The sequence below is a fragment of the Actinopolyspora sabaoui genome (assembly GCF_051225635.1).
Taxonomy (GTDB): Bacteria; Actinomycetota; Actinomycetes; order Mycobacteriales; family Pseudonocardiaceae; genus Actinopolyspora.
This window is the reverse complement of sequence record NZ_JBMIHH010000002.1, coordinates 57,303-114,973: the sequence shown is the minus strand read 5'-3', so window position 1 is coordinate 114,973 and position 57,671 is coordinate 57,303. Positions and strand designations below refer to the sequence as shown.

48 protein-coding genes and 1 pseudogene (2 of these 49 cut by a window edge) are annotated in these 57,671 nt (G+C 68.6%); 27 read left to right on the top strand and 22 right to left on the bottom strand.

What is annotated here, in order from left to right; genetic code table 11:
* On the bottom strand, positions 1 to 187 hold the 5' portion of the coding sequence (locus ACOQFL_RS03030; RefSeq protein WP_092625944.1) for a WhiB family transcriptional regulator. Its footprint begins 116 nt before the window's first position; the window shows 187 of its 303 coding nt (coding positions 1-187); the start codon lies at positions 185 to 187; the stop codon falls past the left edge of the window.
* Between the two features lie 185 nt (positions 188 to 372).
* Between ACOQFL_RS03030 and ACOQFL_RS03025 the strand changes: the two genes are divergently transcribed.
* The 4 genes from ACOQFL_RS03025 to ACOQFL_RS03010 all read left to right on the top strand — a co-directional run bounded on the left by ACOQFL_RS03025 (position 373) and on the right by ACOQFL_RS03010 (position 5,046).
* Positions 373 to 1,602, top strand: coding sequence for a MerR family transcriptional regulator (locus tag ACOQFL_RS03025; RefSeq protein ID WP_435542559.1), 1,230 nt, complete (start codon positions 373 to 375; stop codon positions 1,600 to 1,602).
* Between the two features lie 291 nt (positions 1,603 to 1,893).
* Positions 1,894 to 2,490 carry a response regulator transcription factor gene (locus ACOQFL_RS03020; RefSeq protein WP_026152733.1) on the top strand — a complete coding sequence of 199 codons (597 nt, stop codon included), beginning with the start codon at positions 1,894 to 1,896 and terminating at the stop codon, positions 2,488 to 2,490.
* Between the two features lie 711 nt (positions 2,491 to 3,201).
* Positions 3,202 to 3,774: a sigma-70 family RNA polymerase sigma factor gene (locus ACOQFL_RS03015; RefSeq protein ID WP_092625194.1), complete on the top strand. Its 573-nt coding sequence runs from the start codon at positions 3,202 to 3,204 to the stop codon at positions 3,772 to 3,774.
* A complete protein-coding gene (locus ACOQFL_RS03010; RefSeq protein WP_435542558.1) occupies positions 3,775 to 5,046 on the top strand; it encodes an anti-sigma-D factor RsdA in 1,272 nt (423 codons plus the stop codon).
* Positions 5,047 to 5,333: 287 nt separating this feature from the next.
* Here ACOQFL_RS03010 and ACOQFL_RS03005 read toward each other — a convergent pair whose 3' ends face one another.
* Entirely contained in the window at positions 5,334 to 5,735 is a 402-nt protein-coding gene (locus ACOQFL_RS03005; protein ID WP_092625948.1) for a DUF5319 family protein, read from the bottom strand.
* 360 nt (positions 5,736 to 6,095) lie between these two features.
* On the opposite strand from ACOQFL_RS03005, the gene guaB reads away from it, so the two are divergent.
* The 4 genes from guaB (at position 6,096) to guaA (ending at position 12,588) form a co-directional block, all read left to right on the top strand.
* A complete protein-coding gene (gene guaB / locus ACOQFL_RS03000) occupies positions 6,096 to 7,607 on the top strand; it encodes an IMP dehydrogenase (RefSeq protein WP_435542557.1) in 1,512 nt (503 codons plus the stop codon).
* A 74-nt stretch (positions 7,608 to 7,681) separates the two neighbouring features.
* Positions 7,682 to 8,812, top strand: a complete 1,131-nt coding sequence (locus ACOQFL_RS02995; protein WP_435542556.1) for a GuaB3 family IMP dehydrogenase-related protein — start codon at positions 7,682 to 7,684, stop codon at positions 8,810 to 8,812.
* A gap of 292 nt (positions 8,813 to 9,104) precedes the next feature.
* Positions 9,105 to 10,820 carry an FAD-dependent oxidoreductase gene (locus tag ACOQFL_RS02990; RefSeq protein ID WP_435542555.1) on the top strand — a complete coding sequence of 572 codons (1,716 nt, stop codon included), beginning with the start codon at positions 9,105 to 9,107 and terminating at the stop codon, positions 10,818 to 10,820.
* A gap of 166 nt (positions 10,821 to 10,986) precedes the next feature.
* Positions 10,987 to 12,588, top strand: coding sequence for a glutamine-hydrolyzing GMP synthase (guaA, locus tag ACOQFL_RS02985; RefSeq protein ID WP_435542914.1), 1,602 nt, complete (start codon positions 10,987 to 10,989; stop codon positions 12,586 to 12,588).
* A 100-nt stretch (positions 12,589 to 12,688) separates the two neighbouring features.
* Here guaA and ACOQFL_RS02980 read toward each other — a convergent pair whose 3' ends face one another.
* Both ACOQFL_RS02980 and ACOQFL_RS02975 read right to left on the bottom strand, forming a co-directional pair.
* Positions 12,689 to 12,916 carry a hypothetical protein gene (locus tag ACOQFL_RS02980; protein ID WP_435542554.1) on the bottom strand — a complete coding sequence of 76 codons (228 nt, stop codon included), beginning with the start codon at positions 12,914 to 12,916 and terminating at the stop codon, positions 12,689 to 12,691.
* Positions 12,906 to 14,423 carry a PspC domain-containing protein gene (locus tag ACOQFL_RS02975; RefSeq protein ID WP_435542553.1) on the bottom strand — a complete coding sequence of 506 codons (1,518 nt, stop codon included), beginning with the start codon at positions 14,421 to 14,423 and terminating at the stop codon, positions 12,906 to 12,908. The genes ACOQFL_RS02980 and ACOQFL_RS02975 overlap by 11 nt, the downstream gene beginning before the upstream one ends.
* Before the next feature lie 180 nt (positions 14,424 to 14,603).
* On the opposite strand from ACOQFL_RS02975, the gene ACOQFL_RS02970 reads away from it, so the two are divergent.
* The 4 genes from ACOQFL_RS02970 (at position 14,604) to ACOQFL_RS02955 (ending at position 18,122) form a co-directional block, all read left to right on the top strand.
* Positions 14,604 to 15,917: an ATP-binding protein gene (locus ACOQFL_RS02970; protein ID WP_435542552.1), complete on the top strand. Its 1,314-nt coding sequence runs from the start codon at positions 14,604 to 14,606 to the stop codon at positions 15,915 to 15,917.
* A gap of 21 nt (positions 15,918 to 15,938) precedes the next feature.
* Complete coding sequence (locus ACOQFL_RS02965) at positions 15,939 to 16,721, top strand: response regulator (RefSeq protein WP_435542551.1); 783 nt, start codon at positions 15,939 to 15,941, stop codon at positions 16,719 to 16,721.
* A gap of 163 nt (positions 16,722 to 16,884) precedes the next feature.
* Positions 16,885 to 17,274, top strand: a complete 390-nt coding sequence (locus tag ACOQFL_RS02960; RefSeq protein ID WP_435542550.1) for a DUF2267 domain-containing protein — start codon at positions 16,885 to 16,887, stop codon at positions 17,272 to 17,274.
* A 95-nt stretch (positions 17,275 to 17,369) separates the two neighbouring features.
* Complete coding sequence (locus ACOQFL_RS02955; protein ID WP_435542549.1) at positions 17,370 to 18,122, top strand: DUF2267 domain-containing protein; 753 nt, start codon at positions 17,370 to 17,372, stop codon at positions 18,120 to 18,122.
* Between the two features lie 131 nt (positions 18,123 to 18,253).
* On the opposite strand, the gene ACOQFL_RS02950 is transcribed toward ACOQFL_RS02955, so the two are convergent.
* Entirely contained in the window at positions 18,254 to 19,216 is a 963-nt protein-coding gene (locus tag ACOQFL_RS02950; RefSeq protein ID WP_435542548.1) for a DMT family transporter, read from the bottom strand.
* Between the two features lie 128 nt (positions 19,217 to 19,344).
* Between ACOQFL_RS02950 and ACOQFL_RS02945 the strand changes: the two genes are divergently transcribed.
* A complete protein-coding gene (locus ACOQFL_RS02945; RefSeq protein WP_435542547.1) occupies positions 19,345 to 20,238 on the top strand; it encodes a LysR family transcriptional regulator in 894 nt (297 codons plus the stop codon).
* A 22-nt stretch (positions 20,239 to 20,260) separates the two neighbouring features.
* Here ACOQFL_RS02945 and ACOQFL_RS02940 read toward each other — a convergent pair whose 3' ends face one another.
* The 6 genes from ACOQFL_RS02940 to ACOQFL_RS02915 form a co-directional block, all read right to left on the bottom strand.
* Positions 20,261 to 21,949 (bottom strand): serine/threonine-protein kinase, encoded by a 1,689-nt coding sequence (locus ACOQFL_RS02940; RefSeq protein ID WP_435542546.1) that lies wholly within the window; start codon positions 21,947 to 21,949, stop codon positions 20,261 to 20,263.
* A 171-nt stretch (positions 21,950 to 22,120) separates the two neighbouring features.
* On the bottom strand, positions 22,121 to 23,731 hold the full coding sequence (locus ACOQFL_RS02935) for a serine/threonine-protein kinase (RefSeq protein ID WP_435542545.1): 1,611 nt from the start codon (positions 23,729 to 23,731) through the stop codon (positions 22,121 to 22,123).
* A gap of 411 nt (positions 23,732 to 24,142) precedes the next feature.
* Entirely contained in the window at positions 24,143 to 24,922 is a 780-nt protein-coding gene (locus ACOQFL_RS02930; RefSeq protein ID WP_435542544.1) for a hypothetical protein, read from the bottom strand.
* 18 nt (positions 24,923 to 24,940) lie between these two features.
* A complete protein-coding gene (locus ACOQFL_RS02925) occupies positions 24,941 to 26,164 on the bottom strand; it encodes a hypothetical protein (RefSeq protein ID WP_435542543.1) in 1,224 nt (407 codons plus the stop codon).
* Positions 26,165 to 26,189: 25 nt separating this feature from the next.
* The gene (locus tag ACOQFL_RS02920) at positions 26,190 to 26,927 is read right to left on the bottom strand and encodes a PIG-L deacetylase family protein (protein WP_435542542.1); all 738 of its coding nucleotides are present in this window, start codon (positions 26,925 to 26,927) and stop codon (positions 26,190 to 26,192) included.
* Between the two features lie 180 nt (positions 26,928 to 27,107).
* The gene (locus ACOQFL_RS02915; protein ID WP_435542541.1) at positions 27,108 to 27,425 is read right to left on the bottom strand and encodes a hypothetical protein; all 318 of its coding nucleotides are present in this window, start codon (positions 27,423 to 27,425) and stop codon (positions 27,108 to 27,110) included.
* A gap of 166 nt (positions 27,426 to 27,591) precedes the next feature.
* Between ACOQFL_RS02915 and ACOQFL_RS02910 the strand changes: the two genes are divergently transcribed.
* Entirely contained in the window at positions 27,592 to 28,383 is a 792-nt protein-coding gene (locus ACOQFL_RS02910) for a 3-hydroxybutyrate dehydrogenase (protein WP_435542540.1), read from the top strand.
* 93 nt (positions 28,384 to 28,476) lie between these two features.
* Here the strand turns inward: ACOQFL_RS02910 and ACOQFL_RS02905 are convergent, their stop codons facing one another.
* Positions 28,477 to 28,785 (bottom strand): chorismate mutase, encoded by a 309-nt coding sequence (locus ACOQFL_RS02905; protein ID WP_435542539.1) that lies wholly within the window; start codon positions 28,783 to 28,785, stop codon positions 28,477 to 28,479.
* A 280-nt stretch (positions 28,786 to 29,065) separates the two neighbouring features.
* Between ACOQFL_RS02905 and ACOQFL_RS02900 the strand changes: the two genes are divergently transcribed.
* Entirely contained in the window at positions 29,066 to 31,537 is a 2,472-nt protein-coding gene (locus tag ACOQFL_RS02900) for a UvrD-helicase domain-containing protein (RefSeq protein ID WP_435542538.1), read from the top strand.
* Between the two features lie 66 nt (positions 31,538 to 31,603).
* Here the strand turns inward: ACOQFL_RS02900 and ACOQFL_RS02895 are convergent, their stop codons facing one another.
* Together ACOQFL_RS02895 and ACOQFL_RS02890 are read right to left on the bottom strand one after the other, a co-directional pair.
* Positions 31,604 to 33,199 (bottom strand): ABC transporter permease, encoded by a 1,596-nt coding sequence (locus ACOQFL_RS02895; RefSeq protein WP_435542537.1) that lies wholly within the window; start codon positions 33,197 to 33,199, stop codon positions 31,604 to 31,606.
* Positions 33,196 to 34,122: an ABC transporter ATP-binding protein gene (locus tag ACOQFL_RS02890; protein WP_435542536.1), complete on the bottom strand. Its 927-nt coding sequence runs from the start codon at positions 34,120 to 34,122 to the stop codon at positions 33,196 to 33,198. The genes ACOQFL_RS02895 and ACOQFL_RS02890 overlap by 4 nt, the downstream gene beginning before the upstream one ends.
* 385 nt (positions 34,123 to 34,507) lie before the next feature.
* Here ACOQFL_RS02890 and ACOQFL_RS02885 point away from each other — a divergent pair, with 385 nt between their 5' ends.
* Positions 34,508 to 35,029 (top strand): GbsR/MarR family transcriptional regulator, encoded by a 522-nt coding sequence (locus tag ACOQFL_RS02885; protein ID WP_435542535.1) that lies wholly within the window; start codon positions 34,508 to 34,510, stop codon positions 35,027 to 35,029.
* 243 nt (positions 35,030 to 35,272) lie between these two features.
* Here the strand turns inward: ACOQFL_RS02885 and ACOQFL_RS02880 are convergent, their stop codons facing one another.
* Positions 35,273 to 36,139 carry a M23 family metallopeptidase gene (locus tag ACOQFL_RS02880; RefSeq protein ID WP_435542534.1) on the bottom strand — a complete coding sequence of 289 codons (867 nt, stop codon included), beginning with the start codon at positions 36,137 to 36,139 and terminating at the stop codon, positions 35,273 to 35,275.
* 569 nt (positions 36,140 to 36,708) lie between these two features.
* Here ACOQFL_RS02880 and ACOQFL_RS02875 point away from each other — a divergent pair.
* From ACOQFL_RS02875 to purH, 7 genes and pseudogenes are all read left to right on the top strand, one after another.
* On the top strand, positions 36,709 to 38,484 hold the full coding sequence (locus tag ACOQFL_RS02875; protein ID WP_435542533.1) for a hypothetical protein: 1,776 nt from the start codon (positions 36,709 to 36,711) through the stop codon (positions 38,482 to 38,484).
* Between the two features lie 164 nt (positions 38,485 to 38,648).
* On the top strand, positions 38,649 to 39,815 hold the full coding sequence (sucC, locus tag ACOQFL_RS02870; protein WP_435542532.1) for an ADP-forming succinate--CoA ligase subunit beta: 1,167 nt from the start codon (positions 38,649 to 38,651) through the stop codon (positions 39,813 to 39,815).
* A gap of 13 nt (positions 39,816 to 39,828) precedes the next feature.
* Positions 39,829 to 40,713 (top strand): succinate--CoA ligase subunit alpha, encoded by an 885-nt coding sequence (gene sucD / locus ACOQFL_RS02865; protein WP_435542531.1) that lies wholly within the window; start codon positions 39,829 to 39,831, stop codon positions 40,711 to 40,713.
* Positions 40,714 to 40,933: 220 nt separating this feature from the next.
* Positions 40,934 to 41,926 carry a DUF5336 domain-containing protein gene (locus ACOQFL_RS02860; protein ID WP_435542530.1) on the top strand — a complete coding sequence of 331 codons (993 nt, stop codon included), beginning with the start codon at positions 40,934 to 40,936 and terminating at the stop codon, positions 41,924 to 41,926.
* A 146-nt stretch (positions 41,927 to 42,072) separates the two neighbouring features.
* Entirely contained in the window at positions 42,073 to 43,716 is a 1,644-nt protein-coding gene (locus tag ACOQFL_RS02855) for a cell division protein PerM (protein WP_435542529.1), read from the top strand.
* 328 nt (positions 43,717 to 44,044) lie between these two features.
* Positions 44,045 to 44,593 (top strand): annotated as a pseudogene (purN, locus tag ACOQFL_RS02850) (phosphoribosylglycinamide formyltransferase); the annotation flags it as partial.
* A 48-nt stretch (positions 44,594 to 44,641) separates the two neighbouring features.
* A complete protein-coding gene (purH, locus tag ACOQFL_RS02845; RefSeq protein ID WP_435542913.1) occupies positions 44,642 to 46,216 on the top strand; it encodes a bifunctional phosphoribosylaminoimidazolecarboxamide formyltransferase/IMP cyclohydrolase in 1,575 nt (524 codons plus the stop codon).
* Between the two features lie 76 nt (positions 46,217 to 46,292).
* Here purH and ACOQFL_RS02840 read toward each other — a convergent pair whose 3' ends face one another.
* Positions 46,293 to 47,090 carry a DUF1963 domain-containing protein gene (locus ACOQFL_RS02840; RefSeq protein WP_435542528.1) on the bottom strand — a complete coding sequence of 266 codons (798 nt, stop codon included), beginning with the start codon at positions 47,088 to 47,090 and terminating at the stop codon, positions 46,293 to 46,295.
* 62 nt (positions 47,091 to 47,152) lie between these two features.
* Positions 47,153 to 48,067 carry an SDR family oxidoreductase gene (locus ACOQFL_RS02835; protein WP_435542527.1) on the bottom strand — a complete coding sequence of 305 codons (915 nt, stop codon included), beginning with the start codon at positions 48,065 to 48,067 and terminating at the stop codon, positions 47,153 to 47,155.
* A gap of 930 nt (positions 48,068 to 48,997) precedes the next feature.
* Here ACOQFL_RS02835 and ACOQFL_RS02830 point away from each other — a divergent pair.
* Positions 48,998 to 49,468, top strand: a complete 471-nt coding sequence (locus ACOQFL_RS02830; RefSeq protein ID WP_435542526.1) for a universal stress protein — start codon at positions 48,998 to 49,000, stop codon at positions 49,466 to 49,468.
* 89 nt (positions 49,469 to 49,557) lie between these two features.
* Here the strand turns inward: ACOQFL_RS02830 and ACOQFL_RS02825 are convergent, their stop codons facing one another.
* Positions 49,558 to 52,572 carry a TNT domain-containing protein gene (locus ACOQFL_RS02825; protein ID WP_435542525.1) on the bottom strand — a complete coding sequence of 1,005 codons (3,015 nt, stop codon included), beginning with the start codon at positions 52,570 to 52,572 and terminating at the stop codon, positions 49,558 to 49,560.
* Between the two features lie 428 nt (positions 52,573 to 53,000).
* Between ACOQFL_RS02825 and ACOQFL_RS02820 the strand changes: the two genes are divergently transcribed.
* The 3 genes from ACOQFL_RS02820 to ACOQFL_RS02810 are packed head-to-tail and all read left to right on the top strand — an operon-like array spanning position 53,001 to position 55,165.
* On the top strand, positions 53,001 to 54,026 hold the full coding sequence (locus ACOQFL_RS02820) for a DMT family transporter (RefSeq protein WP_435542524.1): 1,026 nt from the start codon (positions 53,001 to 53,003) through the stop codon (positions 54,024 to 54,026).
* Positions 54,007 to 54,858, top strand: a complete 852-nt coding sequence (locus ACOQFL_RS02815; protein ID WP_435542523.1) for a bifunctional methylenetetrahydrofolate dehydrogenase/methenyltetrahydrofolate cyclohydrolase — start codon at positions 54,007 to 54,009, stop codon at positions 54,856 to 54,858. Before ACOQFL_RS02820 ends, ACOQFL_RS02815 begins: the two co-directional genes overlap by 20 nt.
* Positions 54,859 to 54,871: 13 nt before the next feature.
* Complete coding sequence (locus ACOQFL_RS02810; RefSeq protein ID WP_435542912.1) at positions 54,872 to 55,165, top strand: DUF3017 domain-containing protein; 294 nt, start codon at positions 54,872 to 54,874, stop codon at positions 55,163 to 55,165.
* Between the two features lie 226 nt (positions 55,166 to 55,391).
* Here ACOQFL_RS02810 and ACOQFL_RS02805 read toward each other — a convergent pair whose 3' ends face one another.
* The 4 genes from ACOQFL_RS02805 to ACOQFL_RS02790 all read right to left on the bottom strand — a co-directional run.
* Positions 55,392 to 56,237, bottom strand: coding sequence for a DUF4253 domain-containing protein (locus tag ACOQFL_RS02805; RefSeq protein ID WP_435542522.1), 846 nt, complete (start codon positions 56,235 to 56,237; stop codon positions 55,392 to 55,394).
* Between the two features lie 163 nt (positions 56,238 to 56,400).
* Positions 56,401 to 56,595 (bottom strand): DUF1918 domain-containing protein, encoded by a 195-nt coding sequence (locus ACOQFL_RS02800; protein ID WP_092625265.1) that lies wholly within the window; start codon positions 56,593 to 56,595, stop codon positions 56,401 to 56,403.
* A 206-nt stretch (positions 56,596 to 56,801) separates the two neighbouring features.
* Entirely contained in the window at positions 56,802 to 57,230 is a 429-nt protein-coding gene (locus ACOQFL_RS02795) for a DUF8711 family protein (protein WP_435542521.1), read from the bottom strand.
* 107 nt (positions 57,231 to 57,337) lie between these two features.
* Positions 57,338 to 57,671: the end of a metal-dependent hydrolase gene (locus ACOQFL_RS02790; RefSeq protein ID WP_435542520.1), read on the bottom strand. Its footprint extends 497 nt past the window's final position; only the last 334 of its 831 coding nucleotides appear in the window; its start codon lies beyond the right edge, outside the window; the stop codon is at positions 57,338 to 57,340.

Sequence of the window (57,671 nt, the reverse complement as noted above, 5' to 3'; positions counted from 1 at the left end):
GGCACTGCTCCAGAACCGGACAGCGGTGGCACACTTCCTTGGCCTTGGCCTCTCGTCTGGCTCTGGCCGGGCCACGCTCTCCGTCCGGATGAAAGAAGTACGCGCTGTCCATGCCCCGGCACAGGCCCTGTATCTGCCAATCCCAGATATCGGCGTTCGGCCCGGGAAGACGTCGTGTGTCCGCCATTGCGACGACCACCTCCAATTCGGTGGGTCCCCTCCCTGCCACGGTGTGTTACCGCAGCCTCGCACGGATCACACTAAAACCGAGTCAAAGCTTGTTCAACCCTTTTGGCTGGTAAAGATGGTTCACGTTGGAGTGACATTGCGATGACCATGCCGGGTTGCCTCGACGCGTGCGCTACCACGAACATGTCCGATGATGATGTGGTCGAGGTGACGAGGTGGTCGGCTTTGGACGCCGAATCGGCCGGATGTGGAGCTCTGTCCGCCACCGCGAACGGCTCGGTGGGCGACGAGTGCGGGTCCGACGAGGGGGAGACGCACGATGTCCCCGTCACCCCGAAGTTGTCGGTCGCGGCCGTCGCGCGCAGGCTGGGCATCGCTCCCGCTACGTTGCGTACCTGGGATCGTCGGTACGGGCTCGGGCCCACCGAGCACTCCTCCGGACGGCATCGCCGTTACGGGCCGGAGGACATCGCCCGTCTGGAGTTGATGCAGCACGCCCTGCTCCGGGGGGCCTCTCCCGCGGAGGCGGCCCGCTACGCGCACGCGGCCGCCGTGCGGCACGGTGGTGCCACGGCGGCCATGGGCGCGAGCGGGGGCGAGGCCCCTTCCCCGGTGAGCGATTCCTCCCGGCGGGACTCGAGACTGGAGTCCGAGTCACGTTCCGTCGCCGAGGTGGACGAGGACGGCTCGGTGCTGCTGAGCGGTGTACTCGGCGACGAGGGGGAGCCGAGCCCCGAGCGGATCGACACGGCCAACACCGGTGGGCGGGGACTGCGGCTCGGCGGGGCGAGCCCGAACGCCCGTGGATTGGGGCGAGCCGTACTGGCGCTCGACGCGTTCGCCGCGCAACGCGTTCTGCGCCGAAGCGTGGAGCAGGACGGGGTTCGGGTGACGCTGTGCGACGTGCTGTGGCCGGTGCTGCGCGCTCTCTCCGAACTGCGTGAGCGCACCGGCAGTGGTGCGGAGATGCCGAAGCTACTGGAGGACTCGGCGGTCACCGCGTTGCGTTCGGTGATCGCCGATGCCCCCGAGCCGCGCACTCCGCGTCCGGTGCTGCTCGCGCCGGCGGTGGGGGAGCAACAGTCCGTGGAACTGCTCGCGCTCGCCGCCGCGCTGGCCCATGCGGGTGTCGGACACCGGTTGTTCGCCGCCACGCTGCCCAGGGAGGGCCTGGAGGCCGCCATTCGGCGAACGGCGCCCGCCGCGGTGCTCCTCTGGTCCGAGCACTCGGCTTTCGCCGATCCCCGGTTGGTTACGGGGCTGCCCAAACCCCGCCAGCGGGTCCGCGTCTTCGTGGCGGGTGGTGGTTGGTCACCCGAGGCGTTGCCCGAACAGGTGGAGCATCTCGGCTCCTGGGAGGGGGCGTTGCGGCGGATCGAAAGCTTGGTGCGGGACCTCGGGGAAAGTCAATAGTGATATAGATCACTCAAAGATCCTCGCGTCGCGAGTCCCCGGCTTCAACTGTCCAAATGGGACGTTCTGTTGAGTACGTTCGAGTGAATATCGCAGGTAGTGGGCGCGCCACGAAATATACCCCGGAACGGGTGAAACTCTTACGGTTTGAATGCTCCGTTCCGGTGAGACTTACCCGGCGTGTTTATCACTCGAAAGTGGTTGATCGGCGCGACGCGCGGGTCAAGCTCTGTGCCGATGTGTCCGATGAAGGAGGTGGAACGTTCACTCGCCTGTAGGAAGGGAGTTCCCGTGACGACGGTCTTGATTTGTGATGACCGGCGGAGCGTCCGGGAGGGGCTCACCCGTGTGATGTCGGCTGTGCCGGGTGTGAGCCGAATCGACTGTGTGGCGCACGGCGACGAGTTGCTCTCCCGATTCGCCCGGCAGGCGGTCGACGTTGTTCTGGTGGGTACCCAGCGTGCGGTGCCCAACGGTGTCGAGGCCACCCGCAGGTTGGTCTCCGCGCATCCGCAGGCCAACGTGATCGTCTTCGGCGCACCCGACGACGCCGGGAGTATCGCGGCCGCCATCGCGGGTGGCGCACGTGGTTACCTGCGCTGGGATGCCTCCAGGCCGGAACTGGTGGCCGCGTTGGCGCACACCCTGGCGAGTACTTCGGTTCCCGCCCCTCGGCAACCGTCCGACCCGGGTGTGCAGCTCACCGATCGCGAACTGCAAGTGCTGCGTGGCATGGCGCAGGGCAAGAGCAACGGTCAGATCGGCCGTGAGCTCTATCTCTCCGAGGACACGGTCAAGACGCACGCGCGGCGGCTGTTCCGCAAGCTCGGCGTCCGGGACCGGGCCCAGGCGGTCGCGCACGGTTTTCGACGCGGCCTCGTAGCTTGAAGCGGCGCCCGATCGGTACTTCCGATCGCTCGACCGCCTCCCCCTGCTCCGGTGTTCCGGTGGGGAGCCGTTACCAGTCCCGGATCCGTTGAGCTTGATTCTCCTCTCCCGTTCCGGCGGGTGTCCGAACTCATCGAGCCGGAGGACCGGGACGGTCTAGCGGTCACGGCGGAGAGGCTCGTTCGGATGCGGGCCGAGTCCGGCCGGGTTGCCGGTCATGGTCGACTGAGGCGGGGATGCGAACCGCCTCGGCCGCCGCGGTCGACGAGCGATGTTTCCGTGCCCACTCCGGCCGCTGGTACGTCGGTGCGGGTCACTCGAAGTTCGTCGTCGTGCCGGTCGCGGTATTCGTGTCCGATATCACGGTTTCTCGTCCGGGGAGGTGACCTGGTCGGGACGTTTCGCGACGAAGCGTCCCGTTGGGGTGTTCCTGGGGGGGGCTCCCGGCCCCGATCCTTTGGTTCCGCTGTGGCGATGTCCCCGTTGACCGGGGAAAAGTTTCCGGTGTCGTTTTCGGGGTGCCGTGCGGCGCCCGTATTGGGCCTGGTTCGCCGGGCTCGATCAGCCGTCGCGGTTCGCTGCTCATCCGGTCCACTCGGTGTACAGAGCGCTACACCGAAACGGTAGTGTGACCACGGGATCAGCGCGCTTGGCGCTTATCCGGGCAACTTCGATTCAAGTCAACGCGTAACACCGAGGCTGGCGTCTGCGATGAGCAACGTGGGGGACGGGCTGGACGCTCTTGTCAGCGCCTCCATCGACGGTGACCGCCAGTCGATCGAGCGCTTACTGGCCGAAATCCGTCCTTTGGTGGTGCGGTACTGCCGCGCCAGGGTTGGTCGGAACGAACGTACGTTCGCTTCGGCGGACGATGTCGCCCAGGAGGTGTGTCTCGCTGTGCTCACGGCGTTACCCACCTACCGGGACCAGGGACGGCCTTTCCTGGCGTTCGTGTACGGCATCGCCGCGCACAAGGTGGCCGATGCGCACCGTGCATCGGCTCGCAATCGGTCCGAGCCGGTCGCGGATCCTCCGGAGGCTCCGGAAGATCAGGCCGGGCCCGAGCAGCGGGCCATACAGGGTGAGCTTTCGGGCAGGATGGCGCAGTTGCTGCGCGTGCTGCCCGCCAAGCAGCGGGAGATCCTGCTGCTTCGGGTGGTCGTCGGGTTGTCCGCGGAGGAAACCGCCGAAGCGGTCGGTTCGACGCCGGGAGCGGTGCGTGTGGCGCAGCACCGTGCGCTCGCCCGGCTGCGAAAGACGCTGTCCGCGGAGGAGGTGGTCTGATTGGCGGAACGAAGAGGCTCCGGAAGTGACGATGACGGGCGTGACTCCGTCGAGCCCGACCGGCAGGACGACCGGTTCAGTGCCGAGGAGGAGGCCGAACCCGGCTCCGATTCGTCCGGTGACGATTCCGGAACGAGCGTCGAGTCTCGGTCCGACGCGCAACCCCAGGATGATCACGATGTCGGCGTGACGGATGAGTCGGAACACTCCTCCGAGGACGGTTCCGCGGCGGCCGAGATCGTGGACTTCCCGTCGGGCGAGCAGCGGTTCGGTTCGAAGTCCGACGACGTCACGATTTCGGACGACATGCTGCTGTCCGAGGAGGAACTGGCCTCCGAGGAGGATCTCGTTCTGGCGGACGAGCTCACCCGGACCGATGCCGAGACGGACGAGGAGCCCGTCGACCTCGCGCGCCTGCGGGCCGACGACGAGTTGTTGGACATGCTCGGCCAGTCGGGAGGCCCCAGCGGTTCCGCTGGTGCCGGGGCCGACGTCGAGGAGCTGCTGCTCGCCTGGCGGCGGGATGTCGATGCGACGCCGATGGGGGAACTCGTCGACGTCGAGCGCGCCGCCGCCGCGGTGGAGGCGGGCAGGCCCAAGCGCCGTTCCCGCGTTCCCAGACTGCGTCACCTGGTGCCCGTGGCCAGTGCCGCGGCCGTGCTGATGATCGGCTTCACCGGGGTAGGCCTCGCCGCTCGTGACGCGGCGCCGGGAGACGCGTTGTGGGGGGTCACGCAGGTTCTCTACAGTGATCGTGCCGCTTCGGCCGCGGCCGCTTCCCGCGCTCAGAGCCAGTTGGACGTGGCCAGCCAAGCCTGGCAGAACGGCCACGAGGAGGCGGCCGAGACCGCCCTGCACCGTGCGGAGGAACAGCTCGACACCATCGACCCGGGAGAACGGCGTTCCGACCTGCGTGCCGCGCACGCCTCGTTGAGCGCGAAGTTCGACCGTCCGGCTGAAGCGCCGGGCAGTTCCTCGACGGAGGAGAGCGGTTCCGAGAACCCCGGAAGTTCCTCGACGGAGGAGAGCGGTTCCGAAAAGCCCGGAGACTCCGGCAGCGAATCCCCGGCTACGTCGGGGGACAGCAACCCACCCTCCTCGGGGAGTATGCCCAGCCCGACGGATGGTTCCGAGCCGAGCAACACCTCGGACCAGGGGCGGCCGCCGCCTCCGAGTGAGAGTGACCCCAGTGAGACGGGTGCGTCCAGCAGCGAGGACGACACCGCTCCGGGCTCGGGAAGCGGCCAGGCGCGCAGTTCCCAGTCCGACTGAGTGGGTCCCGGGCCGAGTTCCTCGCCCGTTCCGGATGGGGCGCCGCTGCCTCTCGTGCGGCGGCGCCACACCGCGTAGGGCCGCTCTCAGTCACGACACCGCTCCCGGCGGAACCTCGCCGGGTGCTCCTCGGCGGTCGCCGTCGAACGCGCTCGGTGCGCGACACGATTTCGTTGCGTATCCGGTAGTGGGCCGCACGAGCCCGGGATCGGCGGCCGGGCGGGTTCGCCGCCCGGCCGTTACGGGAATTCCCAGCGACTGCCGAGCCTCGGCGCCTGGGTTGGTTCTCAGCGGCTGCGCTGGTCCTCGGTCTCGATCACACCGTCGGCGAAACCACGACAGTACTCCCAGCTCACGTAGTGGCCCGGATTCGGTTCGTACGCCGGTTCGTGCGGGCGCATCCGGCCGTCGTTGAGCAACTGCTCCAGGCTCGACCGCAACAGCTCCCAGTCGTGGTAGTGCGGTTCGCCGCAGTCCGAGCAGTCCACGACGATCCCGCGGATGCCGCGCGGCTCCAGCAACGCCTGGTACACGGCGAGGTCGGCCAGGTCGGACAGCAGTTCGGCACGTTCCTCGTCGCCGAGCTGTTGGTCCTGTTCGAATTCCTGGTCGCCGAGGGCCATGCTCGGGTCTTCCGGATCGCCCGCGAACGGGTCTGGTGGCAATGGGTCATGCGGCACGACCCGCACGGTACCGGTAGCGTCCAACTCCGCTGAGCCGTGGCCGGGGAGCCGCTGGTAATCGGCTCTGGATACCATGTGGGGACACCGCCCGTGAGTCGTGTCGAAGGCGTTTTCCGGTGGTGGGTACGTCGTACCTTCCGGCCGCCTCCGCCGGAACGGCTCGCCGGGTCCGCTTCGCCGCGAGGCACCGGCTCGATCACTGATTCGACCGGCCCCGTTCGAGTCGCGAAAAGGCCCGTTCGAGCCGCGGAACGGGCTCCGGGAGTGTCTCGCGGACCGGATGCTCCCCGAGTGGACCAACCGCTCCCGGACGGGAATCCACACGACGCACTTCATACAGACACCAGGAAGGCACTCCTTCGCGCTATGACCAGCGAGCTGACCGCCCCGGGGTTCCCGACCAAGTTCGCGACGCTCGGGCTGACCTTCGACGACGTACTGCTGCTTCCCGACGAGTCCGACATCGTTCCCGGCTCCGTGGACACCAGCACCCGGTTCTCCCGCAACATCCAGCTGCGCGCCCCGCTGAGTTCGGCGGCCATGGACACGGTCACCGAGGCGAGGATGGCCATCGCCATGGCCCGGCTCGGCGGCGTGGGAATCCTGCAGCGCAATCTTCCGGCCGACGAGCAGGCCGCCCAGGTCGAGGTGGTCAAGCGTTCCGAGGCGGGAATGGTCACCGACCCTGTGACCTGCTCTCCCGAGGACTCGTTGTCCGATGTGGATGCGTTGTGCGCACGCTACCGCATCTCCGGCGTTCCGGTTGCCGACCCGGACGGCACGCTGGTCGGCATCATCACCAACCGTGACATGCGGTTCGAGACCGACCACACCAAGCGGGTGCGCGAGATCATGACCTCGGCGCCCCTGATCACCGCCCTGGTCGGGGTCACCGCCGAGGACGCGCTCGACCTGCTGCGCAGGAACAAGGTCGAGAAGCTTCCGATCGTGGACAACGCTGGCAAGCTGCGTGGGCTGATCACGGTCAAGGACTTCGTCAAGACCGAGCAGTATCCGGACGCCACCAAGGACGCCGACGGCAGGCTGTTGTGCGGTGCGGCCGTCGGAGTCGGGGCCGACTCGCACGAGCGCGCGATGGCGCTGGTCGAGGCGGGAGTGGACGTGCTGGTGGTCGACACCGCTCACGGTCACTCCAAGGCAGTCGCCGAGACCGTCGCCACCCTCAAGAGCGAGCTGGGTGACTCCGTCGACGTGGTCGGCGGCAACGTGGCGACCAAGAACGGGGCGCAGTCCCTCGTCGACGCCGGGGCCGACGGGGTCAAGGTGGGGGTTGGACCGGGCTCCATCTGCACCACCAGGGTGGTCGCGGGTGTCGGTGTGCCGCAGATCACCGCCATCTACGAGGCGGACCAGGCCTGCCGTCCCGCCGGGATTCCGCTGGTGGCCGACGGCGGCATCCAGTACTCCGGCGACATCGCCAAGGCGATCGCCAGCGGTGCCAGCAGCGTGATGCTCGGCAGTCTGTTCGCGGGCACCGCCGAGGCTCCCGGGGAGCTCGTGCTGGTCAACGGCAAGCAGTTCAAGGTCTACCGGGGCATGGGCTCGCTCGGCGCGATGTCCTCGCGTGAGAACGGCAAGTCCTACTCCAAGGACCGCTACTTCCAGGACGACGTGCTCTCCGAGGACAAGCTGGTGCCGGAGGGCATCGAGGGCCGGGTGCCCTACCGCGGCCCGCTCGGTCAGGTGGTGCACCAGCTGATCGGCGGAGTGCGCTCGGGCATGGGCTTCACCGGTTCCGGAACCATCCCGGAACTGCAGCAGGCCCACCTGGTCCGGGTCACGGCGTCGGGGCTCAAGGAGAGCCACCCGCACGACATCACCATGACCGCCGAGGCGCCCAACTACACCACGCGGTAGCCTGCCCCGCCGGGTGACCCCGGTGGGAACTCGCCTCCTCTTCGACTCACAGCGGCACCGCGGGAAGGAAACACGTGCGGGATCTTGTGGAAATCGGGATGGGCCGGACGGCCATGCGCGGCTACGACCTGGACGATGTCGAGATCGTTCCGTCGCGCCGTACGCGCTCCTCCAAGGACGTATCCCTGTCCTGGCAGATCGACGCCTATCGCCTCGACATTCCGCTGGTGACGCATCCCACCGACGCGGTGGTGTCACCGGCCACGGCGATCCGGATCGGTGAGCTGGGTGGCCTGGGAGTGCTCAACGCCGAGGGCCTCTGGGCCCGGCACGAGAACGTCGAGGGAGAGCTCGCCCAGGTCGTGCGTACCGCAGAAGAGGGTGAGGGGCCGGACGCCGCGATCGCGATGTTGCAACAGCTGCACGCCGCGCCGGTCCGTACCGACCTGTTGACCGAGGCCATCAGGCAGATCAAGGACTCCGGTGTCACGGTCGCCGCTCGTGTCAGCCCGCAGCACGCGGAGGAGCTCACCCCCACACTGCTCGCCGCCGGTGTCGAGGTGCTGATGGTGCAGGGCACCATCGTCTCCGCGGAGCACGTCTCCCAGGAGGGGGAGCCGTTGAACCTCAAGCGGTTCATCGGCGAGCTCGACGTGCCGGTGATCGCGGGCGGGGTCGGCGACTACCGCACCGCGATGCACCTGATGCGCACCGGAGCCGCCGGGGTGATCGTCGGTTTCGGGCAGTCCCGTTCCGCGACCACCACCCAGACACTGGGCATCGGGGTGCCGATGGCCACCGCCGTGGCCGACGCCGCTGCCGCCCGGCGGGACTACCTGGACGAGACCGGTGGGCGCTACGTGCACGTGATCGCCGACGGCGGGCTGTCCTACTCCGGTGACATCGCCAAGTCGATCGCCTGCGGCGCGGACGCGGTGATGCTGGGTGAGGCGCTCACCGAGACCTCGGAGGCCCCCGCGCAGGGCTATTACTGGACGGCCGCCGCGGCGCACCCCAACCTGCCGCGCAGCGAGATCGTGGGCTTCAACAGCGCCGGGGTGGATCTGAACACGCTGCTGTTCGGGCCCAGCAGCGATCCCTACGGGACGCTGAACCTGTTCGGTGCGTTGCGTCGTTCCATGGCCAAGACCGGGTACTCCGAACTCAAGGAGTTCCAGAAGGTCGGCCTGATGCTTTGTCGCTGAGCGGGTGCTTTGCTCGTTCGGCCGGGTAGCCGGGGGCTGAGTCGGCGCCTTGCCGCGTTGGGCCGGCTCTGCCGAGCAACCGTTTCAGGGTTCTCTTCCACTGTTCGGGAGCGACTCCGCCGTTTCGGGCGACCGGTGCTCTTGACCGGTTGAGTCGTGGGGCGGTGCGTACCCAGGTACGTGCCGTTGTCCTGCCGCGTTGCCGTGCCGGGTCGGATCAGGTCGAAAAATGTTCGCCGAAGGTCCGTTCAGCTATGGCTACTGGCGAGTAATTTGTTCTACTCTCACGGCCATGAGTGATCGGGGACACCTTCGGCGCGAGAACTCCCACGAGCGCGACTACGACGTGGTCGTGATCGGCTCCGGCTTCGGCGGCAGCGTGGCCGCACTGCGGTTGACCGAGAAGGGATACCGCGTGGCCGTGCTGGAAGCGGGCAGAAGGTTCGCCGACGACGAGTTCCCCAAGACCTCCTGGGATCTGCGCCGTTTCCTGTGGGCACCCCGGCTCGGCTGCTTCGGCATCCAGCGCATCCACATGCTGCAGAACGTCCTGATCCTCGCCGGTGCGGGGGTCGGCGGCGGCTCCCTGGTCTACGCCAACACGCTCTACCGGCCGATGAAGCCGTTCTTCGAGGATTCCCAGTGGGCCCACATCACCGACTGGGAGGACGAGCTCGACCCGCACTACGAGCAGGCGAGCCGGATGCTTGGGGTGGTCACCAATCCCACCGAGACCCCTTCCGACCGCGTCATCCGGCGGGTGGCCGACCGGATGGACGCGGGGGAGACCTATCACCCCACACCGGTGGGGGTGTACTTCGGCAAGCCGGGGGAGAACAATCCCGACCCCTATTTCGGGGGCGCGGGACCGGAACGCACCGGCTGCACCGAGTGCGGTGCCTGCATGACCGGCTGCCGGGTCGGCGCGAAGAACACCCTGATGAAGAACTACCTCTACCTGGCCGAGTCCAAGGGCGCCGAGGTGTGGCCGCTGACCACGGTCGGCGGCATGCGGAAGGAGGCGGACGGCCGCTGGCGGATCCGCACCGAACGAACCGGCGCCGTGCTGGGCGGAGGGGGCCGAACCTTCACCGCCGACCAGGTGGTGATCGCCGCCGGCACCTGGGGGACCCAGAACCTGCTGCACCGCTGCGGGCAGCGTGGTGAACTGCCCGGGCTCTCCCGCAGGCTCGGCGAGCTGACCAGGACCAACTCCGAGGCGATCATCGGTGCGCAGCGGCGTTCGGTGGATACCGAACGCGACTTCTCCACCGGCACCGCGATCACCTCCTCGTTCCACCCGGACAACGACACCCACATCGAGCCGGTGCGCTACGGCAGGGGAAGCAACGTTATGGGGCTGCTGCAGACCCTGCCCACCAGTGGCGGCGTCGACAAGCCGCGCTGGCGGCAGTGGCTGCGCACCGTGCTGACGCGCCCGTTGACCACGCTCCGGCTGCTCTCGGTACGGCGCTGGAGCGAGCGTACGGTGATCCTGCTCGTGATGCAGAGCCTGGACAATTCGCTGCGCACCAAGCTCGGCAAGGGACTGTTCGGCCGCCGCAAGCTCGTTTCGCAGCAGGGCCACGGCGCCCCCAACCCGACCTGGATCCCGGCGGGCGAACGGGCCAACGAACTGGCCGCGGCGGAGATCGACGGCATCGCGGGCGGTACTTGGGGAGAACTGTTCGACATCCCCATGACCGCGCACTTCATCGGTGGTTGCCCGATCGGTTCGGACCCGGAACACGGCGTGATCGATCCCTACCACCGCGCCTGGGGATACCCGGACATGTCCGTCGTGGACGGTTCGGCGATAACGGCCAATCTCGGGGTCAACCCCTCGCTGACGATTACCGCGCAGGCGGAGCGGGCCTTCTCCATGTGGCCGAACAAGGGCGAGCCCGATCCGCGCCCCACCCAGTCGGAGGAGTACCGCCGGGTGGAACCCGTGGCTCCCGCCGATCCGGCCGTGCCCTCGCACGCTCCGGGGGCACTGCGGCACTGAGCGGACGGCTCGTGACCGGCTCCACGGTATTCCCCTGGACGATCTCGTGGCGGGGTCGGTCACGGCTGTGCGACGCCCTCGTCGAACCTCGGGCCGGGAACGATACGCTGACCGGCGTAGTGTTCTCACCTGGAGGTTCGACGTCGTGTCCGACACCACAGGCGGTATCGACCCCGCCGGGCAGAGTGCTGAGCGAGGACGGTCCGGTAGCGGCCCCGTCCTGGTGGTCGACTTCGGCGCGCAGTACGCGCAGCTGATCGCCCGCCGGGTACGCGAGGCGCAGGTCTATTCCGAGGTGGTTCCGCACGACACGCCCGTCGAGGAGATGCTGCGCCGCGATCCCGCCGCCATCGTGCTCTCCGGCGGCCCCGCCAGTGTCTACGCGGCCGACGCGCCGCAGGTGGACGCGGAACTGTTCCGCTCCGGAGTTCCCGTACTGGGAATCTGCTACGGCTTCCAGGCCATGACCAGGGCACTCGGCGGCACCGTCGAGCACACCGGCACCCGGGAGTTCGGGCGCACCGAACTTTCGGTGTGCTCCGCGGGCGGGACGTTGCACCAGGAGCTTCCGGCCCACCACCCGGTCTGGATGAGTCACGGTGATTCGGTGAGCAAGGCCCCCGAGGGGTTCCGGGTGATCGCCGAGACCGCCGACACGCCGGTCGCCGCGTTCGAGAACCCGGAGAGCGGCCTCGCCGGGGTGCAGTACCATCCGGAGGTGGCGCACTCGCCGCACGGCCAGGAGGTGCTGCGCCGCTTCCTGCACGACATCGCAGGTATCCGGCCGCGGTGGACCACCAGCTCGATCGTGGACGAGACCGTCGCTGCGGTACGGGAGCGCATCGGCGACGCCCGCGCCATCTGCGGACTTTCCGGCGGGGTGGACTCGGCCGTGGCCGGTGCGCTGGTCAACAAGGCGGTCGGCGAGAAGTTGACCTGCGTGTTCGTGGACCACGGTCTGCTGCGTTCCGGGGAGCGGGCTCAGGTGGAGCGCGATTTCGTCGCCGCCACCGGAGCTCGACTGGTCGTGATCGACGCGGTGGAGCAGTTCACCGAGGCGCTGGCGGGCGTCACCGACCCCGAGGAGAAGCGCAAGATCATCGGGCGCGAGTTCATCCGGACCTTCGAGCGTGCCGCACGGGAGCTGCAGCAGGAGGCCGGTCAGGCCGGTGAGCAGGTCGAGTACCTGGTGCAGGGCACGCTCTACCCGGACGTCGTCGAGTCCGGGGGAGGCAGCGGCACGGCCAACATCAAGAGCCACCACAACGTCGGCGGGCTGCCCGAGGACCTGCAGTTCGACCTGGTCGAGCCGTTGCGCGCGCTGTTCAAGGATGAGGTGCGCCGGGTCGGGCTGGAGATGGGGCTGCCCGAGACCATCGTGCATCGGCAGCCGTTCCCCGGCCCGGGGTTGGCCATCCGCATCATCGGCGAGGTCACGCCACAACGGCTGGAGACGCTGCGTGCGGCGGACGCGATCGCCCGCGAGGAGCTGACCGCCTCCGGTGTCGACCGCGACATCTGGCAGTGCCCGGTGGTGCTGCTCGCCGACGTGCAGTCGGTCGGTGTGCAGGGCGACGGACGCACCTACGGTCATCCGGTGGTGCTGCGGCCGGTTTCCAGTGAGGACGCCATGACGGCGGACTGGACCAGGCTGCCCTACGAGGCGCTGGAGCGGATCTCGACCCGGATCACCAACGAGGTCGCCGACGTCAACCGGGTGACGCTGGACGTGACGTCCAAGCCACCGGGCACCATCGAGTGGGAGTGAGGCCCGGTCCGGCAGCCTGCTCACCGTAACCGGACTCCCCTGCGGAGACATGTCTCTCGGCGGGCACGCATGTGCCCGCCGAGAGACATGTCTACCCGGTTCAGCGCCTGCGCAGCGAGGCCACCAGCATGATCACACCGATGGCCGCCGCGGCGAAGGCCAGTACGCGCTGCGTGGACCAGCCCCCGCCCGCGAGGAAGTAGATCGACGCCGCCACGGTCATGATGCCCGCGGTCAGGGTGACCGGATCCGGATTGAACCGGCGTGCTCCGCCGCTCGTGCCCTCGCTCATTGGGAGCGGTTCGGGTTGGTGCTGCTCAGTAACCACGGATAACCTCCACGCTTCCCGTCTCCACCATCAGGTTCAGCCGGACGGAACCGCCCCCGGGGCCGTCGGTGCCGAGATCGTTCTCAGTGACCCGGATGTCCCTGCCCGAGCGCACGCTCCCGAGGCACTCCACCTGTCCCAGCTCGCTGGCGCAGGTGACCCGCGCGTCGGCCTCCGGCGGGAGGTACACGGTCACCGTGCCCATGCCCAGTGCCACGTCGGTGGAGACCTCCCTGTCGGCGGGAAACCGCATGTTCTCCAGCCCCAGCACGATGTTTCCCACCGCGCCCGAGTACTCCGACTCCAGCCCGGTCGTCTGAGCCGGGAACACCGTGAGGTTGGTGTAGCCCTCCCACGGTCGCTCCGGAATCACCGTGGACAGCATCGCCGCCAACGCCACCGGAACCGCGAACAGGATGAGCCAGCGACCCCGGCGCAGGAAGGAGCCCAGCAGCATCCCGCAGCCGATCACCCCGAGCATCAGCGCCCAGATCGCCACCGTGGACAGGCCGAAGGCGATCCCGAAGCCACCCACCAGCAGCGCGATTCCCAACGTCGCCAGCGTGATCGAGTAGCGCGGTCGACGGCCCTTCGCGCTCTGTTCCGGAGGCTGTGGTTGGCCCATAGGGGGTGCCCAACCGGGCGGTGGTGGTTGGTTCGGCGGCTGTGCGAACTGTTCGGTGGGGTAGCGGGGTGGTTCCGGGGCTGGTGGGCCGTACGAAGGCGACTCGGATCGGACGGTCGTCTCCGAGGACGCCGTCGCGTCGATGGGTGACGGCGCGTCGATGGGTGACGGCGCGTCGATGGGTGCCGTCGTATCGGAGGGGACGCTCGTGTGCCGCTCCGTTGCGACACCCGTCGACTCGGCCACCGTCGTTTCGCGCGTTCCGGTTTCTGCTGTCGCGGGCATCGCGGGGCGCTGCGCCGCGTCGCTCGTCGCGGTGCCCGAGGTTCCGTACGGTCCCGAGGTCGTGTACGGCCGCCCAGTGGAGACACGATCACCGAAGTGCCGGTGCAGCAGGTACAGCGCCAGCACCCCCAGGGCCAGCCCGAACACGCCCGGCATGTCGAACGCGGCGAGCGAGGCCGGGACGAACACCATCGTTATCAGGGCGAGTACCGCCAGCCGAACGGCAGTGTTGCCCGGTGCGTCGCTCGACTTCGGCAATGTCGCCCAGCCGAGCAGGTAGAACAGCAGCCCGGCGCCGCCGTAGAAGGTGCCGATCACGAACACGACCCGCAGCAGCACCGGATCCACGCCGTAGCGATTGCCGAGGGCGGCGGCCACCCCCGCGAGCTTGCGCCCCTCGGAGGGGCGGGCAGGCCTGGTCTCCCAGAAATCGCTGAAGGTTCCCTTGATCTCCGCCCACGTTCCCCGCGCACCGTTGGCCCCGCCACTCCGAGCGGTACCCCCCGAACCGGTACCGCTCGGACCGGTGTGGGCGCGGCCCTCGGCGTACTGCCCGCCATCCTCGTACTGCCCGCCATCGGTCGTTCCGCCGTTCATACCGTTCACTCTGCCGGTGGCACGAGTCCCGGTCGTCAGGGTGTTCCCCTGAAAGCCCCCGGACGATCCGTTGCCGTTCCCCGATGCCGCCGGCCGCACGCGCGTGTGATTATCGACGCCGTGCAGGTCCGTTCCAGCCAGTTTTCCAGTCAGCGCACCACGGGGGAGGACTCGCGCGCGATGTCCGAGCGACGGACCCGGCCGATGTACGTCACCGGTACCGACATCCCACGGCTCTACCGGCGCCGTTCCGGCAGGGTGGTGGCCGGTGTGGCGATCGGGATCTCGGATCACCTGGGTTTTCCGGTGGTGTGGGTTCGTGCAGTGTTCGCGATGCTGGCAGCGCTCGGCGGTGCGGGCATCCTCGGCTATGGGCTGCTGTGGATCTTCGTGCGGCAGCGTTCCGACATCGCGGGTACCGAGTCGGAACGCGAGCGCAGGCAGGGAGTGGGGCTGCTGCTGCTCGGTGTCGGACTGGCCGCGGTCGTGGCTTCGGTCAGTGCCGTACCGCCGTGGTTGGTCGGTGCGTTGGGGGCGACCCTGGTCGGCGGTGCGGTCATCTGGCGGGAGGCGGACGAGTCGCAGCGCGGGCAGTGGCGTGCGGGGGCCCGTTCCAGCATCGTGGGACTGCTCGGCGGCGGTGGGCGTGCCGGGGTGCTGCGGCTGCTGGCGGGCGTGGCGCTGGTCTTCCTCGGCTTGTGCGCGTTCGTGCTCGCCACCATCGGCAGCGAGGTGCCCGTGGTGCTCGCCGCCGTGGTGGCGACGCTGGTCGGCGTGGCGCTGCTGACCGTGCCGTGGTGGATGCGGTTGAGCGGGGATCTCGACGTGGAGCGCTCCACCCGGATTCGTTCGCAGGAGCGTGCCGAACTCGCGGCGCATCTGCACGACTCGGTGCTGCAGACCCTGGCGCTGATCCAGAAGCAGGCCGGGGCGGAGCGGGAGGTGCGTCGGCTGGCGAGGAGCCAGGAGCGCGAGCTGCGCCGCTGGTTGTACGGCCCCGGTGGTTACAGTGGGTCCTCGCGGCCCATGAGCCACGCCCCCACCGCTTCGCCGGGAACCTCGGGCGAGGAAACCACGACCGGTGAGTTCGAACGGCTCCCGGAGGAGACACTGGCCGCCGAACTGGCGCGGATCTGCGGTGAGGTCGAGGACGCCTTCGCGATCACGGTGCAGCACGTCGTCGTCGGTGACGGGCCGCTGGACGAGCCGCTGCGAGCGGTACTGGCCGCCGCCCGGGAGGCCATCGTCAACGCGGCCAAGCACGCGGGCGTCGACGAGGTCAGCGTCTACGCCGAGTCACAGCCCGACCGGGTGGAACTGTTCGTCCGGGACAGGGGAGTGGGGTTCGACCCCGACGAGATCGATCCCGATCGACACGGGTTGGCCGAGTCGATCCGGGGCAGGATGGAACGCAACGGCGGACTGGTGCGGTTGCGCACTTCGCCAGGGGCGGGGACCGAGATACACCTGGACCTGCCGCGAGAAGACCAGTGAACACCGGTGGAGGAGTCCGTTATGGCAGAGCGAGAGGATGAGCGGCGGGACCCGCCTGCGCACACTGACGGCCCGCCGGGTGACAGTGCGGTGGGTGGCAGCGCGGTTGGTGGCAGGGCGGTGGGTGACAGCGGTGCGGCGATCGGCGACCAGAGGCCGGTGGGGGTCTACCTCGTCGACGATCACGCGTTGTTCCGGGCGGGCGTTCGCGCCGAGCTCGCCGCGTTCGAGGACCAGGTCCGGGTACTGGGTGAGGCGGGATCGGTGGCCGAGGCCGTGGCGGGCATCGAGCACCTGCGTCCCGCCGTGGTGCTGCTCGACGTGCACATGCCCGACGGCGGAGGTGCCGAGGTGCTACGCCGGGTGCGGGAGCGGGGAGTGGGCGTCGTTTTTCTCGCCCTCTCGGTTTCCGACGCCGCCGAGGACGTCATCACGGTGATCCGCGGTGGGGCGCGCGGCTACGTCACCAAGACGATCTCGGGACTCGAGCTCGCCGACGCCGTTCGTCGTGTCGCGGCGGGCGACGCGGTCTTCTCACCACGGCTGGCGGGGTTCGTGCTGGACGCCTTCTCGAAGGGCTCCGGCTCCGCGGAGGTGAGTGATCCCGAGCTGGACCAGCTCACCCGCAGGGAGCGCGACGTGCTGCGGCTGTTGGCGAGGGGCTATTCCTATCGCGAGATCGGTTCGGAACTGTTCATCTCGGTCAAGACGGTCGAGACCCACGTTTCCAGCGTATTGCGCAAGACCCAGCTGTCCAACCGCTACGAGCTGTCCAAGTGGGCCTCCGACCGGCGGCTGGTCTGAGGTGGAGCGAGCGGAGGGCGCCGCTATGTTTGACCATGTCCGATACCGGCAATCCGGGTGACCCGGGCGATTCACCGCTCATTTCGGGAGCGGTGAGCACGCCACGTACGTGAAAGCAGCATCACCTCGCAGCTGCGGATCGGAAAGGAAGGTCCACGCGACGATGCGGTATCACGAGTTTCTCGCCGCGGTGGAAAAGCACGGCGGGCCGACCGAACGGGACCACGCCGACCAGGCGAGCAAGATCGTACTCGCCACCATCGGGCAACGGCTGGCCGGGCAGGAGCCCAGGGATCTGGCCAGCCAGCTGCCCCCCGAACTGCAGGAACCACTGCTGCAGCACACCGGGGAGGACGAGATCGGAGACGACTTGGACGACTTTCTGCGGCGGGTCGCCGACCGGGAGGGCCGCGGCTGCGACCCCGAGACGGCGTTGACCCACTCCCAGGCGGTGCTGGGCACCATCGCCGAGTTCGTCTCCGCCGGTGAGATCGACGACCTGCGGTCCCAACTGCCCGCGGGTTACGCTCCGCTGTTCCAGCAGCCGCAGTAGAACCGAGCAGCCGTAGGAGAACGTTGTCACCCGCCGAAGCGGCGGGACGATGAGTCGTGTTCCTCGGCGGGCGGGCCGCATCCGGGAGGCAGAGGATGGACTACGAGGAGATGGTCACCGAGCTCCAGCGGCGTTTGGAGCCCGGCGTCACGCATCCCGAGACGGTGCTGGCCGCAACGGTTCAGGCCCTCGGTGAAAGTGCCTGGAACGTGGCTGCCGAGCTGCGAGCGCATCTTCCCCGGCAGCTGGGGGAGGTGCAGCCCGCCGGGCCCGGCGATCCGCTCTCGGCGGACGCCTTCCTCGATCGCATCGGCCAGTTGAGCGGTGCCCAGGATTCCGAGCAGGCCCAGGAGTACGGCAGGGCGGGGGCCGCCGTGGTCGGCCGGGCGCTTCCAGCGGTACAGCTGCGTCGCCTGCTGCACGAGCTGCCCGAGGACTACGCGACGCTGCTGCCCAGCGACAGCGGTCTGAGCACCACGGCGGACACGTTGCTGGCCGAGGTGCGCCGGCGCGCCGCGCTCGAGGGCACGGAGCAGGCTCGGCAGCTCACCCAGGCGGTGCTGGGGGTGACGGCGCAAGCTGTCAGCCAGGGTGAGGTCGACCGGCTCACCGGGGCTCTTCCGCCGGAGATCGGGGCCCTCCTGGACACCCGGGAATTCGCCCAGCACACCGACACCGATCGGTTCCTGGCGGAGATCGCCAGGCGCAGCGACGTCACCGATTCGGAAGTAGTCCGGGACCACACCGGCGCCGTGTTCAACGTGCTGGGCGAGTGGGCTCCCGAGGAGATGGCCGATACCCTCGATCAACTTCCCAAGCCGGTGGCCGCTCTCGCGAGGGGCCGGTGAGGACGCCACGCGGTGGTGGTCCTCTGGTTACGCCCCGAGGGTGCGTAAATTTCGCGCGAAATTGACACACCCCGGGCCGAACCACACCATCGCCCCGTCAATTTCGCGCGAAATCTACGAGCGGGTGGGGGTCAGTCGCGCGCCGGTTCCGGAGTCTTCCGCTCGGTGTCGTTCCGGGACTTCCGGCCGCCGCGTACGTTCGTGCGGCTCAGGGCCACTCCCACCAGCACGATCAGCATCCCGAGCAGTACGCGCGGGCCGAAGCTCTCGTCGAGCACCATCCAGCCCAACAGCACCGAGACGATGGGCATCAGGTATGTGACGGTCGAGGCTGTGGTCGCCCCCTCGTCGGAGACGATCCGAAGTTGCAGTGCGAACGCGAATCCGGTGCCGAACACTCCAAGCACACCCACCGCCAGCAGCGGAACCGGCGAGAGCTCGATCGGTCCCAGACCGCCCAGCGGCAGGGTCAGCACCGCGATCCCGCTCGCTGCCGACATCTGCATCGCACCAACCGTCAGCGGTGACAGTCGCTGTCCGCCGGAGCCGGACCCGCTCAGGCTTCGTCCAATGTAGACGAAACCGATCCCGTAACTCATTCCGGCCCCGAGGCAGGCGAGCGCGCCCCATCCCAACAGGCCGCTCGAACCGTTCCAGGGTGCCAGGATCACCACCACTCCCGAGAAACCCAGCAGCAGCCCCAGCAGCCGCGGCGGCGGCAGGGAACGCTGCGTCCCGAACGCGAGCCCGAACACCACCGTCCACAACGGTGTGGTCGCGTTGAGCACCCCCGCGATGCCGGAGTCGACGGTGCGCTCGCCCAGGCCGAACAACACCCACGGCAGCACGTTGCTGAACACCGCCGCACCGGCGATGCTGCCCCACAGCCGTCGCCCCTCGGAGGAGGTGGGGCGGACGAGCCGAAGACCGTTCAGCAGACACAGCCCCACCAGCACGACCGCGCCGAGCACGATCCGGGAGAACGCCACCTGGGTGGGTGACATCGCCTCCAATCCCAGTTTGATGAACAGGAAGCTCGCTCCCCACAGCAGCGCGAGCGTCAGCAGCCGCACGTAGTTGGCGCGGTTGTACACGGAACTCCTCCACAACAGGCCGGTCCTCGCGGTGAACCAGTCACCACCAACACGATGGGCGCCGAGTCGGATAAGCACAAGTGGGTTTTTCTACACTTACCTTTCAGTTCTGCTGTACTATTCGCGGCATGTTGGATGTCCGGCGGATGCAGGTGCTGCGGGCCGTGGTCAACAGCGGTTCGGTGAGTGCTGCCGCGAACAACCTGGGTTACACCCCTTCGGCCATCAGCCAGCAACTCAGCACGCTGGAACGCGAGGCGGGGGTCTCGTTGCTGGAGAAGGTGGGAAGAGGAGTCCGTCCGACCGCGGCCGGAACGATGCTGGCCGAACGGGCCGGGGATCTCGCCGAACTGCTGTCCAGAACGGAGAGCGAGCTCGCGGGAATGCGCGCGGGGAACTCCGGCGTGCTGCGCCTGCGGTTCTTCCAGAGCGCCAGTGTCGCGTTGATCCCGCCCGCCGTGGCCGCCTTCCGGGCCAGGTATCCGGGGGTCCGGTTGGACCTGGGGATGCGGGAGGAGGGAATGCTGGAGCGGGTCGCCGAGGGGGACGCGGACCTGGCCGTGATCGTGGTGGGACGCGAGCTCCCCTCGATTCCCGGCGTTCGACTGCTGCACCTGGTCGACGAGCCCTACCGCGTGGTGCTGCCCGTGGGGCACCCGCTCTGCTCGGAGGAGTACATCGACCTGGCCAGGCTCTCCGAGGAGTCCTGGATCCAGGACTCGGTGGGGACGGGACCGTGCGCGGAGTCGCTCTACGACGCGTTCGCCGCCGCCGGATTTACCCCGCACCTGGCGCTCGAATCGGACAGTCCACAGTCCTCACAGGGATTCGTCGCGGCGGGGATGGGGATATCGCTGGTCCCACGCCTGGGACTGGATCCGGTGCATCCGGGTGTGGAGGTACGGCCGCTGCGCAATCCCGAACCGGTCCGTCGGATCCACGTGGCGGTGCGGGAGTCGGTGATACACGCGCCCAACACGGCGGCGTTGCTGCAAATGCTCACCGAGACCGCGCGGGCATAGAGTCCCCCGGCGGGCGATCGGGTCAGGTGGCGCCGCTGTCGGTGTTGACCAGCGGCTCTCCGCCCCTGACGATCATGCCGAAGACGTGCCGCTCGGTGCTGCTGCCACCGTCCTCCTTCTGGTAGCGCAGCACTGCCTCCACCTGGTTGTCGCCGATCGCCCGGGGCCCGCTGACGATCTTCACATCCGCTATCGAGTCCCAGAAGCCCTCGTAGGTTTCCTTCCCGACCGATTTCAGCTCGGGGCCCAGCATCCGCCACGCGTCGTCGGTGTCCTCGGTGACCGTGTCGAAGTACGTCCGGACCGTGGCGACCAGTTCGTCGTCACCGACCGCTCCCGGCGAGGACTTGTCCTTCGAGGAATCGTCGGAGGACGGTGGCGTCGTGGAGCTCGGGGTGGTCGCCGACTCGCTGGACCCGGCGGAACTCGGAGGGTCGGACGAGCCACCCCGCGAGCGCGGAAGTTCGTCCGCCGAGGCACTCGTGACAGCCGCGGCCGCGCCCGAGGAACCCGAGCCACCGCCGCTGCCGCCGGTGAAGGCGTTCGCGGCCAGAATCCCCAGCAGGATCGCCGCGATCACCGCCACCGTCCAGCCCGCCACCCGCTTGGCGGTGTCGGTGCTTGCCGCCCCCACCGCCGCACCGACCCTGGTCGGTGGATTGGCCGTCGCGGGAGGAGCTCCTCCCACACGTGTGGGATTCGACTGGTGGCCCGGAGCACCGGCGGCTGCCGGTGTTCCGCCGGGCGGCACGCCCTGGTTCGGCGGTCTCGCGGGCACACTCGGTGCTGCCGGGGCGGCTGGTGCGGCCGGACTCCCCTGGCTCACCTGCCCCGCCGGCGCCACAGGGCCCTGCCCCTGCTGCTGGGCTCCCACACCGCCGGGTAGGGGCCTGCCGTCCCGTACCGCCTGCAGAATGTCCCTGGCCTGCGCCATGGTCGGCCGTTCCACCGGATCGGCCCGCAGCAGTTCCAGCAGGGCTGGAGTCATCGGGCCGGCGTTGCGCGGGTGGTCGACCTGCCCGCGTGAAACACGGTGCAGCAGGCTGATCGCGTTGTCGTCCACCCCGAACGGCGGATGCCCCTCGATGGCGGCGTAGAGGGTCGAACCCAGCGAGAACACATCCGAGGCCGGGGCCGGATCCCTGCCGAGAGCCACCTCGGGGGAGAGATAGGCGGGCGTGCCCGCGAGAATGCCGCTCTTGGTGACCGCGACGTCGCCGACCGCCCGGGAGATGCCGAAGTCCGTGATCTTGGCGGTGCCGTCGCCGCCGAGCAGGATGTTGCCCGGCTTCAGATCCCGGTGCACGATCCCTGCCAGGTGGGCCGCCGCCAGCGCCGCCGCGACCTGGGCCCCGATTCCCGCGACCTCGACCGGCGAGAGCAGTCCCCGCTCGGAGATCCGCGAGGCCAGGCTCTCGGAGGGCAGGTACTCCATCACCAGCACCGGCTGGCCGTCCTCCTCGGCCACGTCGAACACCGCGATGGCGTTCTGGTGCTGCAACCGAGCCGCGATCCGGCCCTCGCGCATCGAGCGCTCGCGGGCCTCCTTGGTCTCGGCCTCGGTGTGTCCCTGCTGCAGCAGCAACTGCTTGACGGCCACGGTGCGCTGCAGCCGTTCGTCGACCGCGCGCCAAACGACTCCCATCGCACCGCTGCCGATGCTCTCGTGCAGCCGGTAGCGTCCGGCGATCAGACGACCTTCGGCGCTCACAGTTCTCCCAGATCCTGGCGATGTCGGTGACCGGACGTGCCGACCGAACCCCTGCCGAACGGCATCACGCGACGGGCACAACAGTACTGCGTCCCGCCCGCCACGCTGCGGGCCGGTCGGGATCACCGGGGCCGAGCGGCCGGGTACTGCGCCACTCGGCGGAACCACCTGTTACTCGCCGGCAGCGACGTTCTTACTCTCCGAATCGCCACCGGACGCCCCGGCGTTACTCGAGCCGTCGCTGGAGTCGCTGCCGCTGCCACTGTCGGCCCCGCTGTCCGAGCCGCTACCGCTGTCGGATCCGCTCCCGGAACCGTCCTCGGTTCCGCTGCCGCTGTCGCCCCCGGATCCCTCGCTCCCACCGCCGGAACCGCCGTCGGATCCGCTGCCGGTCTCGTCGGTCGGCTCGGTGTCGGAACCAGGAGTGTTGTTATCCGAGGAAGTCGGGGGCTCCGCCGAACTCTCCGATGCCGAAGGGTCCGTCTCGGAGCTCTCCTGTTCGGTGTCCCGGTTCCAGTCGGGCTCCTGGTTCCGGTACCCGTCGTCCTCCGGATAATCCGGCTCGGTGGTCTCGGTGGTGCTCGATTCGCCCGCTGCGGGCGGCACCATCGGTTGGGTGGTCTCCCCACCGCTCGTGGAGCCGCCATCGGAGTCGTTACCCAACAACGAAGTGGCCAGCAGAATCCCGGCGACCGCGGCGATCACGAGCAGCACCCCGGAGACCACCAGCGGAGCCCTGCTCCGTTGGCCGCGCGTGGCCGTTTCGGGCGGCGGGCCCGATCCGGCGTAGCCGGTGGCCTCGGCGCGTGCGGTTCCGCCGAAACGGTCTTCCGTCTCCGGAGTGCCCCCGACCATCGTGCCGCCGTTGCGCGGGTTGGAGGGAGGATCGGTCGCAGCGGCCGTGCCCGGAGCCATCGCGGGGGGAATGGGAGCGGCCTTGGTCGGGACGGAGGTCACCGCCTGGCCGTTGGCCACGCCCTGCAGCATCTCGTGGACCTGCGCCATGTCCGGCCGCTCACCCTCGTCGGGCTGCAGCATCGCCAGCAGCGGGTCGGTCATGGGGCCCGCGTTCTGCGGTGGTTGCACCTTGCCCGCCGCCACGGAGTGCAGCAGTGCCAGCGTGTTCTCGCTCTGCCCGAACGGCGGCCTGCCCTCCACGGCGGCGTAGAGCGTCGCTCCCAGCGAGAACACGTCGGATGCCGGGCTCGGCTCCTTGCCGCAGGCCACGTCCGGTGACAGGTAGGCGGGGGTTCCCGCGAGCATTCCGGTCTTGGTGACGGCGACATCGCCCTGCGCTCTGGAGATGCCGAAATCGGTGATCTTGACCGTGCCGTTGTCCCCGAGCAGCACGTTGCCCGGTTTGATGTCGCGATGCACCACTCCGGCGGAATGCGCCGCACCGAGCGCCGCGGCCACCTGCGCTCCTATCCGTGCCACCTCGCGCGGCGGCAGGGGGCCGTGCTCGGACATCATCGCCGCGAGACTGGTGGACGGCAGGTACTCCATCACCAGTACCGGGTCGCCGTTCTCCTCGACCACGTCGTAGACCGAGACAGCGTGCGGATGTTGCAGTCGTGCCGCGATACGTCCCTCGCGCATCGCCCGTTGTCGCGCTTCCTCCGCCTCGGTCGGATCCAGACCGGGCTGGGTCAGCAATTGCTTGACCGCGACCGTGCGGTGCAGGCGCTCGTCGACGCATTCCCACACCACGCCCATCGCGCCGCTTCCGATGCGCCGCTGCACTCGGTAGCGTCCGGCGACCAGGCGACCTTCGTCGCTCACCGACGTCTCCCCGTACTGCTCTCGATCCCGGTCGACCTCGTCACCGGAAACACCGGTTCACCGGGTCGTCGGGATCGGTGGATTGTTGCGGGCCCCGCGTGGCCCTCCGACATGTACACGTTCACTGTGCGACCGCGTTCGGTCACGAAAACCGAACGACCGTGACACGGCAGCCTAGCCCACCGAGGAACCGGCGGAGCGGAGAAGTCCTCGACCGCTTCGAGGCCACGTGACCGGCACTGCGCTCGTGCCGTCGGCGAAGCGGTCCGCCCCGAACCGTCCCCGGCATTCCGGCGACGTGGCAGTTCGTTGCCGCATCGTTGTGAGAATACCGGCCCGGCAGAGTCACCGGTACGGCCGTCCCGCGATTACCGGTGTTCTTCCTCACGGAGTGTCGGTCGTTCAGGGGGACTACCGCCCCGGTTCCCGGAAACGCGCAGCGTCCAACCGGACACGCAGGATGAGCGGATCCGTGCCGTCCTCGACGGCGAAGGAGTAGCGGAGTGCGATTCCGGTCCCCGTGGCGTCGCGTGCCGCGATCGTCGACATCACCCGGCCGCTCGTGGTCACGCTGATCTCGTCCGAGCGAATCGATCGCAGTGCGCGCCAGCTCCGCACGATGTTCGTCCGCTGCTTCTCGGTCATGCTCACCGAGAGCAGTCGCACCGCGCTCGCGGGCTCCGTTCCCAGCAGCTCGCAGAACTCGCGCACCACCCGCACCGAGGGAACCGACGTCTCTCCGGAGGCCTCGGGGCGCGGACCGCCGCCGCGTCCCTCGGACGGGCCAGGCACGGTCGGATCCTCCGCGAGGTCCGCACGTGCCGCCGGGCTTCCCGGCAACGCCCTCGAGCTCCCCGCTCGTTCCAGCAGCAGATCCACTCGCAGTGCCGCGGCACCCGTTATCGGGGCCCCCGGGCGTTTCGGCGTCTTCCGTTCCGAACGCGGCGGCGTCGAGTCCGACAACACCACGCCGAGAGCCGCGGTAACGCCCATCGCCAACAGCGCCCCCAACGCTCCCATCGTCAACAGCACCGAACGCCCACCGAGCTGGGCCGTTCCCGAGCCGGTCCCGCCGGGTGGCTGTTCGGAGTTCTCCGCGCTGTCGAGGAGCCGGGGTTCAGTCGTTTCGTCGGGGTGCTCCACCTGCCACGCCCCTTCGAGCGGCTCCCCGCCTCGTGCCGATTCCGACATGTCGTTCCTCCCGACCTGTCAGCGGTTCCCGGGCGGATCGTCAACGGGTTCGTCGGCGACCACTCTCCGCAGGTGTGCGTCGAATTCCAGTCGCCGGTAACGCGTGCTCGGCCCCCCGAATCCGGACTCCACGCGCAGTTCGTTCACCGTGCCGTTACCACGTACGGTGCTGTGGACGAGTTCGATCGACCCGAGCTCCGCGTAGTGGCGGTGCGGACAGATGTGCCGCAGCGATCCGGCCGTCAACTCGTGCGCCGGACACGGCTTCCCGGAATCGAGCGCTCCGAAGTAGCGCTTCGTGAGGTCGAGCATCGCGGTGGGCGGACTCGTCGTCTCCTGCTGTGTCGTGCCCTGCTGTGTCGTGCCCTGTTGGGCCGGGCTCTGTGGAGTCGGGCGTTTCGTGGCCGTGGGCGCTGTGGTGTGCCAGGGGGTCGCGTTCTGTTGGAGAGTTCCGGGGAAAGCGGTGCTCGCCGGGGTCCCACTCGTAGGAGGCTCATTCGAGGGGGTGGTCTGCTGCGGGGTGCTTTCCGCCGCGAGATGGTGCACTGCCGTACCGGCAGTGGGGAGATCGTGCGTGGGAGCCGTGCTCTGTCGTGATGTCGACGGCACGGCTGTCGAACTCCGCTGTCGCGTACCGCTCGGAGTGTAGTGCGCGGGCGGAACATCCCCGGCGGTCCGCCCGGTCACCGCGGGTTGGCGGGTGAGTTCGGAGGAACTCGGTTCCGGTAGAGCGTTGTCGTCGGCGGCGGTGGCGTCTCCCGAATCGGTGGTGCTCTCGTCCGTTCGGGAGAGCGGTGGGTACTCCCCGGCTCGTGGCAGTTCCCGGGGGACCGTGGCCAACCGAGCGGGTTCGTTGCTCATCACCACCGCCGTGATCAGCGCGATTCCCCCCAACGCCGCTGCCGCCGAGATCACCACGAACCATGCCGCTCGCCGCCAGGTGCGCGGCGGAGTGATCGAAGCGGGGATCATGCCGAGTCCGAACTCACGCAGCCCGCCCCCCGATTCCGCCGGTTCCTCCCCGTCGGGAGATCGTGTCGCCGCCCCCGGCGTGGCCGTGTCCCCCGTTCTGGTGACGCGGCTCGTTCCGGTGATGCGGCCCTTTCCAATGACGCAGCGGCTTCCAATGACGCAGCGGCGCTCCGGCCCACCGTGGCTCGCTCGTGCGGCCGCGGCCTCGCCGTCTTCGTCCGGGTAACGGTTCGGCCCGCCACCGTTCATCGCGACTCGCCCTCCTGCCATACCGTCCGGGACTCCCCGCGTCGACTCACGCGGTGTCGACCACCTGGAACACTTCGGCCATCCGACCCTCCGCCAATCCGTGTCGTCGCGCGTTGGCGCCCAAGTGTTCGCGCATCATCGCGGTGAGTTCCCGTGAATCAGCCACTTGCGAGGCGTGCTCCGAAAGGGCCGCGATCTTGTCCGTGAACCGGTCGGTCACGTCGACCGGGTGGTTGGCGCGTTCCGCAGGCGCCTCGGTGATCCAGAGCTGCCGCACCGTCCACGGCCGCAGTCCTTCCCGGTCGAGCAACTCCGGGTGTGCGAAGGGATTCCGCGCGTCCGGATACACCGCGGCCAGGGTGGCCTCGCCCACGGCACGGTGATCCGGATGGGCCAGCGCGATGCTGGACCAGTTGATCTCGGGGGAGTGCGTGACGACGATCTCCGGGCGCACGGAGCGGATCATCCTGGTGATCCGGCGGCGCAACGTCAGGTCCGGAGTCAGTCTGCCGTCCTCGTGCTCGAGGAAACGCACATCGTCCACTCCGATCCGTGCGGCGGCACGTCGCTGCTCCGCGACACGCAGCTGCCGGACCCACTCCCTACTGGCGTCCTCCGGGGCCCCGGCCTCACCCGCGGTGCAGACGCAGTAGGTGACCGAGGTGCCGCCTGCCGTCCAGCCGGCGACGGTCCCCGCACTGCCGAAGTCGACGTCATCGGGATGGGCCGTCACCACGAGAGCGCGTGCCGGGGCACCGGTGGAGGAGTTCGGTGAGTCGATCACGGGGACAGCCTAGGCAGCCCCGTGACGATTACGGAAACGGGTCGGAGAGAAACGTTCTGTGATTGATGTGGGAGGTTCGAGGTCCACTTCCGAGTGAGGGCGGAGAAGGGAATGAGAGCGGTTTCGCCCCGGGTGCGGTGGGGAGTTCACGCCCTCACGCGGGGGTGCGGGGAGCTCCGATCAGTACCTGCCACCGCGAAAATCCTGCTGGGTGCTCCGCAACGCGTGCGTCGAACCGATTCCCACGCCACCACCGAGCAGAATGGCGAACACGTCCGGAACCACGCCACCCGTGGACAACAACACGGCCAGCAGCCCCAGACCGAGCGCGGTCCCCGCCACGGGGGCCCGTTTCCGGGCGAACCCGACAGCCGGTTGCCCGCCGGGGCGTTTCCGCGCCGCGGTCGACAACAACGTCAGATACCCCGCGTGGCCCAGCGCCGCCAGCAAAGCGAGCAGAGTGACCACGAACGCGATCACGTCGATAATCGTGCCCATGGGCCCACCTTCCCCCAATCGTGGCCGGTTCGGCCACATCCACTCGACAGCTTAGTACCGGAAAAGCCCGGCGAACGTCGAAAAAGCCCGAGGAACCTCGGATTCCGCGGCGAATTGCCCTGTACGGATGTTGGATGGGGACCGTAACCACCTTTAAGTTGCCGGTATGGCTGACAGTTCGGCTGCCGCGGCGGGAGCGTCCGCCGAAGTCGCGGTGGATCTGACGGGCAAACGAGCGCTCGTCACCGGAGCGGGGAGCGGGATCGGGGCGGCGGTCGCGCGGAAGCTGGCGGTCTGCGGGGCCCGATTGCTGCTCGTCGACCGCGTGGCGGAAGCGGTGGAAAGGGTCGCCGAGGAGACGGGGGCACGATACACCGTCGTCGACCTGTCCGAACCGGATGCCGTCGCCGAGCTGGGCGAGGACACCGACATAGTGGTCAACAACGCGGGGCTGCAGTACGTGGCTCCGGTGCACCAGTACCCACCGGACATGTTCCAACTGCTGTTGGCGGTCATGGTGCAGGCTCCGTTCCGGATCATCCGTTCCGCGCTGCCCGGGATGTACCGCAACGGATGGGGCAGGATCGTCAACATCTCCTCGGTGCACGGTATCCGTGCCGCACCCCTGAAGAGCGCGTACGTTACCGCCAAGCACGGGCTGGAGGGGCTGTCCAAGACCGTGGCCGTCGAAGCGGCGGGTTACGGGGTGACCTCGAACTGCATCTGTCCGGGATACGTGCGCACCCCGCTTCTCGAACGCCGGATCGCCGAGCACACCGTGCGTGACCGCGTTCCCAGGGAGCAGGTGGTCGAGGACGTGCTGCTGGCGCGCACCCCGGTCAAACGATTGGTGGAGCCCGGGGAGGTGGCGGAGCTGACCGCGTGGTTGTGCGGTGTTTCCGCCGTCTCGGTCACCGGGTCCTCGTTCTCGATGGACGGCGGTTGGTCGGCCCACTGAGGTCCGGCCGGACCGCTCGGTCACCCGCGAACTCCCACCGAGCGATCGTTCGGCCGAACCTTTCGGGAACTCCGGCCCCTTCGGGAACTCCGGTCAGTGCCCCAGTTTGCCGCGACCGAGCCTGAGCAGGATCATCGCCAGTTCCCGTCCCTCGGCCCCCAGCTCACGGTAGCGCGCCAGCACGTCCATTTCCCGGTTGTAGACGATGCGAGTGCCCCCTTCGGCCATTCGCGCCGCGCCCACTTGGCGGGACACTTCCGCCCGACGTTTGATCAGGCGCAGGATTTCCTCGTCGAGGTAGTCGATCTCGTCCCTGAGTTCCTCGACCGAGCCGTTCTCGACGGGCCACTCGGGGTCGGGGCTTTCGGCACCGGTTCGATCGCTGTCCACGGTCGCGCTCAACTCTTCCTCCGGGTCGTCGGTCCCGGAATCCGCCCCGGATGCGCCACCGCCCCGGGTTCGGAACTCCGGGGCATCGTTCTTGGAGCTTACACAGCTACGGACGCCGGAGTCCCGGGCCCGTAGAAAAACTGGCGACTACGTGTAAGCACGTGGTCAGTCTGCCACAACGAACCAGGTCGCACCACCAGGCGGGCCTTGGTCCGAACGAGGGATGTCGGGGTGGCGTTCGGTCTCGGCTGCCCGTGGTACGCCGGTGCCGGAACGGTACTCTGAATTACCGATGAGCACCCTGTTCGACGCCGCAGCCGACGGTCCCGTCCGATCCGAGGGGACGTCCCCGCCTGATGGCCGGGACGGCATGGCGAGGAGCGCGCCGCTGCCCTCCAGTGAACAGCTGATCTCGGAGCTGAATCCGCAGCAGTGCCGTGCGGTGCTGCACAGCGGCACACCACTGCTGGTGGTGGCCGGGGCCGGCTCGGGCAAGACCAAGGTGCTCACCCACCGCATCGCGCACCTGCTGGACCAGCGCGGTGTGCATCCGGGCCAGATCATGGCGATCACGTTCACCAACAAGGCCGCCACCGAGATGAAGGAACGGGTGGCCGAGCTCGTGGGGCGGCGCGCCAACGCGATGTGGGTTTCCACCTTCCACTCGATGTGCGTGCGCATCCTCCGCCGCGAAGCGAGAACCCTGGGGCTGTCCACCAATTTCTCGATCTACGACGCCGACGACTCCAGGCGGCTCGTCACGCTGGTCGCCAGGGACCTGGAGCTGGACTCCAAGCGGTATCCGGTGCGCACGCTCGCGGCGCAGATCTCGAACCTGAAGAACGAACTCGTCGATCCGGACACGGCCGCCGAACGCGTCGGCAGCGACCTGGAGCGCAAGGTCGCCGATGTCTACGCCGCCTACCAGCGGCGGCTGGCGGACTCCAACGCGATGGACTTCGACGACCTGATCATGCGCACCGTCTCGTTGTTGCGTGATCACCCGGCCGTGGCGGAGCACTACCGCCGCAGGTTCCGGCACATCATGGTCGACGAGTACCAGGACACCAACCACGCGCAGTACGCGCTGGTGCGTGAGCTGGTCGGTACCGAGTCCGAGGCGAGCGAGATCCCGCCCGCCGAGTTGTGCGTGGTCGGCGACGCCGATCAGTCGATCTACGCCTTTCGAGGCGCCACGATCCGCAACATCGAGGAGTTCGAGCGGGACTACCCCGAGGCGGACACGATCGTGCTGGAGCAGAACTACCGCTCCACCCAGACGATCCTGTCGGCGGCCAATTCCGTGATCCGTTCCAACACCGGCCGCCGGGAGAAACGGCTCTGGAGCGAGGCGGGCGAAGGGGAACCACTCGTCGGTTACGTGGGCGACAACGAGCACGACGAAGCCGCGTTCGTGGCCGCCGAGATCGATCGACTGGTGGACTCGGGAGAGGCCACCTTCAACGACATCGCCGTTTTCTATCGCACCAACAACCAGTCCCGGGTGTTCGAGGAAGTGTTCATCAGGCTGGGACTGCCGTACCGGGTCATCGGCGGGGTCCGGTTCTACGAGCGCCGCGAGGTCCGGGACGCGTTGGCCTACCTGCGGGTCCTGGACAATCCGGACGACACCGTGAGCCTGCGTCGGATCCTCAACGTTCCCAAGCGCGGGATCGGCCAGCGTGCCGAGACGGTGCTCGCCGAGTACGCCGAACAGGAGCGCATCTCGTTCGGTGCCGCGCTCCGGCACGGGGCCCGGGGCGAGATCGGGCAGCTCAACTCGCGCTCGGCCCGCGCGGTCGCCGGTTTCACCGAACTGCTCGACGAGCTGCGCGAGGTGTCCGCGAACAACGATGTGGCCGAGGTGCTGCGTACGTTGCTCGAGCGCACCGGCTACCGGGGTGAGCTGGACAGCAGTGACGACCCGCAGGACGCCTCCCGGGTGGAGAACCTCGACGAGCTGATCAGCGTGGCCCGGGAGTTCGGCGACACGCGCCCGGCCGGGGAAGCGGAGTCCACATCGGACGACTATCCCGGCGGTGAAGAGTCCGGCGGCGAAGACTCCGTGGCAACGGAACAGGACGAGAATCCACTGCCCGACGACTCGATCGGTGCCTTTCTGGAACGCGTCTCGCTGGTGGCCGACGCCGACGCGTTGCCGGAGAACAGCGACGGCCTGGTAACGCTCATGACACTGCACACCGCGAAGGGCCTGGAGTTCCCGGTCGTGTTCGCCACCGGTTGGGAGGACGGCGTCTTTCCGCACATGCGGGCGTTGGGGGATTCGCAGGAGCTGTCCGAGGAGCGCAGGCTGGCTTACGTCGGTATCACCCGTGCCCGGCGACGGCTGTACCTCTCCCGCGCGTTGATGCGCTCGGCCTGGGGACAGCCGGTAACCAATCCGGCCTCGCGGTTCATCACCGAGATTCCGCAGCATCTGGTGGAGTGGCGCAAGCTGGAGCCGGAGCGCTCCGCACCACGCGAGCGCGGCGGCTGGGGTGGTCGCGGTGGTTCGGAGCTCGGATCGGGAGGTTCTTTCGGTTCGGGCGATCGCGGTTCCCGCGGTGGTGGCGCGTCGAGCTGGAAGAACTCCGTCCCGATCAAGCTGGAGGCGGGCGACCGGGTCAACCACGACAAGTACGGACTCGGCACGGTGCTCTCGACCGACGGTGAGGGGGCGCGTGCCACGGCCAACATCGATTTCGGCGACTCGGGCACCATCCGGCTCATGCTCATCGGCAGCGTGCCGTTGGTGAAGCTGTAGCGCGTCCCGGACCCCGCGGTTCGGCCGCGGGGTCCGGGACGCGCGAGGTTCGGGTGTCGAAACGGTTCAGGCCGCGTCGCGACGCCGGTATCCGGCGACTCCGACCGCCGTCAGCAGTACCGCCGTGGCGGCCAGCGTGAGCAGCGGTAGCGGGGTGAACTCCTCGGTGGGCAGCGTCGGCACGTGTGCGAACGGCGAGAGCTCCGAGATCCAGTCCGGCACTCGCAGCAGCGGCCCGAACATCCCCACGAAGACGATCCCGGTCAGCACGAGCCAACTCAAACCGGTGGCTCCGGGCAGCACTCCGAACAGCAGGGTCGAGAGTCCGACCAGTACCCAGACCGCGGGCAGATAGGCCAGTGCCGCGCCCAGTATCCGGACAGCGTTGCCCGGATCGCCGCTGGTGCCCGCGTAGACCAGCCCCGCACCGAGCCCGGCCCCGCCCATCACCAGCACGCTGCCGCACAGCGTGGCCGCCAGGCCGGACAACGCCCAGCGCGACCGGCTCAGCGGGGTACCACCCAGCAGGGGTTCCACTCTCCCCGCCGACTCCTCGGCACGCAGCAGCCCGGCGGACTGCAGCGCGAACCCACCGGACACCATGCCCAGCAGCGAGAGGTACGTGGCGATCATCGTCTCGGCCGAGTCGGCTCCGCCCGCCTGTTCGAAGTAGCGCCGGGCCATCTCGTTCTCCCGCACGAACACCGCTGCCTGCTCACCTATCGCGCCCACGAACGCGCCGAACAGCGCGAAACCGATCGTCCAGCCCGCCAGTACCCCGCGCTGCAGCCGCAGCGCCAGCGTGAACGGGCCGGAAAGCATGGCCGAGGCGGCGGCACGGCCGGAGCGGCCCCGCACCAGCCCCGCTCCCTCGTCGCGCCGGGAGCGCAGCAGAAACGCAGCCACGAGCAGTATCACCGTCAGCGCCACCCCGAGCAGCAGCGGCAGGCCGGTGCCGTCCACGTAGGCGCGGGTGCGCTGCGCCCAGCCGACCGGGGAGAGCCAGGAGAGCGTGCCGTCGCCCAGATCCCCCGCGCCGCGCAGTGCGTAGCTCAGCGCGAGGAGCGAGGCCGCCGCCCCGGCCGCCGCGCGGCCGTGCTCCATGAGCTGTGCGGTAACCGCCGCCACGGCGGTGAAAACCGTGCCGACCATGGCCAGTCCCGCCGCGAACAGCAGCGAGCCGGCCGTGCTCAGCTGCGGCAGCACCACCGGCAGCGCGAGACCGAGCAGGGCACCCAGGGCCAGATTCACGCCGATGACGGTGACCAGCGCCGCCGTGAGCGGGGCGTGCCTGCCGACCACTCCCGCGCGCAGCAGCTCGACCCGGCCGCTCTCCTCCTCGTGGCGGCTGTGCCGCACCAGCAGCAGGATGCTCATCAGCGCGATGAGTACCGCCGTCATCCCGCCCATCTCGTTGGCGACCATCGCGCCGAAGGTGTAGTCCCGCTGCCCGAAACCGGGGCCGGTCAGCACCACCGTGGCCGGGTTGTTCATCAGGGCGGCCCGTGCCTGCCGGTCGGCGGCGGAGTCGAAGGCCACCGGGAAGGTGGCCACGCTGCCCAGCAGGAACACCGCCACACCGAGGATCCATGCCGGGATGCGTATCCGGTCCCTGCGCAGTATCAGCCGGACGAGCGCTCCCGTGCCGCGCAACGTGCTCATCGGTTCGCTCCTTCGGGGGCGGAGGTCTCCGGCTGCTGCTCGTAGTGCCGCAGGAACAGCTCCTCCAGGGTGGGAGGCTGACTCGTCAGACTGCGCACCCCGACCGCGGTGAGTTCGCGCAGCACCCCGTCCAGGTGTGGGGTGTCCACCTCGCAGCGGACGTGAGTGCCGGTGACCTCCAGGTCGTGCACGCCGGACAGCTCGGACAACCCCTCCGGAGCGGCCGAGAGCTCCGCCGTGACCGAGGTGCGGGTCAGGTGCCGCAGCTCGGAGAGGGTGCCGGATTCCACGGTGCGTCCGGAGCGGACGATGGTCACCCGGTCGCAGAGCGCCTCGACCTCGGAGAGGATGTGGCTGGACAGCAGCACGGTGCGCCCCTCGCGCTGCTGCTGCCGAACGCACTCCCGGAAGGTCTCCTCCATCAGGGGGTCCAGCCCCGAGGTCGGCTCGTCCAGCACCAGCAGCTCGGGCTCGGAGGCGAGTGCGGCCACCAGACCGACCTTCTGCCGGTTCCCCTTGGAGTAGGTACGTGCCTTCTTGCGCGGATCGAGGTCGAACCGGCGCAGCAGGTCCTCCTTCCGGCGCTGGTCGACACCGCCGCGCAATCGGCCCAGCAGGTCGATGACCTCCCCGCCGGAGAGGTTCGGCCACAGCGTCACGTCGCCCGGGACATAGGCGATTCTGCGGTGCAGCTCGGTGGCGTCGTGCCACGGGTCGCCGTCGAGCAGTCTCGCCTCGCCGGAATCGGCGCGCAGCAGTCCGAGCAGGATCCGGATCGTGGTGGTCTTCCCGGCGCCGTTCGGGCCGAGGAAACCGTGCACCTCGCCGGTACGCACACTCAGGTCCAACCCGTCCAGTGCACGGGTCGGACCGAAGTCCTTGGTCAGGCCGGAGATCGTCACGGCCGTGGGGTCGGAGTTCAACGTGACTCCTTCGGAACGGATTCGGGCGGTTCGGCTGCCTTTCAAAGCCGCGGCGGATCGGGGTCCGCCGTACGTTCCCCCGCGCGGGAGGAGTACAGCCGCTTCACGCGGCGGTCCGCCCTGTCGGATCCGGTGCCGGCGATCGTGCGTACCACGTTTTACACGGTACACAACGTTCATAAATCTGTGAACAGAATGAACCGAGCGACCGGCTCCGTCCGGTTTCGTCGGGCAACTGGTTGGCTTCCCGGGGTCGGCTTACCGGGGTCGGAGTTCCCGGCGGTCGGAGTTGTTGCGATAGACTGTTTTCACGAAGCTGTGAAATTAAGCAAATGTGTGAATCAGTCGTTCGGCTGATGCGTGGTACAAGTGCGGGAGGTCCCGGATGTCCGAGACAACACCCGATCCCGCACCGGAGTCGGTGGAAGCGGCGGGCCGTGACGAGCGGGAAGTGGCGCGATTCGTCGAGCGGTTCGCGCTCAATCTGACCGAGGCGGGGTTTCCCCGTATGCCTGCTCGTGTGTTCGCGCGGATGCTCGTCGATGACGAGGGATCGTGCACCGCGGCCGAACTGGCAGGATCGTTGCAGGTGAGTGCAGCCGCCGTTTCCGGCGCGGTACGTTACCTGATCCGCGTGGGGCTGCTCTCGCGCGAGCGCGAGCCCGGCAAGCGCCACGATCACTACCGGGTGCGCGACGACATGTGGTACGAGGCGTTCGCGCAGCGCGACGACCAGTTCCTCGAATGGGAGGAGACGCTCCGGGTGGGCACCGACACCCTCGGGGCGCACACCGGTGCGGGCGCCCGGCTCGACGAGACCCGCAGGTTCTTCGAGTTCCTCCGTGCCGAGCTACCCCGAATCATGACGAAGTGGCGGCAGCAGAAGTACGGCGAAAACGCTCGCTAGTACTTTCTCCGCCCGGGTCTCGTAGCTGCTCGGGTGGCGCGGAACCTCGCGGCGGTGCCGACCGCGTGGGTGGTGGGAGCCGCGGGGGTGGTGGGAGTTCGGCACCGCACCGAGGTGGGGCGACGATTTCGCGAGAAATTGACACCGCCCTGAGGTGAGGTGGCGGTTGGAATCGGGGCCGCACTGCTGCACCGGGGCGACAATTTCGCGAGAAATTGACGCCCCGCCGGGCGAGAGTTTCGGTCAGCTGACGTAGACGCCACGCTCGTTGAGCCAGGGCAACGGATTGATCTTCGTGCCGTAGGAGTTCCAGATCTCGAAGTGCAGATGGGTGCCGGTGGAGAAGCCCCGGTTGCCCATCGTGGCGATCTGTTCACCGGCCTCGACGTGCTCGCCCACGCTCGCGGTGATGCTGTTGACGTGGCCGTACACGCTGATCGTGCCGTCGTTGTGCTGCACACGCACCCACAGGCCGAAGCCGCTGGCGGGTCCCGCCTCGATCACGGTTCCCTCGGCCACGGAGACGATCTGGGTGCCCTTGCTGTTGGCGATGTCGATCCCGTAGTGGGTGGTGCCCCAGCGGCCGCCGAAGCCGGAGGTGAACGTGCCCGCGGCGGGGGCGAAGTAATCGGGTTGCCGAGCCTCGCGCAGCGCTTCTTCGCGGGCCTGTTCCACCCGCTGGCTCTTGGCGAGCTTGCGTACCTCGTCGTTGGTGTCGGTGGTCCGTGCCACCGGCAGGATCTCCGGTGCCGGTACGGCACCCCCGACGCTGGCTCCGTCGGAGCCCTTGGCCGGGCCACCGCCCGCGGTCGTTCCGGTCTTGGAGTCGTCCGTGACCGAGCCCAACGACGCCGCCGCGTTCTGTCCGGAGGCCAGCGGGGTCTGGTCCTCCTGCGGGGTGTCGGACTGGTCCTGCTCGGCGGCCATGGCCTGGCCCGCGGCGGCGAAGGCGCCTGCCGCGACGGCGGCGACCACGATCCTGCCCCGCAGTACCGACGGTGGAGTCGGGGTGCGTTGTCGGCGCGGTTTATCCGATGTGGACTCTTCGTCCGAGGTGTGCTGTTGAACCGGGGTGTTGTGCTGACCGCCGGGGGAGCGGTGTCGAGTCAATGCTTGACCTTCCGTCTCGGGGAGCCGGATCACTGGGCCGGGCGGGGGACCCGGACCGGTCGGGGTTAACCGGGAAGTGTCCCTGTTCGTGATCTGACTGTGACAACGGACGTCGGGACATTAACCAAGGAATGCCCCTAGGGGCAAATCCCGATCTTGATATCGATTCCGTCCCGTTTTCCGGTGTCATGGGGCGGGTCGCCGGGGAACTCCCGTGACACCGGCCTCGCTCCTTGGCGTGCTTGCCGCCGTTGCCTGCGATTTCGGCGCCCTGCTCGGTGTCCGCCACGTGGATCGCTTCCGGACACAGTGGACCTTCGGGGGTTGCCTCTCCGAAGCTTTCGGTGTCATAAGTCACATCGAATCATGTCCGTGATGGGCACTCGAAACCAGGTCCTACGGGTGACGACTGCGCAGAAATGACACTTTTGGTGTTCGAGCGAGCTCGTTGTGTCGCTTGTTCGGGTGAGTTACGGGGTTCTGGATATCGCCTTTTCGGGATGTCCGTCTTCGCAGCGTTATTCGGGGCATGCCCTGGCGCCACGAGAGGGAGTTGCTAGCGTCGCGACGTGAACGCCCGTCCCGGCAGTGAAACCGGAGTCGAGTCCGGCGCCACCCCCGAGCCCGAACGTTCGGACCGGTCGTCCCCGACGGCCACATCGGACGAGTTCGTCCTCGGCACGAACCCTCTTCCCCGGCTGCGATTCGCCTGTCTGCTCGTGTTGCTCGGTGCTATCGCCTCCGGCACGGCACCGCTGTTCGGTGTCGTGACCCCCGCCGCGCCACCCGCCTATCCCTCAGTTGCTCCGCTGCTCGTGCTCGGCGTCCTACCCGCCCTTACCGCGTTCGGCTTCCTGCGCACGCGCAGGTCGGGCGCCGCGCGCGCGGTGCTGCTCGTCACGGCCGCCGTGGCCGTCGCCAACGGAATCGGAGCGGCGCAGCTTCTCGCCGAACCCGGGCTGCTGGCCCGGCCAGAACTACTGCTGCGGGAGAGCCTGCGACCGCTGGAGCCCGCGACCGGAACCTGGCTGCTGCTCTCCGGTTACACCGTGATGTTCCTCGCCGGGGTACTGGCTCTCCGCGCGCCCACCGGTGAGACCTCGCGCGCCGCGAGCGGCACGAGTGGTGGCAGGCAGCCGCTGTTCGTGCTCGTGCTGTGCTTCGCGGCGCTCGGAGCGGCCGGGGCGCTGCCTGCCGGGTTCCGTTCGCTCGACCCGTTCGTGGTCTCCCACGGGCTGTTGAGCGCTCCACCACTGGTGTTCGCGGGAGCTCTGCTGCTCGCCCTCGTGATCCCGATCGCAGCCGGACTCGCGCTGAGCTCGGCGGAGCCCGAGGTCGGTCGTGGTGGCCTCGTCGGCCTGGCCGTGAATCTGGCGGGAACCACGGTTCCGGTGCTGGTGGCCGTGCTGGTGGACTCCGAGCTGCTGCTCGGGTGGGGACTCGGCTTCGGCCTGGTCGCACTGCTCGGACTCGGTGCGTTGTCGGTTCCGGCGGGTCGCACCGGCGCACGATCGGCGGAGGCCTCCTCCGAGATCTCGTTACCCGCCCACACCCGGCTCGCCGTGCTGACCGGAGCCCTGGGCGCGCTCGGTGGGGCGCTCGCGGTCGTCGCCGCTCTGCTGCCGCAGTTACGCACCCCGGAACGCGTGATCGGTTTCGGGGACAACTACAACCTGCTGCCGCTGCTGCTGGCCGGGATCGTGCAGTTATCGCTCAGCCTTCCGCTGCTGCGTCCCGGCCTGGTCGCCCCGCGCCCGGTGCTCGGTACCGCCTGGGCGATCCTCCCGCTGACCGCCGCCGCGGACCTGGACACCGTGCTGCGGTTCGCCGGTGGAACCCGGCTGGATCTCGTGCCCACCGGCGTGTGGTGCACCGTCGCCGCTGTCGTGCTCACCTGCTGCGCGGCGGTGTGTGGTGCTGTCGCGGGGGCCATCGAGCGGGACGAGGTGGATCTGAGCGAGATCACACCCAACCGTTCGTTGCTGCCGCCCATCGTCCTCACCGGCCTGCTGGTCGTGGCGGCCTTCGGCTTCCCGGTCTTTCGCACGCCCGACCACGTCTCCCCGGGGTTGTTCAACGGATTCGGCATCGCTTCGTGGGGACTGCTCACCGCGCTGCTCGTGGTGCTGGTCGCCCTCGTGCTGGTGCCGGTCGCCCGGGAGAACCGGGCCGCGGCGCTGCTCGCGGGGTGCGCCGTGGTGCTGTCCTTCCGCGCGCTGCTGGCGCCGCTCGCCGCGCCTGCCATGACCGAAGGCTTCTCGTTCGGTTTCGGCTTCTGGAGCGCGCTGGGAGCGGTGGCGGCCGCCGCCGTCACGGCCGTGTTGGCAGCCCGCCCCACCGGATGATGTGAGTTTGACCGCTCCCTCGACGGCGTCATGGGTGAACCCGGGGGAAATCGCCGGTTTCGGGACCGTTCCGCGTGAGCGAGTTCACCGGATGCGCCGCCCCGATCGTTCTCGCAGGTCGATATGGTTACCGGAGTCCGACACCGACGTCGCAGGAGAGTCGCGTGGACCTGTACGAGTACCAGGCGAAGGAGATCTTCGCCTCCCACGGAATACCGACACTGCCCGGTTCCGTGGCCACCGATCCCAACGGGGCCAAGGCAGTGGCGGAAGAACTCGGCGGACCTGTGGTCGTCAAGGCGCAGGTCAAGGCCGGGGGTCGGGGGAAGGCCGGCGGTGTCAAGCTGGCCGAGAACCCCGATGAGGCCCGAACCAAGGCGGAAGCGATTCTCGGGCTCGACATCAAGGGCCACACCACCCGCCGAGTGCTGGTCACCGAGGCCTCCGACATAGCCGACGAGTACTACCTCTCGTTCCTGCTGGACCGTGCCAATCGCAATTTCCTGGCGATGGCCTCGGTCGAGGGCGGCGTGGAGATCGAGGAAGTAGCGGCTACCAAGCCCGAGGCACTGGCCAGGATCCCCATCGACCCGATCGAGGGCGTGAACGAGGCCAAGGCACGGGAGATCGTCGAAGCCGCGAAGTTCCCGGCCGAGATCGCCGACCAGGTCAGCGACATCGTGGTCCAGCTCTGGGAGGCGTTCGTCGCCGAGGACGCCACGCTGTTCGAGATCAACCCGCTGGTCAAGGATCCGCAGGGCAAGGTCATCGCGCTCGACGGGAAGGTCGTGCTCGACGACAATGCCTCGTTCCGGCAGTCCAAGCAGGCGGAGTACGTCGACGAGGGCGCCGAGGACCCGCTGGAGGCCAAGGCCAAGGCCAAGGACCTCAACTACGTCAAGCTCGACGGGCAGGTCGGCATCATCGGTAACGGTGCCGGTCTCGTGATGTCCACCTTGGACGTGGTTGCCTACGCGGGCGCCGATCACGACAACGTTAAGCCCGCCAACTTCCTCGACATCGGGGGTGGAGCCTCCGCCGAGGTCATGGCGGCCGGGCTGGACGTCATCCTGGGCGACCCGGACGTGAAATCCGTCTTCGTCAACGTCTTCGGCGGTATCACCGCCTGTGACGCGGTCGCCAACGGAATCGTCCAGGCGCTGAAGATGCTCGGCGACGAGGCCACCAAGCCGCTGGTGGTCCGACTCGACGGCAACAACGTCGAGGAGGGCAGGCGCATCCTCGCCGAGGCCGACCACCCGCTGGTCACGTTGGTCGACACCATGGACGGCGCGGCCGACAAGGCCGCCGAGCTGGCTGCGGGCAAATAAGGGGCGATCCGCTGTGTCAATTTTCCTCAACGAGAACAGTAAGGTCATCGTCCAGGGCATCACCGGTTCGGAGGGCACCAAGCACACCGCTCGGATGCTGCGTTCCGGTACGAACATCGTGGGCGGCGTCAACGCCCGCAAGGCCGGGCAGTCCGTCGAGATCGAGGGCAACCAGCTGCCGGTGTTCGGAAGCGTCGAAGAGGCGATGAAGGAGACCGGCGCCGACGTGTCGGTGGTGTTCGTACCGCCGAAGTTCGCCAAGGACGCCGTGATCGAGGCGATCGACGCCGAGATCGGGCTCGCGGTGGTCATCACCGAGGGAATCCCGGTGCACGACTCCGCCTACTTCTGGGCGCACGCCAATGCCACCGGCAACCGGACCCGCATCGTCGGGCCGAACTGCCCGGGCGTGATCTCGCCGGACAAGTCCAACTCGGGGATCATCCCCGCGGACATCACGGCGGGCGGCAAGATCGGCCTGGTGTCGAAGTCCGGCACGCTGACCTACCAGATGATGTACGAGCTGCGTGACATCGGTTTCTCCACCTGTGTCGGCATCGGCGGCGACCCCGTCATCGGGACCACCCACATCGACGCGCTGCGTGCGTTCGAGGACGATCCCGAGACCGAGGCCGTGGTGATGATCGGCGAGATCGGTGGTGACGCCGAGGAGCGTGCGGCCGAGTACATCAAGGCCAACATCAGCAAGCCGGTCGTCGGCTACGTCGCGGGCTTCACCGCCCCCGAGGGCAAGACGATGGGCCACGCCGGTGCCATCGTGTCCGGTTCCTCCGGCACGGCACAGGCGAAGAAGGAGGCCCTCGAGGCCGCCGGGGTCAAGGTCGGCAAGACGCCGAGCGAGACCGCCAAGCTCATGCGCTCGATCATCAACGACTGATCGACCCGCGCGGCGGCAGGCTGTTTCCGCCCGGTTCCCGTTCCAGGGGGCCGGGCGGAAGTCTTTCCTGAGCCGCCGCTTCCCGGCGGTGTGCCGCGCTCGTGACCGTTAAGACGCGATTCGGTAACGTCGAACTCCCGCGCTCCGCTGCCTTTTCCTCGCGACGGGCGATTCGCAAGCGGAGCCGGTTCGTACGATTCCCGGCCAGGATGGAGTTCCCATGTCCGCGCCCTATCCGCCGTCCCAGCAACCGGCGCCGCCGGGTGGAGCCGGTGGCTCCCAGCTGGACGCGAAGTCGATTCTCGCCCTCGCGGCGGCAGGTATCGGAGCGCTCGGCTGGATTCTCGGCTTCTTCGCGTCCGCGATGAACTCGATGCTCGGCGGGCTTCCTGGCCTCGGCTTCATGTTGGTTGCGGTACTGGCCGCCATGCGCTTCTTACCCAAGGTGCCGAACACGTTGTTCGTCGCGGCTCCGCTGGCGGTTTATACGGCGCTGTCGATGCTGCAGAACGTTATCGTAGCCGGGATCTCGGGTTCGAGCGGTTCCATCGCCGGTTGGGGCATCGTGTTCATGCTGCTGACACTGCTGCAGGCGGCGGCGATGATCGCGCTGCTGCTGTTGGAGCAGGAGATCGTCACCGCACCCTCGTTCGGGAGGGGAGCGACGCAGGCAGCCACGCAGCAGGTGCAGCCGCCGTACCCGGGACAGCAACCCGGGCCCTACGGAGCGGGACCTCCCCAGCCCGGTCAACCCCAGCCCGGTCAACCCCAGCCCGGTCAACCCCAGCCCGGTCAACCCCAACCCGGCCAACCGCAGGCGGGTGGTTGGAACCCGCAGAGCGGCCCGCAACCGGGGTATCCGGCGCAGCCGTACACCGGCCCGCAACCGCAGCAGGGCCAACCGCAGCAGGGCCAACCGCAAGCCGGTCAGCCCCAGCCCGGTTGGGGCTCGCAGCAACCGGGTGGCTTCGTTCCGGGGCAGCAGCCCCAGCAGCCGGCACAACCCCATTCCCCGGCGCAGTCCGGGCCCGCTTCGCAGGAGAACCCGGCTCAGCCGGGTTCGTTCGCGCCGAGGAATCCCTACGAGCAGTCCTCCTCCCAGCCTGTTCAGGAGCACTCCGGCCAGGCTCAGCAGGAGCAGCAGAGCGACACCAACGGCGGGCCGCAGGGGACGCAGCAGATGCCGCATCCCAACCAGAACCCACCTTCGTGAACAGCGGTTGTTCCCGCACCGCCCGCCGGTAGGGTTCCGGCGGGCGGTGTCTCGTGGGCTCCGCGACTCGCGACAGTCGCTCGAAAGAGTGAGCAAGCGGCGCGTCGTGACCTCGATGGGCCCGGAACGCTGTCACATTCGGCCGTGTGACGGCACTCGATTCCCCCACGGTCGAAACTGCCGAGGTCCCCACTCGGCAGTGGTGCCGCGCGATCGGCGGGGCACTTCTCTCCGCGTTTTCGGTGATACTGACCTGCTACCTGCTCGTCGCCGTGTTGCTGGCGTTCGTGGTTTCCACGGCCACCGACGCCGAGTTCGCTCCGGCCGGAGTGCTGTTCGCGGCGATTCCCGGCTGGTTGGCCGCGTTCCAGGTGCCTCTGGTGATCACCGAAGCTCCACTCGACGCGTTACCGCTGTTACCGACCCTGCTCTGCGTGCTGCTCGTCTCCCGCGCATCGCGTCGGGTGGCACGGCGCAACCGGCTGCGCCAACCGGAGCAGGCGTTGCCGGTGGTGTTGGTCATGTCGCTGAGCCATGCGGTGCTCGGCATGGTGCTGGCTATCGCGCTGGCCGGGACGCAGGTTCCGGTGCAGGCTCGTCCCTGGCAGGCGTTCTGCTGCTGCGGTCTGGTCGCCGCCTGTGCCGCGATCCTGGGACTCGCCGACCGCTGTGGAATGCTCTACCAACTCTGGCAGTACGTCCCGTCCGACGCCTGGCGTGCCGTGCGCAAGGGACTGCTGGGTACCGCCGCTGTGATCGGCACCGGAGCGGCGGTGTGCGGGGTGGCCGTGCTGCTCGCCCTGCCGAGGTTGTACGAGCGGTCGCTGGAGCTGGCAGGACTCGGTGACGCCGCGGGCACCGTGCTGCTCGCGTTGCTGTACCTGCCGAACGCGATCATGGGGTGCTGGGCGTTCGTGACCGGCACCGGTGTCTCGTTCGGTGCCTCGGTGAGCACCCCGTTCCGAACGGCAACGGACGCGTTGCCCCCGGAACTGCCGGTATTCACCGTGGTCCCCCCGTCCGGGCTCCCGAGCTGGATGCCCGTGGTGTTCGTCCTCCCCCTGGCACTGGGCGTGCTGCTCGGGCACAGCTGCAGGAACCTGGCCGAACAGAGCCGGGACAGACAACACCTGGTGCTGTTGGCCGTACTGGTCACCACACTCGCGGTCTCTGTGCCCGCCGTGCTCTCCGGAGGTCGATTCGGCGGCGAGTACGGTCCGGTCTCGCTGCGTCCACTGTGGTTGGCCGTCGTCACTTTCGCCTGGTTGGCGGTCCCGGCCCTGGTGACCTCCGGGTTGCTCGGACGGCGCGATACCGGCCTCGCCGACGGGGCGGAACTTTCGTTCGACTCCGAGACCGAGCCTCGGCTCGTCGAGCCGGATCCGGAGACCGGCGAGGAGTCGGCTGTCGAGGATCCCGCTGCGAAGGACCTCGCTGCCGAGCACCCGGCTACCTGGGACGAGCAGCTCCCGGACGACGGGCAACCGGAGGAGGGTGAGCAAGCGGAGGAGGACGAGGAGATCGCCGAACCCGCCGCCGACGAGCCCGCGACCTCGTCCGAACCGCGGGTACCGGAGCAGCGGGAGGATCAGCGGCAGGGCTTCCCACGAAAGCGGGGAGAGATCTTCGATGTCGAAGAACACGATGCGCGGGAGCATGCCGTCGCGGATTCCGAGTTCTCCGGAGAGACGTTCGCCGACTCCGCCTCGGACTTCCCGGAGTGGGATCACGAGGAGGGCCCCGAACCGGTTACGGAGTTCTCCGCGCTGTCCTCCCAGCAGTCGGGATGACCGGATCTGCGGTACGGTTCGGGGTTTCCGAGGGTGAAACTCCAGCTCAAGGCAGTGTGGCACACGTGCCGAAGGGCCGGTTGTTTCGCTTCCCGCACGGTCGTACACAACTCGTGCTCGGATCCTGAGTGCTGAGCCACTCGTACCGGGACCTGCCGGTCGTGATCGTGGGCGGGGCGCCTAGTCTGCGTGTGACATTTCGTCAGCGCGACATCCATCAGGCCGTCATCAGGAGTGCACACTGAGCGCCCCACTCCCAACCGCCGCGGAACACGAGAGTTCGACGGAAACGCGAGCCTCGGTCAGAAGTTTCCGACCGTCCCGGCCAGTGCGCGTGGTCGTTCTGGTCTCCGGATCCGGCAGTCTGCTGCAGGCGTTGCTGGAGGCCACCGCCGATCCGGACTACCCCGTTCGGATCGTGGCGGTAGGGGCGGATCGTTCCGGTATCACGGGAACGCAGCGTGCCGAGAGTGCCGGGATCCCCACCTTCACCTGCCGACTCCCGGAGTTTTCGAGTCGCGGGGACTGGGACCGGGCACTGACCGAGGAGTGCGCCGCTCACGAACCGGATCTCGTGGTATCCGCGGGATTCATGAAGCTCGTGGGTCCCGAATTCCTGGCTTGGTTCGGCGGGCGCTATCTCAACAGCCATCCGGCGCTGTTGCCGTCGTTCCCGGGTATGCACGGGGTGCGGGACGCGCTGGACTACGGCGTCCGGGTGACCGGCTGCACCCTCTTCGTCGTCGACGAGGGGGTGGACACCGGCCCGATCCTGGCCCAACAGGCGGTCGAGGTGTTGCCCGATGACGATGAGGAGAGCCTGCACGAGCGGATCAAGGCCGTAGAGCGGCGAACGCTGGTGGAAACGCTGGAACGGCTGGCAGTGCACGGTTGGACCGTGCGGGGACGAAAGGTGAGTATCGGGGTGAGCGCTGACTCGCGGCAACAACGGCGACCCGTGCATCGCGCGTTGATCGGTGTTTCGGACAAGGCAGGCCTGCTCGAGCTGGCCACGGGATTGCACGCGGCCGGTGTGGAGATCGTTTCCACCGGTGGCACCGCGCGGACCATCTCGGCCGCCGGAGTTCCGGTTACGCCGGTGGAGGAGCTCACCGGTTTTCCGGAGGCCCTGGACGGCCGGGTGAAAACGCTGCACCCCAGGGTGCACGCCGGGTTGCTGGCCGATCAGCGCAAGCAGGAGCATGTCGAACAGCTCGCCGAGCTCGACATCGCCGCCTTCGATCTGCTGGTCGTCAACCTCTATCCGTTCAACCGCACGGTCGCCTCCGGTGCCGAGCCGGCGGAGGTAGTGGAGAACATCGACATCGGTGGCCCCGCGATGGTGCGGGCAGCGGCCAAGAACCACGCGAACGCGACCGTGGTGGTCGACCCGAACAACTACGAGTGGGTGGTCGAACGGGTTCGAACGGGTGGTTTCGACGAGACGGAGCGCGCCGAGCTCGCGGCCGCCGCGTTCCGGCACACCGCCTCCTACGACGTGGCCGTCGCGGGGTGGATGACCGGTCGCACCGCGCCCGAGGACGAGACCTTCCCCGGCTGGGCCGGTGAGACCTGGGAGCGTCGCAGCGCGTTGCGTTACGGCGAGAACCCGCACCAGCCCGCCGCGCTGTACGTCTCGGGCGGTGAGGCGGTCGGCCTCGCCGCCGCCGCGCAACTGCACGGCAAGGAGATGTCCTACAACAACTACGTGGACGCCGACGCGGCGTGGCGCGCCGCCCACGATCATCGGCGAACCTGCGTGGCGGTGGTCAAGCACGCCAACCCGTGCGGCATCGCGGTCTCCGACGCGGACGACGTGGCCGAGGCGCACCGTAAGGCGCACCAGTGCGACCCGGTCAGCGCCTTCGGTGGTGTGATCGCCAGCAACCGGGAGGTCTCGGTGGTCATGGCCGAACAGATCGCCGAGGTGTTCACCGAGGTGGTGGTCGCCCCCGGCTACGCCGAGGGAGCCCTCGAGGTGCTGCAGCGCAAGAAGAACGTGCGCATCCTGACCGCGCAGCCGCCGCAGTCGGGGCGTGTCGAGATGCGGGCCATCTCGGGTGGCCTGCTCATGCAGGGAGCCGACGAGATCGACGCCGAGGGCGACGACCCGTCGAACTGGACACTCGCCTGCGGTGACCCCGTCGACGAGGCCACGCTGCGAGATCTGGAGTTCGCCTGGCGCACCTGCCGGGCGGTCAAGTCGAACGCCATCCTGCTGGCCGACGACGAGGCCACGGTCGGTGTCGGGATGGGGCAGGTCAACCGGGTGGACTCGGCTCGGCTGGCGGTTTCCCGCTCCGGGGAACGCGCCGCCGGTTCGGTGGCGGCCTCGGACGCGTTCTTCCCGTTCCCCGACGGTCTCCAGGTGCTGCTGGATGCCGGGGTCCGCGCGGTGGTGCAACCGGGTGGTTCGGTGCGCGACGAGGAGGTCACCGAGGCGGCCAGGGCCGCGGGGGTTCCGCTCTACCTGACCGGGACGAGGCACTTCGCGCACTGAACGAAGTTCCCGTGCGCTTTGCGATGGTTGCTCGCGGGATCGGCGGCGGCTCCACCGGGGAACCGCCGCCGATTCGTCAGAGGCACTGCGTTATTCCATAAGCCTTGTCGAAGTCGCCCGCGCGTAGATTCTGTTCCGTGATGACGACGTAGAGGGAGTTGGAGGAGCCGCCGAAGTCATATTGTCGGCTTCCGCCTCTCAGTTCGAGTAGCAGATGCACTTTTTCGGGCCCGTGGAACATCGTATCCTGTGGCCAGTTCGGCAAGCCGCCCATCAGGTGGCTGAAGAACCGCTCGTCCTTTCCCGGATCGCCGCTGTCGCTCTCGGCGATTGACTTGTGCGTGTAGCCCAACGGTATCTGGCCGCTCGAGTACAGGTCCTCGAGTTCCTGTGCCAGATCCGGCGCCAGCCTTTCGAGATCCTCGTCGCCCGGAACAGTGAGAACGGTGCGTCCGTTCAGTGCTTCTTCCGCGTGACGTTTGGTGCCTTCGGGTGGGGAGGTCGTCACGGCGGTCGCGGGATTCGCGTGTATCACCCTGGCACCATCATAATTCGACCTGGCGAAGAAGTTGAGTACGCCGTGGTGGGGCAGTAGTCCGTCGGGATGCATCGGGCCGATGACCGCGAGGTCGACGACCATGGCCAGCTCGAGCGGGATTTCCGGGAGCTTGTAATCGTACGGCCATCCGGTATCCGGGGGCAGCAGCGCGTCGCCACCGAAGCGGGAGAGACCCAGTGGTTCGCCCACGTCGCTCGTCTGTCCGATCGCGACCCCGGTGTGTGCGAACGCCGTTATCCGTTCGGCCAGCGAGGTGTCCACGTGCTCGGCCAGATTCCGGGTCATGCGCTCGCGTCGTCGTTCCCGCTCGATCATGAAGCTAATTTCGCATCCACCCCCGACAGAGCCGGTATCTCTTGAGATCGGCTCCGCCGCTGTCAGGCTGCGTCGGTGCTCTGGAGCCAGAGGTGCCAGGGCTGTGCGGCGACCCATCGCGCGATCGGGGTGGTGCTGATCCCGAGCGTTCGCCGCAGGGTCTCGTGATCGGCGACGAACAGTTCCGAATCCGGTTTCTCGGCCAGCCAGTGGTAGATACCGCCGACGCCGGAAGCTGCCGCCGGACCGATCACGCTGCCGAGCCTGTTCTCGAACTCGTCGACCTCCTGCGGCCGGAAGACGATCGGCCGGTCCATCCCTCGCGAGAATTCCTCGGCGAGTTCGGCGCCGGTGACCGCCTCCGGCCCGCCGATGCGCAGCGTGGTGTTATCCAGTCCCTCGCGATGCAGCGCGGCCACCGTGGCCGCGGCCAGGTCGTCGTGGCACAGCCAGGAGACCCGCAGATCGGCTGGTAGTGGATAGGACAGCACGCCTTCCCCGACCAGTTCGGGACCGTTCCACGGGCTGAATATGTTGTCCAAATACACCGGCGGGCGCAGGGTGACCACGGGTAGGCCGCTGTCACGGAGAATCGCCTCCGCGATCCGCCTGGTGTCGTAGGCGGCGTACGAGGTGTCGGTCTCCGGCACCGGGGTGTTGGTGTTGTAGACCAGCCGACGGACGTTCGCCTCGCGGGCGGCTGTCACGACGTTGCGCGCGTAGGTCTCGATCAGTCGTGCGTCGAAGTGCAACGGAAGTTGCACCGCGGCGTGGGTGATACCGCGGAAGGCCTCGCGGACACTGTCCGGATCGGCCAGATCACCTTGGACGGCGGGTTCGGGGGCTCGCGGAGCCGGAGTGCCCCTGCCCCGTGCGAAACCGCGAACCCGGTGTCCCTCCGCCAGCAGTGCCCTTGCCACGGCGGCTCCCTGAAAGCCGCTGGAGCCGATCACCAGGTAGTCGTCCGATTCGGACATGTGCATCCCGTCTTCCGGTTCCCTGTTCCGCCGATGATGTGACGTGCCGCGCCTCTTGTCGCCCTCCATACCCGCTTTCGGCGCGGAAAACCAGGCTTTTCGCTCGGTGGATTCGACACTCGCACGTGCGAACACAGCATTCGATCACCTGTTCGAATGAACGTATTGACGCGGTGCTTCGGGCGCGGTTTACTGGAGTCGTTCGAACAGGGGTTCGACTGCGGGATGGTTCCAACGTGGTCGGTTCGAACGCGGTGACTGGTGGCCGGCGTCGGGGGTCGGCCACCGCCACGACACGGTGTCGTGTTTCGACACGAGGCGAGCGGAACGCCTCCCTCGCGTGACCGCCGTGCCGGACAGCGGGAGCCCGGTACGTGCACGCGAGAGCTCGTCTCCGTCGCGGTGTCGCCGTTCCGTGAGGCGGATCGCCACGATTGCCGGGGTGTTCGTGGCGATCCGTCCACAACGGATGCCCGCTGCTCATTTCACTTCGCGCGGAATCCGTGCGGAGCTCGTCTCGCCCGCGGAGAACACCTCGGTGTGGCCATCCCGCACCAAATCGAATGTGTTTTTTCCCACTTGATCGGTGGCTGTGTCGCCTTGCTCGCTCCGCGGCCGACTCCCCACACCGTGAGTCCGGATGCCTCGCGCGAGCCGACGATGCCGTTCCCGTCTGTTCGGCGATCACTCGGTCGCCGCTCTCGGAGCGTACGGGAGCACCGCGCTCGTGCTTCTCCACGGCGCGCCGGTCCGCTGCGCTGCGGCTACGGTACGGTTCGCGTGCTTCTCCCACTTTCGGGGCCGTCGAGCACTTTCGGGGCCGTCGAGCGTCCCGAACCCAGGTGCTGTGGTCCCCGCGGTTGGTCGGTTCGCCGGGCGAGTGTGTCGCGCCGTGCCGAACCGGACGCATCAGGCAATTACCATCCAAGCGTGGCCGAAGGCGACTCCAAGGAACATTCGGAGCCGAGTTTCGAGATCGGCAAGGACGGGCTGGGCGGCATAGTCGTGGGACTCGACGGCAGCCCGGCGAGTTTTCATGCCGCCGCATGGGCGGCCGGGCTGGCACGGCGGGAGCGAGCTCGTCTGGTGCTCGTCTACGTGGAGGCGGTCGGCGGAGTCGCCTACTGGTCACCAATGGGGGTGGCGGTGGCCAGTGAAGCCGCCGAAGGGCTCGTGGAGGATCTCAAGCAGGAGATCGTCAACCATCTGAAGTGGGTCGACATCGACTGGGACTTCGTGCACCACCGCGGCGATCCCGCCGTCGGCCTGGAGCAGGTGGCAGAGCAGTACCGGGCCGACCTCATCGTGGTGGGCCGTTCCCGCAGACGCGGTGGTCTGTTGGGGACCGTGCCCGCCACGCTGGTCGTGGAGGCCGTGCGACCGGTGGTCGTCGTTCCCTGAGCGGAGTTTCCCGGCCTGGCGGCCCGGACCCACGAGCTCAGTGGGGCCGGGCCGCCAGGACACACCGTCACATCACGTGAACCGCGGCGTCAGCCTTCCATCGGGGGGCGTGCCGCCTCGTTGGCCTGCAGTGCCACCAGGGTGCCGTCGCCGAGCAGCTCGTTGACCGAGACGGGCAGCACGTAGGCCGTCCCGCCACCCGGCTGTTCGAACCAGGGCACAGCGGTTCCGGACAGCACCTGTACGGGCCGCTGCACCCGGTAGGCGAAGTAGTTCCGGGTCGCCCACTGCGGCGGCAGCGAACGCTGGTTGTAGGGCGTGCGGATCGCGTACGTGACGTTGCCGTCCGGATCACCGAACCGGTCGATCTCGGTGCCCGGCTGCAGCACCGTGTGCTGCCTGCTCCGGTAAAGGGTCAGCGGTGGCTCACCGCGCAACGGCTGGATCGGCTGATCCGTTCCGGGACGCCCCTGCTGTGCCGCACCCGCGGCGCCCGCCTGGGGCTGTCCTCCGGGTATCTGCCCGTTCGGCGGTCCCTGCGGTTGTCCAGCGGGCGCTTGTCCTCCGGGCGGTTGGCCACCGGGTATCTGGCCGTTGGGCGGCGGGCCGTGTCCGCCGGCGGGGGGCTGGCCCATGGGTCCACCGGGAACACCGGGTTGTTGCGGTCGCGGGGGGTTCGGAGCTCCCGGTGGGGGTGGCGCCCCTCCCGGCGGCACAGGGCCCGGACGTTGTCCTTCCTGGCCGGGTGCGCCCTGGCTCGGCTGTGGGGCCGACGGCGGTCCCGCGGGGTGCTGCGGGGGCTCGGTTTGTCCGGAGTGGCCGCCCTGGCCCGAAGCGCCGGGTTGCGGAGCGGGGCCGGGCTGCTCGGAACGAGGTGGACGCTTCGGCAACGGTGGGGGCATCTGCCCCGGTGGTGGGGCCGCTCCGGGATCTCCCTCACTTGCGGGGGCTTCCGTCGTGGGACTGGAGGATTCCTCCGGCGCCGGTCCGGCCGCTGCCTCCTCGGGCGAGTCCATGGCGGGGTCGTGCGGCTCCTCCTGCCACTGCTCGGTGGCGGTGAACAGGAAGTTGCCCTCCGGGGGTGCCGAGCTCCCGCTCTCCGTGGCGGGGGTGCGCCTGGGGAGATCGCCGAGCGGGCCGGACTCCGCCCGTTGCGGCTCCTCCGCCGGCGTGTGGTCGGCCACGGCTGGTTCGCCGGAGGCCCCATCGGTGAAAAGTGGCACGTCGGAGTCGAGCTCCGCTGTGGACAGCGGCTGTTCGGCAGTACCCGGCCCTGTCTCCGTGGAGCCTGTCTCCGTGGGGTCTGTCGTCTCAGCTCCCGCCGCTTCCTCAGCTCCTGTTGTCTCGGGTCCCGTCGTCTCGGGGTCCGTCTTCTCAGGCGCTGTCTCCTCCGGAGCCAGCTCCTCGGGTACGGCCGGATACCCGACCTCCGGTGCCGCGCTCGTCGGTTCGTCGGTTTCGTTGAGCAGCAGACTTCCCAGCAGGTAGGCGCAGGCCTGCTCCGGGCGAGCGAACCGCATCGGCTCGTCGTTCGTCCCGGGCGGTGTCACCACCCAGTCAGCACCCTCGTCACACAGCGACCACACCGACTCGGAACGCTCCCCCAGCCGGTACTCGTTCGTGTCCAGCCCGAGTTCGTCGAGTCGTTGCCGAAGCTGACCGAAGATGATCTCGGGGTTCTCCTCGGACTCCCCGGTCATGCCGTGCCGGGAAACGGTGGCGTCGTTGAACGCGTCCGGCTCCAGCTGTTGCTCGGCACCGTACTCACCGGTGAGTTCATCGCCGGTGAGGTTCCCGTCTTCGAGATTTCCGCCGTAGGAGTTCCCGCTTTCGAAGTCGGCCCCGCGCTCCCGTGCTTCGGGGTAACCCTCGTGCTCGTACGGTGCCTCGAGGCCCGGATCCGGCATCGGGGGTGCGTTCGTCCCGGCGTTCGGCTCGCCCGGCATCGGGTAGTCGTACAGCCCCACGCCCTCGTTGTGCGCCGGGTGCTCACCGAAGGACGCCTCCGGTGGGGGTGGGTCCGCGACCGGCATGGCAGTCACGGCCTCGGTGGAACCGGTAGGGCGGTCGTCGGGCTCCTCCCGGAGCCGCTGGTCGTAGCCGAGGTCCTGCCCCACCGTGTCGAACTCTTCCGCCGTGCCGAACTCTTCCGCGGTGTCGAACTCCGTCGCCTGCTCGGCCTCTTCGGCGGCGCGTGCGGCTTCCTCAGCCGCTTCCATAACTCCGGGACCCAGCTCCCCGAACCGGAACCCGTTGGAGCGGATGTGCTGCAGCAGCTCGGGTTGTGGCGGCACGCCGTACTGCGACAGGTAGTAGGGAACCTCGGTGGGCCACACCCAGGAACCGTCACTGTGCCAGCTGTCCGGGATCGCTTCCGGTCGGTTCGGGTCCAACCGATCGGCGATGTTGTACTCGGCCGCCAGCACGATCGGGGCGTTCTCCAGGTAACGCCGCAGCGGCTCGCTCTCCTGCGGCGCGAGCGGCGGCCTGTCGTGCACCAGCGGCCGTCGCTGCTCGTCGAGGTCGTCGAACACGCGGGCGACCGTCAGGCCGGAGTGCTCGGCAGGCTCGTCACCGACTTCGGCGGTTTCCGTGCCCGGTGGTGGCGCGGGGGAATCCGGCACGTTCGGTGGTGCCTGCCGCTCGTCTGCCGCGGCGGTCGGGTTCACGGGGCGTCCCAGCCTGGTGTTCATCCAGTCCGGGATGTTGTCCTCGGAACGCGGGTAACGGTTCAGTTCGTCGACGTAGGCCTCGGCGGGGAGCGGCTGTTGCCACTGGGGTTCCTCGTCGAAGTTGATGTCGATGCGGTAGCTCGACGGACGCTCCACTGTGTACAGCGCGCTGAGCCAGGTGCCGACGTCGGGCCGGTACATGCCCTCGCGGAGATGCCCGAAGATCCCGTTGAGTTCCTCCGGCGGTTCCCACGCTCGGCTATCGCCGTCCTGCAGGGTCGCTTCCGCGAGCAGGTCGTGGTACTCACCCGTGGCGCGGTATTCCACGGCTATCTGCTGCCAGTCCTCGGGGGCCTCCTGTAGCAGCAGGACCCCGATCCTGCGTGCTATTTGTTCCTGCTCTTCCGGGCTGATCGCTGTCGGGCGCGACATGGGTGTCATCCTCCCCCTCTCAACCGGGCCCTCCGACTCCACCCCACCTCGACGTTACTCGATCGACCCCCGGGAATGTCCCCCGGTTCCGGGGTTTCGCCTGGTCGGGTCGAGCGGTGTGCCGTTCGGTGCCGGTGCGGATTTCCGTCTCCCGTGTCCGTTGCCACGCAACGCATCCGCTCCGGTCGGATCGGAAGGCCGAACTTCCGGCCGGGGGAGCGAGCTCGGTGAACAGCGATACGTATCCAGTCGTTGTGGACACTCCTCCCCGGGGGGGGGGAGCTCGGTGCGCGCTCCCTGCCCGGGACCGCGACGTCTCCCGCCCGGCCCCCTCCCGTCGTCCGGTACTCCCGATGTCCGAGGTCGCGGAGGGCCGGATCAGTCACAGCGGCGGGTGCCTCGCCCGACGGCCGGATACGGTCGTTCTCGTGCCTACCGAAACATCCGCTGGTTCCCCCGCTCGTGTGAGGCGGGTGCTGCCCCGCGTGTTGGGGCTGCTCGGCGCGGCAGGCGTGGGGTTCCTGCTCGCTTCACAGTCCCGGGTCAACGGAGTTCTGGGCACCCGGTTGGAGCACGCGCTGGCGGCCTCGGTGATCTCGTTCGGCGGTGGGCTGGTGCTGTTGCTGGTGGTCACGCTCGTCAACTCGAACGCGCGAAGCGGTATGCGACGGCTGGCACGTGCGGTGCGCGGGGACACCGGACTGCGGCCCTGGCAGTGCCTCGGCGGTGTCTGCGGCGCGTTCCTGGTTTTCAGCCAGAGCGTGGCGGCGAATCTGCTCGGGGTGGCGCTGTTCACCGTCGGAGCCGTCGGCGGGCAGATCGCCAGCGGCCTGATCGTGGATCGGCTCGGCCTCGGAGCCGGAGTGGTGCGTTACTTCACGACCCACCGGATCGCCGGTGCCGTGCTGGCGCTGGTCGCTGTGATCGTGGCCGTCTCGGCACGGCTCGGGGCTGCCCACGCCAGCTGGCTGGTGCTGTTGCCCGCCGTCGCCGGAGTCGGAGTGGCCTGGCAGCAGGCCATGAACGGCCTGGTGAAACAGACCGCGGACTCGGCCGTCTCGGCGGCCACCCTGAACTTCGGTACCGGGACCGCCGTGCTGCTCATCGCTTTCGCGGTGGACAGCGTGCTGCACGGGTTGCCGACGGAGTGGCCGGCCGCGCCCTGGATGTACATCGGTGGGCCGATCGGCATCTTCGTGGTGGCGGGTTCGGCGATACTCGTGCACTACACGGGCGTGCTGTTGTTGAGCATGGGCATCGTCTTCGGGCAGCTGTCCGGCGCCCTGCTGCTCGATCTGTTGTTGCCGGTGGCCGGTTCCCGGGTCGACGTCGCCACCGTTCTCGGGATCTGCCTGGCGCTGCTCGCGGTCGTCGTGGCCTCCGTGGGCAGGGGCGGAGTGTCTTCCCGCGCGCGGTCTGCGACGATAACCAATCGTGAGCGCCACGATTCTTGACGGTAAGGCCACCAAGGACGCCATCTACGACGAGCTGCGGCCGCGTGTGGCCGCGCTCGCGGAGCAGGGTCGTACACCGGGTCTGGCTACGGTCCTGGTGGGCGACGATCCGGCCTCGCACTCCTACGTGCGCGGCAAGCACAACGACTGTGCTCGTGTCGGGATCAATTCCATCCGCAAGGAGCTGCCCGCCGACATCGGCCAGGCCGAGCTCGAAGGCGTTGTCGACGAGCTCAACGCCGATCCGGCCTGCACCGGATACATCGTGCAGTTGCCCGTACCCGAGCACCTGGACACCGGGGCGTTGCTGCAGCGGGTCGACGTCCACAAGGACGCCGACGGGCTGAACCCGGTAAGCCTGGGCAGGCTGGTGCTCGGCGAGCCCGCACCGCTTCCCTGCACTCCCAGGGGAATCGTCGAGCTGCTGCGCCGTTACGGGGTTGAACTCAACGGTGCGCACGTGGCGATCCTCGGCCGGGGGATCACCGTGGGCAGGCCGTTGGGGCTGCTGCTGACCCGGCGCAGCGAGAACGCCACCGTGACGCTGTGCCACACCGGGACCAAGGACATCTCCGCCGAACTCTCCAGGGCGGATGTCGTGATCGCCGCGGCGGGCAAGCCCGGGCTGGTAACACCGGACATGATCAAGCCCGGTGCGGCGGTGCTCGACGTGGGCGTCACTCGCGGGGAGTCCGGCCCCCTGGGGGACGTGCACCCGGACGTGGCGGAAGTAGCCGGTTTCCTCTCGCCGAACCCCGGCGGGGTGGGACCGATGACACGCGCCATGTTGCTGACGAACGTCGTCGAGGCCGCCGAGCGCGCCGCGAGCTGAAGTACCAATGGCGATGATCGATCGGTTCGTCGGTAAGCGCGTTTCCGCGCAGCTGTGCTTCGCGCTCGTGATCCTGCTCGTCCTGTTCGGTGGGCAGCGGGTGGCGATGTCGCACTGGCGCGAGGGTGCCACGCTGCTCGGCGGGGCCCTGCTGCTCGCCGCGGTGCTGCGCGGTTCGCTTCCCGTCGAGCGGGTCGGTCTGCTGGCCATCCGCAACCGGGTGGTGGACGTGCTGCTCTACGGCGCCCTGGGGCTGGTGATCGTGTTCGTGGCCATAACGATCACGGGGGGTCCGCTCTCCGGGTGATCCGGGCTGCCTTCCCTTCGTCGCGGTGCGGCCGACCGCCCGCACCGCGTACATTTCGCGCGAAATCGACGCCGCTCGGGTGGGGAACCGCTTCACGTACCGGAGTTCTTCGCCCAGCGGAGCGGCGATTTCGCGCGAAATCGACGCCGTCCGGAAGCCGCGCGGCGGACCCCCGCGGGCTCCAGTCCCTACGGCCCGGGGAGAACGGTCCCTGGATCACGACTGCTCAGTCCCACCAGAACGACCACTGGCGTCCACCCCGGATCTCCTCGGCGTAGGACGCGATGCTGCCGCTGTCCTGCATGACCCTGTCGGGGGCGAAAGTCCAGTGCTCGGCGGCCACCGCGGCCGCGTGCTCCCGTCGGATGGGCGGCGCGGCCACACTGAGGTCCAGTCGATCCGGCCCCAGACGCAGCACCCGCACCCCGAAACGCTCCTCCCAGCTGCGCAGCATCGCCGACAGTCCGGCACAGCGAGACACGTGATTCGTGGCACCGGACCAGCCGAGCACCGTGAGAACGTCCGCACCCCGAGGCGCCGGTACCAGCCCCAGCCGCGTCTGCTCGTTCAGCAGGCGCTGGGTGAGTTGGTTCGCCAGCACGGTCGCGTCCGCCAACAGGTCGCCCGCCTGGGCGGGTCCGGGGCAGGTGTGGTCGAACGGGGCCAGACTCTCCAGGTCGTAGGCAGGACCGAGTTCGGAGTCGACCTGGCACAGTCCTTCCCAGATCCGGGCCATCACCTGGTCCACGTGCCACTTGTCGATGTGCGCACGTGGCTCCGGGGCTACCACCCCCACGGTGCAGCGGTCCCCGTAGATCTCGGTGTCGTCGACCAGCAGCAGTGGCCAGAGGCCGTTGGTGTCGCTCTCCGCGCGGAGCGTGGCCAGTAGTTGCGCGGAGGGGGGTTCCTTGCTTATCCAGCACAGCGGACCGGGGTCCTGCCTGTCGCCGATCCTGGTGGACTGCTCGGACAGCAGCTCCCCGGCGGGCAACTCCCGGCTGCCCGCGAACCCGATCCGAAGCATCGCCATTGGGTCGGCAGTGGTCTCACCCTGCCGCTCTTCCCATAGCACCGCACTGCCTCCTCACCAAGCGGTCCCACGCCGCTAGCGGCGAGTCGGGACTGTCGCTGTGGCGATCAGTGTGCCATTCCGGCTCGTCCCGTGGCTCGCGCAGTTCGGTGCGATGTTTCGAGGCGCCCTCGAATTCCCGGGGAACCCGAGGGTGCCCCGCGCGTCACGCTCCCGCGGGGTGGCCCTCCACCTCGCAGTCCGTTCCGGGATAGACGAGCCGTTCGTGGCCGTCGTCGAACCGGACGAGGTACGGCGGGTTCCCGTCCTCCCCGCGTACCTCCAGGATGACCCCCACTCGGTCCGGCTGTTCGATGGTCCTGCTGTGCATGTGCAGTCGTTCTCCCGTGGTCGCCTTCATCCTCGTCACCTCCTGTGGAACGCGTTCCCAGGATAGGTGACCGAGGACACGACGCGCAGTGCTCCGGGCCGTTGACCACCGCATATTCGAGATGTCGAGCTGCCCGTCCCCGCCGCGAGTGTGGGGAGTTCGAGTGCGGGGGAGCTGTCGCCGACAGAGCCCTCGAAGGTACCCGAGGCCCTCGAACCCCCCAGGGGAAACTCGGCTCAGCCAGTGGTGCCGGAGCAGATTCGCAGCACGCGTTCGGTCTGCTTCAGCTTGTGCTGGGTCCATTCGGCGCTGTTCTCGATGGTGACCTCGCCGGACGAGACCTGTCGCATCGACTGCTGCACGTCCCGCAGCGCGTCGCTCAGCGCCTGGTCCGAGGTCTGCTCGGCGAGCTTGCCGATCTCCTCGGCCTTGGAGCTCGCCTGTTCCCTGAGCTGTTGCTGGTCGGAGAAGTTCGGCATGAAATTGACCAGGCCGGTGGCTTTCGCGCAGTTCTGCGCGGTTTCGATGCCCCGCTGGGCGCTCTCGATGCCCTGCTGGGCGTTCTCGACCCCCTGCTGAGCCTCCTGCAGCTCGCCGCATGCCGCCACACCGGCGAACAGGGGGAGGGAGATTGCCAGTACGGCCAGTTTGCCGCGAATACGCATGGTTCCTCCGTCGTCGGCGCGGACTGTCGGGCGGTCCGCCGCATCCGCAGCCTACCGGTGTTCGATGGATCTTCGGGGGCGCCGTTGTCGTATTCGTCCGGATCGGCTCAGCGAGGGGTGATCCACGCCATGACGCTCGGAGGAAGTCCGAGTTGTTCGAGCCACGGAACCGCGCCCACCCGGTAGAGCACCACGGTGGACAGCAGTACCGCCACGATCGTCAGGCCGGGGCCGATCAGTGCCAGCTCCACCTTGCCGCCGGTCTGCATCCGCAGCGCCTTGGGCGGCGCCACGGGGTACCAGGTCTGTCCGCCGAAGGGGAGCGGCCACAGCATGGGGCAGCCCTGTTCGGTGATGGCATCGCCGATGAAGTGCGCCACGCACCCGATCATCACCGCCGTTCCGAAGGCGGCGGCGTCGTGGGGTTGGTCGCCCGCCCAC

Bases quoted from the DNA above. Each gene is read 5' to 3' on its own strand.
- ACOQFL_RS02835 (WP_435542527.1), bottom strand. From the start codon at position 48,067: ATGTCCGAATCGGACGACTACCTGGTGATCGGCTCCAGCGGCTTTCAG.
- ACOQFL_RS02795 (WP_435542521.1), bottom strand. From the start codon at position 57,230: ATGCGTATTCGCGGCAAACTGGCCGTACTGGCAATCTCCCTCCCCCTG.
- ACOQFL_RS02945 (WP_435542547.1), top strand. From the start codon at position 19,345: ATGTTGGATGTCCGGCGGATGCAGGTGCTGCGGGCCGTGGTCAACAGC.
- ACOQFL_RS02825 (WP_435542525.1), bottom strand. From the start codon at position 52,572: ATGTCGCGCCCGACAGCGATCAGCCCGGAAGAGCAGGAACAAATAGCA.
- ACOQFL_RS03015 (WP_092625194.1), top strand. From the start codon at position 3,202: ATGAGCAACGTGGGGGACGGGCTGGACGCTCTTGTCAGCGCCTCCATC.
- ACOQFL_RS02960 (WP_435542550.1), top strand. From the start codon at position 16,885: ATGCGGTATCACGAGTTTCTCGCCGCGGTGGAAAAGCACGGCGGGCCG.
- ACOQFL_RS02840 (WP_435542528.1), bottom strand. From the start codon at position 47,090: ATGATCGAGCGGGAACGACGACGCGAGCGCATGACCCGGAATCTGGCC.
- ACOQFL_RS03025 (WP_435542559.1), top strand. From the start codon at position 373: ATGTCCGATGATGATGTGGTCGAGGTGACGAGGTGGTCGGCTTTGGAC.
- ACOQFL_RS02975 (WP_435542553.1), bottom strand. From the start codon at position 14,423: ATGAACGGCGGAACGACCGATGGCGGGCAGTACGAGGATGGCGGGCAG.
- guaB (WP_435542557.1), top strand. From the start codon at position 6,096: ATGACCAGCGAGCTGACCGCCCCGGGGTTCCCGACCAAGTTCGCGACG.
- ACOQFL_RS02965 (WP_435542551.1), top strand. From the start codon at position 15,939: ATGGCAGAGCGAGAGGATGAGCGGCGGGACCCGCCTGCGCACACTGAC.
- ACOQFL_RS02885 (WP_435542535.1), top strand. From the start codon at position 34,508: ATGTCCGAGACAACACCCGATCCCGCACCGGAGTCGGTGGAAGCGGCG.
- ACOQFL_RS02970 (WP_435542552.1), top strand. From the start codon at position 14,604: ATGTCCGAGCGACGGACCCGGCCGATGTACGTCACCGGTACCGACATC.
- ACOQFL_RS02900 (WP_435542538.1), top strand. From the start codon at position 29,066: ATGAGCACCCTGTTCGACGCCGCAGCCGACGGTCCCGTCCGATCCGAG.
- ACOQFL_RS02910 (WP_435542540.1), top strand. From the start codon at position 27,592: ATGGCTGACAGTTCGGCTGCCGCGGCGGGAGCGTCCGCCGAAGTCGCG.
- ACOQFL_RS02930 (WP_435542544.1), bottom strand. From the start codon at position 24,922: ATGTCGGAATCGGCACGAGGCGGGGAGCCGCTCGAAGGGGCGTGGCAG.
- ACOQFL_RS02895 (WP_435542537.1), bottom strand. From the start codon at position 33,199: ATGAGCACGTTGCGCGGCACGGGAGCGCTCGTCCGGCTGATACTGCGC.
- ACOQFL_RS02860 (WP_435542530.1), top strand. From the start codon at position 40,934: ATGTCCGCGCCCTATCCGCCGTCCCAGCAACCGGCGCCGCCGGGTGGA.
- ACOQFL_RS02925 (WP_435542543.1), bottom strand. From the start codon at position 26,164: ATGGCAGGAGGGCGAGTCGCGATGAACGGTGGCGGGCCGAACCGTTAC.
- ACOQFL_RS02915 (WP_435542541.1), bottom strand. From the start codon at position 27,425: ATGGGCACGATTATCGACGTGATCGCGTTCGTGGTCACTCTGCTCGCT.
- ACOQFL_RS02800 (WP_092625265.1), bottom strand. From the start codon at position 56,595: ATGAAGGCGACCACGGGAGAACGACTGCACATGCACAGCAGGACCATC.
- ACOQFL_RS02810 (WP_435542912.1), top strand. From the start codon at position 54,872: ATGATCGATCGGTTCGTCGGTAAGCGCGTTTCCGCGCAGCTGTGCTTC.
- ACOQFL_RS02990 (WP_435542555.1), top strand. From the start codon at position 9,105: ATGAGTGATCGGGGACACCTTCGGCGCGAGAACTCCCACGAGCGCGAC.
- ACOQFL_RS02955 (WP_435542549.1), top strand. From the start codon at position 17,370: ATGGACTACGAGGAGATGGTCACCGAGCTCCAGCGGCGTTTGGAGCCC.